60 protein-coding genes and 1 riboswitch (1 of these 61 running past the window's edge) are annotated in these 56502 nt (G+C 67.2%); of the genes, 26 read left to right on the top strand and 34 right to left on the bottom strand.

All coding sequences use genetic code 11. From position 1 onward, the window contains the following. Nucleotides 1-425 carry the 5' portion of a L,D-transpeptidase family protein gene (locus FFS72_RS10220; RefSeq protein ID WP_212744344.1) on the bottom strand. The gene continues 229 nt to the left of window position 1, outside the view, so only the first 425 of its 654 coding nucleotides appear in the window; the start codon lies at nt 423-425; its stop codon lies off the left edge, out of view. 83 nt (nt 426-508) lie between these two features. Here FFS72_RS10220 and FFS72_RS10215 point away from each other — a divergent pair, with 83 nt between their 5' ends. The 3 genes from FFS72_RS10215 (at nt 509) to FFS72_RS10205 (ending at nt 2782) form a co-directional block, all read left to right on the top strand. Then, a complete protein-coding gene (locus FFS72_RS10215; protein ID WP_137873836.1) occupies nt 509-958 on the top strand; it encodes a limonene-1,2-epoxide hydrolase family protein in 450 nt (149 codons plus the stop codon). Nucleotides 959-997: 39 nt separating this feature from the next. After that, nucleotides 998-1372, top strand: a complete 375-nt coding sequence (locus FFS72_RS10210; protein ID WP_137873835.1) for a DUF4259 domain-containing protein — start codon at nt 998-1000, stop codon at nt 1370-1372. A 72-nt stretch (nt 1373-1444) separates the two neighbouring features. Next, the gene (locus FFS72_RS10205) at nt 1445-2782 is read left to right on the top strand and encodes an LLM class flavin-dependent oxidoreductase (protein WP_137873834.1); all 1338 of its coding nucleotides are present in this window, start codon (nt 1445-1447) and stop codon (nt 2780-2782) included. Nucleotides 2783-2847: 65 nt separating this feature from the next. On the opposite strand, the gene phoH2 is transcribed toward FFS72_RS10205, so the two are convergent. Next, on the bottom strand, nt 2848-4158 hold the full coding sequence (phoH2, locus tag FFS72_RS10200) for an RNA 5'-3' helicase PhoH2 (protein WP_137873833.1): 1311 nt from the start codon (nt 4156-4158) through the stop codon (nt 2848-2850). A gap of 296 nt (nt 4159-4454) precedes the next feature. Beyond that, the gene (glyA, locus tag FFS72_RS10195) at nt 4455-5768 is read right to left on the bottom strand and encodes a serine hydroxymethyltransferase (protein ID WP_137873832.1); all 1314 of its coding nucleotides are present in this window, start codon (nt 5766-5768) and stop codon (nt 4455-4457) included. Nucleotides 5769-5959: 191 nt separating this feature from the next. Between glyA and FFS72_RS10190 the strand changes: the two genes are divergently transcribed. Then, complete coding sequence (locus FFS72_RS10190) at nt 5960-6418, top strand: nuclear transport factor 2 family protein (protein WP_137873831.1); 459 nt, start codon at nt 5960-5962, stop codon at nt 6416-6418. Here FFS72_RS10190 and FFS72_RS10185 read toward each other — a convergent pair. Continuing rightward, a complete protein-coding gene (locus tag FFS72_RS10185; RefSeq protein WP_137873830.1) occupies nt 6372-6767 on the bottom strand; it encodes a hypothetical protein in 396 nt (131 codons plus the stop codon). The genes FFS72_RS10190 and FFS72_RS10185 overlap by 47 nt on opposite strands. Before the next feature lie 37 nt (nt 6768-6804). Beyond that, a riboswitch (SAM riboswitch) is annotated at nt 6805-6914 on the bottom strand. A 34-nt stretch (nt 6915-6948) separates the two neighbouring features. Then, complete coding sequence (locus FFS72_RS10180; RefSeq protein ID WP_137873829.1) at nt 6949-8145, bottom strand: DUF885 domain-containing protein; 1197 nt, start codon at nt 8143-8145, stop codon at nt 6949-6951. A gap of 106 nt (nt 8146-8251) precedes the next feature. On the opposite strand from FFS72_RS10180, the gene coaA reads away from it, so the two are divergent. Continuing rightward, entirely contained in the window at nt 8252-9184 is a 933-nt protein-coding gene (gene coaA / locus FFS72_RS10175; RefSeq protein WP_050062972.1) for a type I pantothenate kinase, read from the top strand. 71 nt (nt 9185-9255) lie between these two features. Here coaA and FFS72_RS10170 read toward each other — a convergent pair whose 3' ends face one another. Next, nucleotides 9256-10023 (bottom strand): isoprenyl transferase, encoded by a 768-nt coding sequence (locus FFS72_RS10170; RefSeq protein ID WP_137873828.1) that lies wholly within the window; start codon nt 10021-10023, stop codon nt 9256-9258. Between the two features lie 183 nt (nt 10024-10206). On the opposite strand from FFS72_RS10170, the gene trhA reads away from it, so the two are divergent. Continuing rightward, on the top strand, nt 10207-10872 hold the full coding sequence (gene trhA / locus FFS72_RS10165; RefSeq protein ID WP_050062970.1) for a PAQR family membrane homeostasis protein TrhA: 666 nt from the start codon (nt 10207-10209) through the stop codon (nt 10870-10872). Here trhA and FFS72_RS10160 read toward each other — a convergent pair. Next, complete coding sequence (locus tag FFS72_RS10160) at nt 10839-11621, bottom strand: ESX secretion-associated protein EspG (protein WP_171018624.1); 783 nt, start codon at nt 11619-11621, stop codon at nt 10839-10841. The two genes, trhA and FFS72_RS10160, sit on opposite strands and share 34 nt — an antisense overlap. A gap of 164 nt (nt 11622-11785) precedes the next feature. Here FFS72_RS10160 and FFS72_RS10155 point away from each other — a divergent pair, with 164 nt between their 5' ends. Further along, nucleotides 11786-11977, top strand: a complete 192-nt coding sequence (locus FFS72_RS10155; protein WP_137873826.1) for a hypothetical protein — start codon at nt 11786-11788, stop codon at nt 11975-11977. A gap of 53 nt (nt 11978-12030) precedes the next feature. Here the strand turns inward: FFS72_RS10155 and FFS72_RS10150 are convergent, their stop codons facing one another. Genes FFS72_RS10150 through mca form a run of 3 tightly spaced genes read right to left on the bottom strand, consistent with a single transcriptional unit; the run spans nt 12031 to nt 15253 of the window. Beyond that, nucleotides 12031-14046 carry a thioredoxin domain-containing protein gene (locus FFS72_RS10150; protein ID WP_137873825.1) on the bottom strand — a complete coding sequence of 672 codons (2016 nt, stop codon included), beginning with the start codon at nt 14044-14046 and terminating at the stop codon, nt 12031-12033. 2 nt (nt 14047-14048) lie between these two features. Continuing rightward, complete coding sequence (locus FFS72_RS10145; RefSeq protein WP_050062966.1) at nt 14049-14354, bottom strand: hypothetical protein; 306 nt, start codon at nt 14352-14354, stop codon at nt 14049-14051. Continuing rightward, on the bottom strand, nt 14351-15253 hold the full coding sequence (mca, locus tag FFS72_RS10140) for a mycothiol conjugate amidase Mca (protein ID WP_137873824.1): 903 nt from the start codon (nt 15251-15253) through the stop codon (nt 14351-14353). Before mca ends, FFS72_RS10145 begins: the two co-directional genes overlap by 4 nt. A 207-nt stretch (nt 15254-15460) precedes the next feature. On the opposite strand from mca, the gene FFS72_RS10135 reads away from it, so the two are divergent. Both FFS72_RS10135 and greA read left to right on the top strand, forming a co-directional pair. Beyond that, complete coding sequence (locus tag FFS72_RS10135) at nt 15461-15886, top strand: DUF4307 domain-containing protein (protein WP_137873823.1); 426 nt, start codon at nt 15461-15463, stop codon at nt 15884-15886. Between the two features lie 313 nt (nt 15887-16199). Then, the gene (gene greA / locus FFS72_RS10130; protein WP_050062963.1) at nt 16200-16694 is read left to right on the top strand and encodes a transcription elongation factor GreA; all 495 of its coding nucleotides are present in this window, start codon (nt 16200-16202) and stop codon (nt 16692-16694) included. A 222-nt stretch (nt 16695-16916) separates the two neighbouring features. Here the strand turns inward: greA and FFS72_RS10125 are convergent, their stop codons facing one another. From FFS72_RS10125 to FFS72_RS10100, 6 genes are all read right to left on the bottom strand, one after another. Then, nucleotides 16917-18803: an SEC-C domain-containing protein gene (locus FFS72_RS10125; RefSeq protein ID WP_137873822.1), complete on the bottom strand. Its 1887-nt coding sequence runs from the start codon at nt 18801-18803 to the stop codon at nt 16917-16919. Between the two features lie 30 nt (nt 18804-18833). Further along, a complete protein-coding gene (locus tag FFS72_RS27110) occupies nt 18834-18929 on the bottom strand; it encodes an Lsr2 family DNA-binding protein (RefSeq protein WP_137873821.1) in 96 nt (31 codons plus the stop codon). Between the two features lie 13 nt (nt 18930-18942). Further along, nucleotides 18943-20247 (bottom strand): C40 family peptidase, encoded by a 1305-nt coding sequence (locus FFS72_RS10115; RefSeq protein WP_137873820.1) that lies wholly within the window; start codon nt 20245-20247, stop codon nt 18943-18945. A gap of 245 nt (nt 20248-20492) precedes the next feature. Next, nucleotides 20493-21647, bottom strand: a complete 1155-nt coding sequence (locus tag FFS72_RS10110) for a cystathionine gamma-synthase (protein ID WP_137873819.1) — start codon at nt 21645-21647, stop codon at nt 20493-20495. 38 nt (nt 21648-21685) lie between these two features. Further along, nucleotides 21686-22321, bottom strand: coding sequence for a hypothetical protein (locus FFS72_RS10105; RefSeq protein ID WP_137873818.1), 636 nt, complete (start codon nt 22319-22321; stop codon nt 21686-21688). 37 nt (nt 22322-22358) lie between these two features. Beyond that, nucleotides 22359-23744, bottom strand: coding sequence for a cystathionine beta-synthase (locus tag FFS72_RS10100; protein WP_137873817.1), 1386 nt, complete (start codon nt 23742-23744; stop codon nt 22359-22361). A 119-nt stretch (nt 23745-23863) separates the two neighbouring features. On the opposite strand from FFS72_RS10100, the gene FFS72_RS10095 reads away from it, so the two are divergent. Both FFS72_RS10095 and FFS72_RS10090 read left to right on the top strand, forming a co-directional pair. Next, nucleotides 23864-24874: an SGNH/GDSL hydrolase family protein gene (locus tag FFS72_RS10095; protein WP_137873816.1), complete on the top strand. Its 1011-nt coding sequence runs from the start codon at nt 23864-23866 to the stop codon at nt 24872-24874. A gap of 101 nt (nt 24875-24975) precedes the next feature. Beyond that, on the top strand, nt 24976-26193 hold the full coding sequence (locus FFS72_RS10090; RefSeq protein WP_137873815.1) for an acetyl-CoA C-acetyltransferase: 1218 nt from the start codon (nt 24976-24978) through the stop codon (nt 26191-26193). A gap of 65 nt (nt 26194-26258) precedes the next feature. On the opposite strand, the gene lhgD is transcribed toward FFS72_RS10090, so the two are convergent. Then, complete coding sequence (gene lhgD, locus FFS72_RS10085; RefSeq protein WP_137873814.1) at nt 26259-27446, bottom strand: L-2-hydroxyglutarate dehydrogenase; 1188 nt, start codon at nt 27444-27446, stop codon at nt 26259-26261. A 93-nt stretch (nt 27447-27539) separates the two neighbouring features. After that, entirely contained in the window at nt 27540-28385 is an 846-nt protein-coding gene (locus tag FFS72_RS10080; protein WP_137873813.1) for a Bax inhibitor-1/YccA family protein, read from the bottom strand. 571 nt (nt 28386-28956) lie between these two features. On the opposite strand from FFS72_RS10080, the gene FFS72_RS10075 reads away from it, so the two are divergent. From FFS72_RS10075 to FFS72_RS10065, 3 genes are all read left to right on the top strand, one after another. After that, on the top strand, nt 28957-29979 hold the full coding sequence (locus tag FFS72_RS10075) for a bacteriocin fulvocin C-related protein (protein WP_137873812.1): 1023 nt from the start codon (nt 28957-28959) through the stop codon (nt 29977-29979). A gap of 144 nt (nt 29980-30123) precedes the next feature. Beyond that, the gene (locus tag FFS72_RS10070) at nt 30124-31053 is read left to right on the top strand and encodes an ABC transporter ATP-binding protein (RefSeq protein ID WP_137873811.1); all 930 of its coding nucleotides are present in this window, start codon (nt 30124-30126) and stop codon (nt 31051-31053) included. A 35-nt stretch (nt 31054-31088) separates the two neighbouring features. Further along, entirely contained in the window at nt 31089-31883 is a 795-nt protein-coding gene (locus FFS72_RS10065; RefSeq protein WP_137873810.1) for an ABC transporter permease subunit, read from the top strand. 416 nt (nt 31884-32299) lie between these two features. Here the strand turns inward: FFS72_RS10065 and FFS72_RS10060 are convergent, their stop codons facing one another. The 8 genes from FFS72_RS10060 to FFS72_RS10025 form a co-directional block, all read right to left on the bottom strand. After that, on the bottom strand, nt 32300-32647 hold the full coding sequence (locus FFS72_RS10060; protein WP_137873809.1) for a hypothetical protein: 348 nt from the start codon (nt 32645-32647) through the stop codon (nt 32300-32302). A 219-nt stretch (nt 32648-32866) separates the two neighbouring features. Next, the gene (locus tag FFS72_RS10055; RefSeq protein ID WP_212744343.1) at nt 32867-33496 is read right to left on the bottom strand and encodes an ABC transporter ATP-binding protein; all 630 of its coding nucleotides are present in this window, start codon (nt 33494-33496) and stop codon (nt 32867-32869) included. Nucleotides 33497-33551: 55 nt separating this feature from the next. Next, nucleotides 33552-36179, bottom strand: coding sequence for a hypothetical protein (locus tag FFS72_RS10050; RefSeq protein WP_137873808.1), 2628 nt, complete (start codon nt 36177-36179; stop codon nt 33552-33554). Nucleotides 36180-36345: 166 nt separating this feature from the next. After that, nucleotides 36346-36732, bottom strand: a complete 387-nt coding sequence (locus FFS72_RS10045; RefSeq protein WP_137873807.1) for a hypothetical protein — start codon at nt 36730-36732, stop codon at nt 36346-36348. A gap of 291 nt (nt 36733-37023) precedes the next feature. After that, nucleotides 37024-37503 carry an N-formylglutamate amidohydrolase gene (locus FFS72_RS10040; RefSeq protein ID WP_137873806.1) on the bottom strand — a complete coding sequence of 160 codons (480 nt, stop codon included), beginning with the start codon at nt 37501-37503 and terminating at the stop codon, nt 37024-37026. Between the two features lie 15 nt (nt 37504-37518). Continuing rightward, on the bottom strand, nt 37519-38121 hold the full coding sequence (locus tag FFS72_RS10035) for a hypothetical protein (protein WP_137873805.1): 603 nt from the start codon (nt 38119-38121) through the stop codon (nt 37519-37521). 14 nt (nt 38122-38135) lie between these two features. Further along, nucleotides 38136-38561: a hypothetical protein gene (locus FFS72_RS10030; protein WP_137873804.1), complete on the bottom strand. Its 426-nt coding sequence runs from the start codon at nt 38559-38561 to the stop codon at nt 38136-38138. Between the two features lie 144 nt (nt 38562-38705). Next, nucleotides 38706-39218 carry a hypothetical protein gene (locus FFS72_RS10025; RefSeq protein ID WP_137873803.1) on the bottom strand — a complete coding sequence of 171 codons (513 nt, stop codon included), beginning with the start codon at nt 39216-39218 and terminating at the stop codon, nt 38706-38708. A gap of 146 nt (nt 39219-39364) precedes the next feature. Here FFS72_RS10025 and FFS72_RS10020 point away from each other — a divergent pair, with 146 nt between their 5' ends. Both FFS72_RS10020 and FFS72_RS26780 read left to right on the top strand, forming a co-directional pair. Beyond that, the gene (locus FFS72_RS10020; RefSeq protein ID WP_137873802.1) at nt 39365-40609 is read left to right on the top strand and encodes a saccharopine dehydrogenase family protein; all 1245 of its coding nucleotides are present in this window, start codon (nt 39365-39367) and stop codon (nt 40607-40609) included. 469 nt (nt 40610-41078) lie between these two features. After that, complete coding sequence (locus FFS72_RS26780) at nt 41079-41720, top strand: LGFP repeat-containing protein (RefSeq protein ID WP_249353225.1); 642 nt, start codon at nt 41079-41081, stop codon at nt 41718-41720. Between the two features lie 5 nt (nt 41721-41725). On the opposite strand, the gene FFS72_RS10010 is transcribed toward FFS72_RS26780, so the two are convergent. The 6 genes from FFS72_RS10010 to FFS72_RS09985 form a co-directional block, all read right to left on the bottom strand. Next, nucleotides 41726-42879 (bottom strand): IS3 family transposase gene (locus tag FFS72_RS10010; protein WP_137873801.1). Its coding sequence is split into 2 segments (ribosomal slippage): nt 41726-42591 and nt 42591-42879, totalling 1155 coding nucleotides; the frame shifts between segments, so codons are not numbered across the junction. Between the two features lie 461 nt (nt 42880-43340). After that, entirely contained in the window at nt 43341-43670 is a 330-nt protein-coding gene (locus FFS72_RS10005) for an RES domain-containing protein (RefSeq protein WP_137873800.1), read from the bottom strand. A 39-nt stretch (nt 43671-43709) separates the two neighbouring features. Further along, nucleotides 43710-44840: a class I SAM-dependent methyltransferase gene (locus FFS72_RS10000; RefSeq protein ID WP_137873799.1), complete on the bottom strand. Its 1131-nt coding sequence runs from the start codon at nt 44838-44840 to the stop codon at nt 43710-43712. Nucleotides 44841-44869: 29 nt separating this feature from the next. Beyond that, complete coding sequence (locus FFS72_RS09995; RefSeq protein WP_137873798.1) at nt 44870-45553, bottom strand: nitroreductase; 684 nt, start codon at nt 45551-45553, stop codon at nt 44870-44872. A 51-nt stretch (nt 45554-45604) separates the two neighbouring features. Next, nucleotides 45605-46384, bottom strand: coding sequence for a M23 family metallopeptidase (locus FFS72_RS09990; protein WP_137873797.1), 780 nt, complete (start codon nt 46382-46384; stop codon nt 45605-45607). A gap of 150 nt (nt 46385-46534) precedes the next feature. After that, the gene (locus FFS72_RS09985) at nt 46535-47194 is read right to left on the bottom strand and encodes a M23 family metallopeptidase (RefSeq protein ID WP_137873796.1); all 660 of its coding nucleotides are present in this window, start codon (nt 47192-47194) and stop codon (nt 46535-46537) included. Between the two features lie 386 nt (nt 47195-47580). Between FFS72_RS09985 and FFS72_RS09980 the strand changes: the two genes are divergently transcribed. Then, complete coding sequence (locus FFS72_RS09980) at nt 47581-47961, top strand: Zn-ribbon domain-containing OB-fold protein (protein ID WP_137873795.1); 381 nt, start codon at nt 47581-47583, stop codon at nt 47959-47961. Here FFS72_RS09980 and FFS72_RS09975 read toward each other — a convergent pair whose 3' ends face one another. Further along, complete coding sequence (locus FFS72_RS09975) at nt 47962-48558, bottom strand: TetR/AcrR family transcriptional regulator (RefSeq protein WP_137873794.1); 597 nt, start codon at nt 48556-48558, stop codon at nt 47962-47964. A 78-nt stretch (nt 48559-48636) separates the two neighbouring features. On the opposite strand from FFS72_RS09975, the gene FFS72_RS09970 reads away from it, so the two are divergent. Together FFS72_RS09970 and FFS72_RS09965 are read left to right on the top strand one after the other, a co-directional pair. Continuing rightward, nucleotides 48637-49023, top strand: a complete 387-nt coding sequence (locus tag FFS72_RS09970; protein WP_137873793.1) for a DUF1304 domain-containing protein — start codon at nt 48637-48639, stop codon at nt 49021-49023. 27 nt (nt 49024-49050) lie between these two features. After that, entirely contained in the window at nt 49051-50055 is a 1005-nt protein-coding gene (locus FFS72_RS09965; protein WP_137873792.1) for an NADP-dependent oxidoreductase, read from the top strand. 66 nt (nt 50056-50121) lie between these two features. On the opposite strand, the gene FFS72_RS09960 is transcribed toward FFS72_RS09965, so the two are convergent. Continuing rightward, the gene (locus FFS72_RS09960) at nt 50122-50505 is read right to left on the bottom strand and encodes an SHOCT domain-containing protein (RefSeq protein ID WP_137873791.1); all 384 of its coding nucleotides are present in this window, start codon (nt 50503-50505) and stop codon (nt 50122-50124) included. Between the two features lie 165 nt (nt 50506-50670). Here FFS72_RS09960 and FFS72_RS09955 point away from each other — a divergent pair, with 165 nt between their 5' ends. From FFS72_RS09955 to FFS72_RS09925, 7 genes are all read left to right on the top strand, one after another. After that, nucleotides 50671-51072: a hypothetical protein gene (locus FFS72_RS09955; RefSeq protein WP_137873790.1), complete on the top strand. Its 402-nt coding sequence runs from the start codon at nt 50671-50673 to the stop codon at nt 51070-51072. A 149-nt stretch (nt 51073-51221) separates the two neighbouring features. After that, nucleotides 51222-51527, top strand: a complete 306-nt coding sequence (locus FFS72_RS09950; protein ID WP_171018622.1) for a type VII secretion target — start codon at nt 51222-51224, stop codon at nt 51525-51527. Beyond that, a complete protein-coding gene (locus tag FFS72_RS09945) occupies nt 51528-53222 on the top strand; it encodes an alpha/beta hydrolase (protein ID WP_137873788.1) in 1695 nt (564 codons plus the stop codon). Further along, nucleotides 53219-53776: an LppA family lipoprotein gene (locus FFS72_RS09940; RefSeq protein ID WP_137873787.1), complete on the top strand. Its 558-nt coding sequence runs from the start codon at nt 53219-53221 to the stop codon at nt 53774-53776. The genes FFS72_RS09945 and FFS72_RS09940 overlap by 4 nt, the downstream gene beginning before the upstream one ends. Before the next feature lie 37 nt (nt 53777-53813). Next, entirely contained in the window at nt 53814-54017 is a 204-nt protein-coding gene (locus FFS72_RS09935; protein ID WP_137873786.1) for a hypothetical protein, read from the top strand. A gap of 33 nt (nt 54018-54050) precedes the next feature. After that, a protein-coding gene (locus FFS72_RS09930; protein ID WP_212744340.1) for an IS5 family transposase occupies nt 54051-54942 on the top strand; the annotation gives its coding sequence in 2 pieces (ribosomal slippage) (nt 54051-54440 and nt 54442-54942; 891 coding nt in all). 443 nt (nt 54943-55385) lie between these two features. Beyond that, nucleotides 55386-56468 carry a tyrosine-type recombinase/integrase gene (locus tag FFS72_RS09925; RefSeq protein ID WP_137873785.1) on the top strand — a complete coding sequence of 361 codons (1083 nt, stop codon included), beginning with the start codon at nt 55386-55388 and terminating at the stop codon, nt 56466-56468. The last annotated feature ends 34 nt before the right edge of the window (nt 56469-56502 follow it).

Raw genomic sequence — 56502 nt, 5'->3', positions numbered from 1 at the left:
CCCGGCTCGCAGACCTGGTGGGTGTTGAACGTCGGGCTGTTCGGGTCGCCGTCCCACCAGTCGTCCGGTCCGACGGTCCGATAGGGCAGTCCACCACCGGGCGAGGGTGCGGTGCCGAACGCCTCGTCCAGGCTGAACACCCCGGTCGGGGTGGCCGGAACGCCGTCGCGCGCCTTCTCGGTGAAACCCGACTCACCCACCAGAGCGGGAAGCGACGGGGACACGCGGTGCCAGCCGACCGGCGAACGCTGCCAGGCCTCGAGCGTCGCACCCGAACCACTGGTGCCGTTGACGGCGACGACCTGGGTTGCGGCTCCGACCTCGCCTGCGAACCACGGCCCCTGAGCTGCGGCGAACGGCGCGCACAGCAGGGCCAGTACCGTCGCCACAACGGTCGAAAATATGACTGACATCACATTCCGCACACCACATCGTGACCGGTCGCGGCCCCGGGGTCAAACGCTGGCAGGATCGGCCCAACTCTGACCGCCCTACCCACGGAGGATCCATGACCTCGACCGACCTCGACGCGACCGCTTCCATCGCGGTGGTCGAACGCTTCCTGACCGCGCTCGCGCACTCCGACGTCGACGCCGCAGTGGCCCTCACCACCGACGACCTGGTGTGGCACAACGTGGGCGTGCCCCCTCTGCGTGGCGCCCGCGCCGTGCAGGCGCTCCAGGGCCTGGCCCGCCCGTGGATGCGCTTCGACGTGATCCTGCACAACGTGGCGTCCGACGGGAACGTGGTGCTGACCGAACGCACCGACCTGCTCGCCCTTGGCCCGGTCACCCTCGAGTTCTGGGTGTGCGGCACGTTCGAACTGCGCGACGGCAAGGTCGCGGTCTGGCGCGACTACTTCAGTATGCGGGACATGCTGCGCGGCTTGGCCGTTGGCATCGGACGCCTGGCGCTGGGTCGTCGCGGCGGCCGCTCGTCCGGCTATCTGGGTGCGTAGTGGACGGCGGCGATCGACGCGAACGAACGGGAGTGTGACATGGGTGTCTGGGGCTCAGGGAATTTCGACAGCGACACGGTCGCGGACGGGTTGGGCGAACTGACCGGCAGGATTCTCGACGACATCACCACCGAGTTCGAGGACGACTCGAACCTGGAGCCGGACGAGTGGGGCGGAAACATGGTGCCTGCCTGGCTCGAGATCCTCACCGAGATCGCCGAGACGCGGCGAGTCGGTGTGACCTTTCCCTCGGCAACCGTGCTGACGGACTGGCGGGACCGATACCTGCGCGTGTGGGACGGATACATCGACGGACTCGAGCCGGGCCCCGACCACAAGGTCGCGCGCCGGTCCGTGCTCGTCCACACCTTCGACAGAGCCCTTGCCGTCGCTGCCGAACGACAACAAGCGTAGGTGGAACGCCTTTCGGATCATCAGGGGTGAAACCCTGGTTCGAGCACCTGATCCGAGATACGAAATGGGGTCATGAGCGCAGAACCGCGACGTGTGAGTCTCAACGCCTTCATCTACCCGACCGGACACCACGAGGCGGCCTGGCGGCACCCCGACAGCCGGCCGCAGAGCATCTACGACGTCCGCTACTTCCAGGACATCGGACGCACCGCCGAGGCCGCGAAACTCGACGGCGTGTTCTTCGCCGACGGACCCGCCCTGCGCACCGACGTGCGCTACAACGTCACCTACGGACTCGAACCGATCACCCTGCTCACGGCCATCGCGTCGGTCACCACCCACCTCGGACTGATCGCGACCGCCTCGACCACCTACTACGAGCCCTACAACCTCGCGCGCCTGTTCTCCTCGCTCGATCACATCTCGGGAGGGCGGGCGGGCTGGAACATCGTCACCACCGGAACAGACAAGGCGGCAGCCAACTTCGGGCTCGATGCCCACCCCGACCACGCCGAGCGATACGCACGAGCACACGAGTTCGTGGAGGCAGTCGTGAAGCTGTGGGACAGCTGGGAGGACGACGCACTCGTCGTCGACAAGCAGACCGGCGTGTACGCGGACCCGTCGAAGATCCACACGATCGATTACGCGGGCGACCACGTCAAGGTACAGGGACCGTTCGGCGCGGCCCGGTCACCGCAGGGGCATCCGGTACTCGTCCAGGCCGGATCGTCCAACGACGGTCGCGCGTTCGCGGGCCGGCACGCGGAGGCGATCTTCACTGCGCACCAGCGCCTTTCGGACGCCCAGGTGTTCTACAAGGACATCAAGAACCGGGCGGCGGAGTTCGGCCGCAACCCGGATCACGTCAAGGTGCTCCCCGGAATCAGCCCGTTCATCGGGGACACCGAGGAGGCGGCGAAGGCGCTCGAACGCGAGTTCAACGAACTCACCGTTCCCGAGTACGGCCTGGAGCAGCTCGAATCGCTCACGGGGAAGAGCGTGCGCCACATCGGACTCGACGAGCGGATTCCGCTCGAGGTCTTCGCCGGCGCCGGCGACGTCGCCGACAACTCGGCAAGCCGACTCCAGGTCCTGGCGGGGATCGTGGAGCGGGAACAGCCCACCGTGCGGCAATTGCTGCACCGGCTGGCCGGTGCCCGTGGGCATCGCGTCGTCGCGGGCACCGCGGAGCAGGTCGCGGACACCATCGAGGAGTGGTTCACCCAGGGTGCCGCGGACGGGTTCAACGTCATGCCCCCGCAGTATCCGCAGGGCCTGGAGGTCTTCGCGACGCAGGTCGTGCCGATCCTGCAGGAGCGGGGACTCTTCCGCACCGAGTACGAGGGTGTGACGCTGCGCGACCACTACGGCCTGCCTCGTCCCGTCAGCCAGTACGCGACGGTCTGAACCGCGAAGACACGTTCGGCAGGATCAGCCCCGCGCAGCGAGGCCGATCCTGCCGAACTGGCGTGCTATGCGGTGGGGCCGAACTCCTCGAGCATCTCCGTCACGAGAGCCGCGATCGGCGAACGCTCGCTCCGGGTCAACGTGATGTGCGCGAAAAGCGGATGTCCCTTGAGCTTCTCGATCACCGCCGCGACACCGTCGTGCCGACCGACGCGCAGGTTGTCGCGCTGGGCGACGTCGTGGGTCAGCACGACACGCGACCCGCTGCCGAGTCGCGAGAGAACGGTCAGCAGCACGTTCCGTTCCAGGGACTGCGCCTCGTCCACGATCACGAACGAGTCGTGCAGCGAGCGACCGCGAATGTGCGTGAGCGGCAGCACTTCCAGCATCCCGCGGTTGATGACCTCGTCCATCACCTCGGGGCTGGCAAGACCGTCGAGGGTGTCGAACACGGCCTGCGCCCACGGTCCCATCTTCTCGCTCTCGCTGCCCGGCAGGTAGCCGAGCTCCTGCCCGCCGACCGCGTAGAGTGGCCGGAACACGACCACCTTGCGATGGGTGCGGCGCTCGAGCACCGCCTCGAGGCCCGCGGTGAGCGCGAGCGCCGACTTGCCGGTACCCGCCTTGCCGCCGAGCGAGACGATCCCGACGCTCTCGTCGAGGAGCAGGTCGAGGGCGACCCGCTGTTCGGCGGAGCGGCCGTGCAACCCGAACGCCTCCCGCTCCCCCCGCACCAACTGCACCCGCTTGTCGGGGGTGACCCGCCCCAGTGCGCTGGATCGGCCCCCCAGAAGTCGGATTCCCGTGTGACACGGAAGTTCCCGCGCCTCGTCGAGGTCGATCACGCCGTCGGCGAAGAGTCGGTCGATCTGCTCCGACGCGACATCGAGTTCCGTCATCCCGGTCCACCCGGACGTCACGACGTCCTGCGCGTGGTACTCGTCGGCGGGCAGTCCGACCGCGCCCGCCTTGACGCGAAGCGGGATGTCCTTGCTCACGAGGACCACGTCGTAGTCCTCGGCGGCCAGGTTGAGTGCGCACGCGAGAATTCGGGAATCGTTCGAATCGGTGCGGAAGCCCACGGGGAGCACGGCGGGGTCGGTATGGTTCAGCTCGACCTGCAGTGTGCCGCCCTCCGTGCCGATCGGCACCGGTTGGTCGAGCCTGCCGTGTTCGAGTCTGAGGTCGTCCAGCATCCGAAGCGCCTCTCGCGCAAACCATCCCAGCTCATGGTGGTGGCGCTTGCCCTCCAGTTCACTGATCACCACCAGTGGCAGAACAACCGAATGCTCGGCGAACCGGGTGACGGCCCACGGATCCGAGAGCAGAACGGAGGTGTCGAGGACGTAGGTGCGGACGGAGCGGTTTGCGGTCACGGTGGCTCCTACACTGACGCGGCGCCCGCGCAAGCGGCGGTTCGCTGGGCCGATCGGTCCGGGTGGGGCGACGCCCACAGGGACCGGGCGCCGGTCCCCTCGCACTGCGCGAAGTCAGTCACGACTCGAACCTCCCGGACGGGCAACTTCCCCTGTCACCCGTTGGCCTGAACGCTACGTCCACTCCGCCCCACCGTGCGCGACCAACACGGTGAACGTTGGGTAAACCAACAACCCGGCCGAAGCAGCGAAATGGCCCGCCCCCATGCGGGTGCGGGCCATGTCGCGTGGTCGGGTCAGACGTTCTTGGAGAGCAGGCCCCAGTTCTCGAGCCCGTCGTAGAGCGGGAAGTCGAGAGCCAGCTTCGACACGCGTGCGCGCAGCGCGGGAACGTCGGCGTCGGTGCCGTTCGCGAGCGCCGTCGCGATGATGTCGGCGACCTCGGTGAACTCGGCCTCGCCGAATCCGCGGGTGGCGAGCGCGGGGGTGCCGATGCGCAGGCCGGACGGGTTCATCGGCGGACGGGGGTCGAACGGAACAGCGTTGCGGTTGACGGTGATTCCGATCTCGTGCAGCAGATCTTCACCCTGCTGACCGTCGAGCGCGGAGTTGCGCAGGTCGACGAGGACCAGGTGGACGTCGGTGCCGCCTGTGAGGACGGAGATTCCGTTGCCCTCGACATCGGATCCGCCGAGGCGCTCGGCGAGGATCTTCGATCCGGCGAGGGTGCGCTCCTGGCGCTCCTTGAACTCCGGGGTGCCCGCGATCTTCATGGCGACGGCCTTCGCGGCGATCGCGTGCATCAGCGGCCCGCCCTGCTGGCCGGGGAACACGGCGGAGTTCAGCTTCTTCGCCCACTCCTGCTTTGCGAGGATCATGCCGGAGCGCGGACCGCCGAGGGTCTTGTGGACGGTGGTGGACACGACGTCGGCGTGCGGAACCGGCGACGGGTGCAGGCCCGCGGCGACGAGACCGGCGAAGTGCGCCATGTCGACCCACAGCTTTGCGCCGATCTCGTCGGCGATCGACCGGAACGCGGCGAAGTCGAGGTGGCGCGGGTAGGCGGACCAGCCGGCGATGAGCACCTGGGGACGCTCGGCGAGGGCGATCTCACGGACCTTGTCCATGTCGACGACGTGGGTGTCCTCCCGGACGCCGTAGGACGCGACCTCGTACAGCTTGCCGGAGAAGTTCAGCTTCATGCCGTGCGTGAGGTGCCCGCCGTGCGCGAGGTCCATGCCCATCAGCTTCTCGCCCGGGTTCATCAGCGCCATCAGCACCGCGGCGTTGGCCTGGGCGCCGGCGTGCGGCTGCACGTTCGCGAACTCGGCCCCGAAGACGGCCTTGGCGCGTTCCTTGGCGAGGTTCTCCACGACGTCGACGTGCTCGCAGCCGCCGTAGTAGCGACGCCCGGGGTAGCCCTCGGCGTACTTGTTGGTCAGGACGCTGCCCTGAGCCTGCAGGACGGCGCGCGGAACGAAGTTCTCCGACGCGATCATCTCGAGGGTGTCGCGCTGACGGGCCAGTTCGCCGTTCATTGCCGCGGCAACCTCGGGGTCGAGTTCGGCGAGCGAGGCATTGTTGACGTCGGTGCTGGGCACAGCGGTCATCGAGGGATCTCCAAGTGGAAGGCCGGGCAGGGGCAGCTCCATTCTAGGGCCAGGTCACCGGCACCCTGCCGCGGGTTCCCTGGAACGATGCCGCCGCCGTCCCGATCGCCGGGACAATGCCGCCGTAAGCGGCAGCGGACGCGCTTGGCTGTCCACCACGACGGAGTCCGCCACACCACCGGGAGCAACCGATGACCCTCGACGACCTGATCGCAGAACGCACGATCACCCGCGCCCTGACCCTGATCGCCCGGGCCATGGACGATCGCGACTGGGCGGCCCTCGACGACCTCACCGTTCCGGACATGACAGCGAACCTCGGCACCGGGGAGCTGGGAAGCCGTGCCGAGATGGTTGCGAGCATCCGCTCGTTCCTCGACGCCTGCGGTCCGACGCAGCACCTGCTCGGCAACGTCGTCGTCGATGTCGGCGGCGACACCGCTACCAGCCGCGCATACGTCTCCGACCTGCACCTCGGCACCGGTGACCGGTCGGGCGTCACGTTCCAGACACTCGGCGACTACCACGACAGCTGGGTCCGGCAGGGCGAGGCGTGGCTGCTGACGCGCCGCGTCAAGCTGGGCCGCGGGCACGTCGGCTCGTTCACTGTCCTCGGACCGGGCCCCGACGGCTGGTCGCCCCGCGGCTGACCGCACGATCGCACCCTTCGGCATCGGCCGGGTCGGCGAGGTTGAACAGGCTGTTCCGGCCGGGTTCGATCGGTACGGCGAGTGCGTGCCGGCGTGAATTCCAGCGGGCGAAACCGCCGGTGCGCCGCAATGCCGCCGCCAACCGGCGCGTGTCGTGATGCCAGCACTCCACCACGTCGTGGTGCGACTCCAGCCGGATCAGTCCGCCGCGCCGCACCGAGGCCAGCACGTCGACGGAGTCCCCGTTCTCCCAGCTCTTGCGTGCGTGAACGAAATGCACCCGATGTCCCGGTCCGTAGCTGGTGCAGTGGCGGTCGACGACCGGGATGTCGTGGGACAGGTTGCTCATGGGATCTCCCGAGTTACTCGGGCCGCCCGGAAATCCGGGGGCGCTCGTGCCGACACCGGGCGGTGCCAGCCACTTCGTCACCCGAGCCACCCGCGAGCGTGGGGTTGGCGGCCGTCCAGTCGGGGCTTGGCGACGGCACTCGTGAAGCAGCACCCAGTGTAGGCGACGCCGACGCCCGTGGTCAGCGCAGTGCGGACGGAATCAGCGGCTCGTCGAGGAGGCGCCGGAACAGGTCCGCACGTTCGATGTCGTCGCCCGCGCGTCCGAGCCAGGAGTCGAGCAACCGGTAGCCCTCGACGTACGTCGACGTGTACGCGCGCCAGAGCGGCGAGGACAGGAACCTCAGCGACTGCCTGGCGCGCTCCGGCGACGTGAGGTTCCACGTCTGCAGGAACTCCGCAACCTCGTCGTGGGAGCGTCCGCGGTCGTGCAGCAGCAGTGCCGCGTCCTGACGCACCCCGAGCAGCCCCGCCGACGCCGTCGACAGTGCCTCGGCGCGCTGACCGTCGAAGCGGAGGCCGAGGTCGGCGTAGATCTCCTCCGCCCACTTCCCCCAGCCTTGCCCCACGATCGCGCCGAGTGCATGGTCCGCGAGACCCTCTGCCATAAGGCACTGCGGGGTGTTGACCAGGAAGATCGTGTGCTCGACCTCGCCCGCGTCGACGAGGCCCGCCTCCTTGCGGCAGTGCTCGGTGTGATGACCCGGGTACGACTCGTGCGCGATCAGGTGCGGCAGGTGCGCCATGTGCTGCTTGAGGTCCGAGTTGATGGCGACCTTCGACCGGTAGTCGCCGAGGTAGTAGTTGAAACCCGACCACGGCTTGTCGCCGACCACTTCGTACTCGACGCGCTCGGTCTCGGGCAGCGGGTAGCGGGCGCGCACCAGGTCGCGGAGCGCCGACGAGAACGCCTCGACGCACTCAGCCAGTCGCTCGGGCGGAATCTCGTCGGCCGCGCGGTGCGCCTGCAACCGTTCCGCCAGCGGCCTGCTGCCGTCCCCGGCGAGCACCTCGTCCATCGCGCGATGCGCCGCACGGTAGTCGTCGACGGACCCCGGCTCGATCCGGACGTCGAAGTAGGCGTGCACCTCGTCGACGAAGCCGATCTCCTCGCCCGCGAACTTGCGTGCCGAGCATTCGAGGGCGCGCAGGTGCACATCCAGGAACTCGGCGCGATCCGCCGCGATCTCGACGTTGGACAGTTCGGACCGCAACTCCGCGGCACGACGGGCCAGCTGACGCGGCTCGGGCGGCGGCGCGTTCTCCACCTGCCGACGCAATTCGGGGTCGCCGGTGAAGGCGTCGACGAACCCGTCCTCGATTCGGTCGAAACCGAGCCCGAGCAGCAGATACTCGCGAACGAAGGTGGTGGCGTCCATACCTGTGCACCCTAGTGGCCGGACCCGACGCAGCATCGGACTGTGTGGGCGAGCACAATCCACCTATGCAGATCGAGGCGATGCAGATCGAGGCCGGGGCGCGCGAATGGCGAGGGTGAGCGAAAGCAGCCCGTACGTCGAGTTCGACCGGAAGCAGTGGAGGACACTGCGCAAGGCGACGCCGCTCGTGCTCACGGAGGAAGAACTCCAGGGCATGCGGGGCCTCGGCGAGCAGATCGACCTCGACGAGGTCGCAGAGGTGTACCTGCCGCTGTCGCGACTGATCCACCTCCAGGTCGCCGCACGGCAGCGCCTGTTCGCCGCGACCGCGACCTTCCTCGGGGAGAAGCACCCGGATCGTCAGGTGCCGTTCGTGATCGGTGTCGCAGGTTCCGTCGCCGTCGGCAAGTCCACGACGGCGCGCGTCCTCCAGGCGCTGCTCGCGCGGTGGGAACACCACCCTCGTGTCGACCTGGTGACGACCGACGGCTTCCTGTACTCGACGGCGGAGTTGACGCGCCGCGGCATCATGCACCGCAAGGGCTTTCCGGAAAGCTACGACCGCCGCAAGCTGCTCCGCTTCGTCACCGAGGTGAAGTCCGGCGCCGAAGAGGTTGCGGCACCGGTCTATTCACACCGGTCCTACGATGTCATCCCCGGCCAGTACCACCTGATCCGACAGCCCGACATCCTGATCCTCGAAGGCCTCAACGTCCTGCAGACGGGGCCGCGGCTCATGGTCTCCGACCTGTTCGACTTCTCGATCTACGTCGACGCGAAGGTCGAGGACATCGAGCGCTGGTACATCAAACGCTTCCTGGCACTGCGCAAGACGTCGTTCGCGGACCCGCAGGCCCACTTCCACCACTACTCGAACCTCTCGGACGAGCACGCCACGATCGCCGCCGAGGACATCTGGAATTCGATCAACCGCCCCAACCTGGTGGAGAACATCCTGCCGACTCGTCCGCGCGCAACCCTGGTGCTGCGCAAGGACGCCGACCACTCCATCAACCGGCTGCGGCTGCGCAAGCTCTGAGGCGGCTCCGCCGCAGGTGCGCGAGTGCGGTGGTCCCGGCCGCCTGACTCACGCACCGAGCGGGTCGGCGCCTACGTGCCGAAACGGCGGTGCCGTGCCGCGTAGTCCCGCAGGGCACGGAGGAAATCGACCCGCCGGAACTCCGGCCAGTACGCCTCGGTGAACCAGATCTCCGAGTACGCGCTCTGCCACAGCAGGAACCCGGACAACCGCTGCTCGCCGGACGTGCGGATCACCAGATCCGGATCGGGTTGCCCGGACGTGTAGAGATGCCCGTCGATCGCCTCGACGGTGATCGCGTCGACCAGCTCGGGACCGTCGACGCCTTCGGCCTGCTTCTGCCGCACCAACGAGCGGACCGCGTCGGCGATCTCCTGGCGCCCGCCGTACCCGACCGCGACGTTGACGTGCGTGCCGGTGCGGCCCGCCGTGCGGTCGGCGGCTTCGCGCAGTCGGCGGGCGGAGTCCTCGGGCAGGAGATCGAGGGTGCCGACGATCTTCACGGACCAATTCTGATCAGGTCCGGAGATCTCCTCGACAACGTCGGTGATGATCTCGATGAGGGTGTCGAGTTCCTCGGGGTCGCGGCGCAGGTTCTCGGTGGAGAGCAGATAGATCGTCGCCATCTCGATGCCGGTCTCGTCACACCAGGTCAGCAGTTCGGCGATCTTGAGCGCACCCATCCGGTGACCGTGCGCGACGTCGGTGAACCCGTTCTCCCGCGCCCAGCGGCGGTTGCCGTCGCACATGACGGCGACGTGCCGGGGTCGCTGCATACCGTCGAGCTGCCCGGTGAGGCGCCGCTCGTAGAGGCTGTACAGCAGGTCGGAGGGCTTCACCTGGACATCACCACGGGAGGTCACATTACGCCCGGCCCTTGCCTCCGCGTCGCGCACCGGTGTTCTCGTGAGGAGCGCGACATTCGACGGCACCGTCGGCCGACTCCGTGCGGGGTACAGTGGCCGGGATTCATAACCTACGGTTCCGTAGGTTATGGGCTTCAAGCGCTGGGAGATGACCCCATGACCGTCCTGGACCAACCACTCGCCCCGGTGAAACCCCGCCTGCGTGGCTGGATCCACGCGTGGGCGTTCGCGGTGGCCGTCGTGGCGGGCGTTGTACTCGTCGCGGCCGCGTTCACCGTGTCCACCCGCGCCGGTGTCGCGACCGCCGTCTACGCCACCACCGTGTGCGGCGTGTTCGGGGTCAGCGCCGCCTATCACCGCATCCACTGGCCGACGACCCGGTCGCGCACGTGGATGAAGCGCGCCGATCACTCGATGATCTTCCTGTTCATCGCGGGGAGCTACACCCCCTTCGCGACGTTGGCACTCCCGGCGGGCACCGGCGGAACACTCCTGGCGGTGGTGTGGTCCGGGGCCCTCGCCGGAGTCGCGTTGAAGATGTTGTGGCCCACCGCTCCCCGATGGGTCGGGGTTCCCCTGTACCTCCTACTCGGATGGGCGATCGTGCCCGTCGCGGGCGACCTGGTCGAGCAGGTCGGCTGGCTCCCCCTGATCCTGTTGGCGGTCGGCGGGGTGCTCTACAGCCTCGGCGCGGTCCTCTACGCCACGAAATGGCCGAATCCGTGGCCCGACACCTTCGGGCACCACGAGTTCTTCCACGCAGGCACGGTCGTGGCCGCACTCTGTCACTACATCGCGGTGTGGCTGGTGCTGTTCGCCTGACGGCGCCGATCGACGCGGTCGACGAGCGCCGTGAGATGGTCACGAAGTTCGTCCGCCGATGCGGGAACCACCTCGACGACGTCGCGGGTGCGGACGATCAGGTAGCGGCCGTCCTCGACGTCGATCCACTGGAACACGCCACCGTCGTCGGTCGGGCGCCAGTCGACCGCGGGCCCGGGATGGACGCCGACCTCTCCGATGCCGTCGCGGCGTCGCGACAGGAATCCCCGCACGTCGTCGGAGGTGCCGCGCTCGGAGACGGGCCGCATCACCGTGTTCCCGGTGTCCGGTTGGGCGACCAGCCGACGGCCCGCGCCGCGCGCGGCCGCCGGCACTGCCGAAGCGGCCGTGGCAGCGACCCGGGTTCGCGGCACCACCGCGATCCGCACGTCGCCGCCGCTTTCTGTGTCGGGCCCGGACATCTGGGTGACGACAGCGGCGGCGGCACCCCGAATGCCTGCGTGCACGCGGGTCATCGACGTCGGTCCTGCGCCCGCGAAACCGCACACCTCGACTCGGAGATCCGGTTCCAGCAGGATGGACAGCGCCGCCTGCAACTCCCCGTCGAGTTGCCGAACAACTATGTGCGTTGCTTCCTGCCGCTGTCGCTGATCCTCGTCGACGGTCTCCGCCGCACTGCGGTAGGCCATCGGATACGGCAGTCGATCACGTCCACAGAGGCGCCACAGGACATCGAATTCCAGTGCCGTGAAACGCCAACACGCGACACCCGCAACAGTCCCCCGCACCACATGCCCCCGCCCCCCGACAACAGTCCGCTCACCCTTCTCAGACGCAACCGAGTCCCGATCGGTTCCCGCCTGTGTACAACGGATCGAATCCTGCAACCGACACCCTCACAGCAGCGACGATGCACCCGTCACACCTGCAGAAATCACCTACAGTGAGCTGTATGGACGATCCAGTGGCAGACGCCCTCGGCCAGCTTGCCGCCGAACGCGAGGGTGTGGTCCTGCAGATCCTGGAACTCGAAGGCAATCTCGACCGGGCAAAGCGTCGGGTCGCGGAGATCGACGACGAAACTGCGTCACTGGAGCGCGTCCGCGACGAGTTGAATCGTCGCCATCCCGAACCTCCTGGGTAAGGAGCGACGCCACACCGAAGACGGCCGAAAGCCGATCCCGCGGCGCCGGCGCACTACCGGGCGAGCGCCTCGACCAGCGCGTCGACATCGGTGACAGGCCGGTCGCACACGACCCCGCGGCACACGTACGCCGCGGACTCACCGTCGACCAGCGGCCGATCCGCAAGCAGCGGAACCGAATCGGGCGTTCCGCCGACGACGACCACACCGCCGGGCGCATGCCTGCGCGCCGCGTCGAGCAGATCCGACGCGCCGTCCGTCGCGACAGCCACCTGGATCGGGCCACGAACAGCGGCCTCGGCGACCGCGAGCCAGTGCCCCGCGGAGCGTGGAACACGCTGGAGCAGAACAGTTCCCCGGTCGATCGTCGCGGAGGCCGCGGCGCCGTAGCGCCCTGCCGTGTCGGGTGCGGACAGCACCGATGCAAGTAGCAGTGCCTCCGCCATCGACGACGCGCCGGACGGGGTCGCCCCGTCGACGGGGTCGCGGGGTCGGGCGATCAGCGCCTCCGCGTCGTCCGCGGTGTCGAACCAGGATCCCGGCTCGGCGTCGTCCGAGAAGTGGTCGAGCGCCACGTCGAGAATCTGCTGTGCATTCGCCAGCCACTCGGCGCCACCGGTCACCTGGTGCAGGGTGAGCAGTCCTGTCGCGAGCGCGGCGTGGTCGTCGAGAACGGCCGCCGCATCGCCGACGACCGACCCGAGCGATGCACGCCGGAGCCGCCCGTCCACCAGGTGCTCGTCCAGCAGCGAGCGAGCGCACTGCTGTGCCGCGTCGAGCCACTGCGTGCGCCCCAGTCCCGCACCGGCTTCGGCGAGCGCAGTGATCGCCAACCCGTTCCACGCGGTGACGACCTTGTCGTCTCGGGCGGGCTGCGGTCGCCTCGAGCGTGCGTCGAGCAGGGTTCGGCGCACCGATTCCCAGCGCGCGGCGTCGTCGGGATCGGCGGGCAGTTGCAGCACCGACGTCCCTGCTTCGAACGTTCCGACGGAACTGACCGCCAGCAGGCCGGCAGCCCACACCCCGTCCTCGAAGCCGAGCACCTCGATCAGCTGATCCGGGGTCCATGCGTACGTCAATCCCTCGACGCCGTCGGTGTCAGCATCGAGCGCGGACGCGAAACAGCCTGTCTCGGTGCGCAGATCACGCAGCATGAACTCGGCTGTCTGCTCGGTGACACGCAAGGCCAGGTCCGAGCCTGTGCGACGGGCCAGGTGTGCGTAGAAGCGCAGCAGCTGGGCGTTGTCGTAGAGCATCTTCTCGAAATGGGGCACGACCCAGTCGGCATCGACCGAGTAGCGGGCGAAGCCTCCACCCAGCTGGTCGAACAGCCCGCCGCGCGCCATCGCCTCCGCGGTCCGGGTCACGGACTCGAGGACCATCGCCGAGCCGGTCCGCTCGTGACTGCGGAGCATCCCCTCCAGTAGCGCGGACGGCGGGAACTTCGGCGCCCCACCGAACCCGCCTCGCTCGACGTCCTCGTCGGCACGGATCGAGGCCACCGCCGCGTCAAGGAGCGCGCCGTCGAGCGCCACGGCTCCCGCAGGAAGGGCACCGCCCGCGCGCCGCAGCTCCGCCGTGATCGACTTCGACGCCTCGAGCACGTCATCGCGGCGCGTCCGCCAGGTGTCGTCGATCGCCTCGAGCAGCTGCGTGAAGGACGGCATTCCGCCCCGCGGCGCAGGCGGAAAGTACGTGCCGCAGTAGAACGGTTCTCCGTCCGGGGTGAGGAAGCAGGTCATCGGCCACCCGCCCTGCCCCGTCATCGCAACCGTCGCGTTCATGTAGATCGCGTCCAGGTCGGGGCGTTCCTCACGGTCCACCTTGATGCACACGAAGTGCTCGTTCATCACGGCGGCGGTCGCCTCGTCCTCGAACGACTCGTGCGCCATCACGTGGCACCAGTGGCAGGCCGCGTAGCCGATGGACAACAGCACTGGCACGTCGCGTTCGCGCGCCCACTCCAATGCCTCGGTGCCCCACTGCTGCCAGTGCACGGGGTTGTCCGCGTGCTGACGCAGGTACGGACTGGTCGCGTCACCGAGGGTGTTGCGGGACAGCGCGCCCACGACTAACTCGACGTCTGTGTCGGCGGAGTGGACGGCTTCGCCGCAGACGTGTCGGACTCGTCCTGCGTCAGCGCCCCACCTCGGTCGGTGCCCTCGTCTGCTGCCTGATCGGCCTCGGGATGCTCGGGCTCGAAGGTGTCCGGCAGCTTCCGCAACTGCTTGTTCATCGACCGGATCAGGAACACGGTCCCGATCAGCAGAACGACGATGATCAGCAACCCGACCGGGGATGCCTTGCCGAACTCGGGTCCCGTCGGTGTGCCCTGGGTCTGCGCCAGCCACCCGACTGCCGCGCCTGCCAGATTCACTTCTCCTCCTCCTGATGTCCCGCGCCGACACCGACGTGATCGATCCCGGCGAACAGGTCCGTCTCGGGGATCGCGGTGGTCACACGGGTCTTGGCCAACTCGAACTCCTCGGTCGGCCAGATCTTCTGCTGAATGTCACGAGGGACCGCGAAGAACGACCCGTTGGGGTCGATCTGCGTCGCGTGCGCGCGCAGGGCGTCGTCCCGCTGCGCGAAATGGTCGCCACAGGTGATCTGTGTGGTGACGCGGGCCATGAGGTCGCCCTGCTCCGTCTTCCACTTCTTAAGCCAGTCCGCCATCGGGAATTCCTCGCCGCGACGGTCGTACTCCTCCTGGAACAGCTGCAGACGCTTCCGGATGAACCCGTGCGAGTAGTACAGCTTGAGCACCTCCCACGGCTCCCCCGCGTCGGGGAACCGATCGGGGTCGGCGGCAGCCTCGAACGCTTCCACCGACACCTCGTGGCAGCGAATGTGGTCGGGATGCGGGTAGCCGCCGTTCTCGTCGTAGGTCGTCATCACGTGCGGACGGAACTCACGGACCACCCGAACCAGCGCCTCGGCGGACTCCTCGAGCGGAACCAGCGCGAAGCATCCCTCCGGCAGCGGCGGCTTGGGGTCGCCCTCCGGCAGTCCGGAGTCGACGAACCCGAGCCACGTCTGCTGGACGCCGAGGATGCGGGCGGCCTCCGCCATCTCCTCCTTGCGGACCTCGCTGATGCGGTCACGGATGCCCGGCACGTCCATCGCCGGGTTGAGGATGTCGCCGCGCTCACCGCCGGTGAGGGTGACCACCAGCACCTCGTTGCCCTCCGCCGAGTAGCGGGCCATCGTCGCCGCGCCCTTGCTGGACTCGTCGTCGGGATGGGCGTGCACGGCCATGAGACGCAATCCGCTCACAGTCTTCCTTCACCTCAGCTTCGCTGGAACCTACGTGTGACTGTCGTCCACCCTGCCGCACCGACCGGGCGGGGGGCGTCCGTGTCCTTCCCCTATAGTTCCACCCGACACCTCCAGCGTCACCGTGACCCTGCTCGGATCACCGCCAGGAGGGCGCCCAGCCGGGCACCACGAGCTCGCCCGGACCGTTGCACGAGAGTCGAGCGAATGACCGAGACGATCCCCTCCGACCGCTACCCGATGCCGCAGGGCAGTGTCCGCGGGTCCCGGATCACCGCAATCGTCCTCACGATCGGCGTCATCCTCCTCGGCCTGGCCGTCGCATGGCTCGCGTACAACAAGTTCGAGGCGAAGGACATCAAGTCCGAGGTGCTGCAGTACTCCATCGTCGACGACTCGACGATCGCGCTGAGCTTCACCGTCACCCGCGAAGAGCCGTCGGAAGCTGCCGTGTGCATCGTGCGATCCAGGTCACGGGACGGCTCCGAAACCGGTCGACGTGAGGTCGTCGTGCAACCGTCCGAACACGGAACCGTCCAGATCGACACCCAGATCACGACCACGCAACCGCCGGCCATCGCCGACATCTACGGCTGCGGCTCCACGATCCCGGCGTACCTCACCGTCGACTGACATTTCGGCGCGCCACGCCACGGCCGCGACCTGGACCTTCACGGGAAAATCCCAGCTCGTGCTAGACTCGCCCGATACACGGTTCCGCGTTGGGGCCGTGTATTGCTGCATTTGCATCTGGACGCGTGTGAGTACGCGCACCCGGACGCAAGCGGCCCGCTGCACACACGCGGCCGGGCGCGCGCTCACCGAACGGTGAGCCGACCGGGGGATTCGCCATCCGGGGGACAACGCGCGTGGCCGCAGCCGACCACCGGAATCGGTGGTCCGTCCAGGGGACCGTGAGGGTTCCGACTACGAGGAGTGATCGAGCATGACCGAGACCCAGGTGACCTGGCTGACCCAGGAGTCACACGACCGGCTCAAGAGCGAACTCGACCAGCTCATTGCCAACCGTCCGGTCATCGCGGCCGAAATCAACGAGCGCCGCGAAGAGGGTGACCTCAAGGAGAACGGCGGTTACCACGCCGCCCGCGAGGAGCAGGGCCAGCAGGAGTCGCGCATCCGCCAGCTGCAGGAGCTGCTGAACAGCGCCAAGGTCGGCGAGGCCCCCACGCAGTCCGGCGTCGCCCTGCCCGGCTCGGTCGTCAAGGTGTACTACGACGGTGACGAATCCGACACCGAGACGTTCCTCATCGCCACCCGCGAAGAGGGCGCCCGCGGCAACAAGCTCGAGGTCTACTCGCCCAGCTCCCCGCTCGGCGGCGCACTCCTCGACGCCAAGGTCGGCGAGACCCGCGAGTACTTCCTGCCCAACGGCAAGACCATGAAGGTCACCCTGATCAGCGCAGAGCCGTACCACGCCTGATCCCCGCATACGCGACGAAACCCCGGTCCGGCACTCGGACCGGGGTTTCGCGTATCCGGGCGGACCACACGATTGCCGGTCGGTGGGGCAGCCGCCCCCTGCCTGGCTGCCCCATCGACCTCGGTGAGCCGCGCACACCCGACCCCCCGAGCGTGTGCACTTCGACCCACATCAAGTCAGACGCGACGAACGCCGCGAAGGTTCCCACCAATTTCGGGGAAATTACTCGCCACCGACGACCCTCCCGCTGAGCACGTCGATCACGTCCTCGGGCTCGACCTCGTCAGCTGCGAGGACGGCGAGCACGGCCTCACGCCGGTCTGCGGCGACCGGTTCGTACCCGCCGAGGATCTGCGTCCGCTCCCCGGCGGGGACGACGCGGGCACAGACGAGCGACCCGACCTCGAGCGCCTCGTCGACGGCGACGTCGGCCGTCTCGTTCGTCACGAGGTCGCGCAGGGTGGCCGTGCCGTCCGCTGATGCGAGAACCTCGTGAAGCGAGCGCCGGACCTCGAGCCAGCGTCCCGCGAGTTCGAGTTCGTCCGCAGGCAGCAGCGCCCCGCGACGCAGGACGAACAGCCCGAACAGTCCCCCCTCGAACAGCCCGACGTCGAGCACCAGCGGCTCCGCGAACGCCCGCGCCACGGACTCCTCGTCGTCCGCGTCCTCCGCTCGCAGGTCGGCGAGCGCCAGCACCAGATCGAACAGCGTCGTCGACTGCGCGAACAGCGCGGCCTTCTCGTACAGCCAGTGCGCGCGGTCGTCGAGGGTGGTGTCGGACTTTCCGAGGTGACACACCTTGTACTTGCGGCCCGACCCGCACCAGCACTTGTCGTTGCGTCCGAGCCCGGGGTGCTCCTGCGGCGCGAACCGCTGCAGCACCGCGTAGAGGTGTTCCTCCTCGCCTCCCTCGATGCGGCCGAGCAGTGACAGTGCGCGGGTGGCGTCACCGCGGTCGGACGCGAACCCGGCGAGTTCGAGCAGCGCGGGCGTCCACTCCTCGTCCAGGGCGACGGCCTCTTCCAGGTGCCGTTCGGCTTCGCGCACATCGCCCAGCAGGTCCGCCGCCATACCGGCGAGCCAGTGTCCGGATGCCCGCGACCGGCGCGGCCCCTTCTCCGCGACCGCCAGCGCCGACAGGTACACAGCGGGCAGGTGGTCGTCGTCGAAACCGCTGACCACGTCCAGCGCGGCCGCGGAAGCCGACGGATCCTCCAGACCTCCAAAGGATTCCGGGTCGGACATGACCCTCTCGCGCGTCGCGACGAGATCCATGTCGCCCTCGCGGACGGCACCGACGAGGTCGACGAACGAGATCACCGCATCGACCTCGTCGGGATGCAGCTCCGCCTGCCGCGCCACCAGCGCGATGTGCCGAGCGAGATGGTGCGCGGCCACATCGAACCCGCTGGCTGCGATGTAGTCGCCCTCGCACACGTAGCCCGCGGACGAGATCAGTTCGCCGAGCGGAACCGTCGGCGTCGTGCACAGCTCGGGGTCGTCGGCGAGGAGCTGCCAACTGACGGTCTCGGAGTTGTCCGCGTTGTCCTCGCCGACAGTCCGCCCGAGAGCCTCGGTCAGATCGGCCGACACGAGGTCACCGTCGACACGTTCGACCTCCACGTCGCCGCCGCGTACCCGGACACCGACCATGTCACCGACCGAATATCCTTGCAGCGCAGCAGCTCCGAACAGCAGTCCGGCGCCGTCCGGGAAGTCCTCGTACTCGAGCCCCAACTCTTCGAGGGCATCGGCGTCGTACTGGTCGAACAGCACCCGATCGTCGTCGGCGGCCATCGCGAGCAACACCACCGGCAGCAGATCCGGTTCCGCATACAGCAGCCCGGACCGAAGCTCCGCCTCGGACAGTCGGTGCGTGAACACCCGACCCTCGAGCAGGGCGTCCAGCGCGACGGTGCGGCCGTCGACGAGCCGTCCGAGCACGGGTTCGTCGAGCAGGTCCACGAACGGAAGCATCTCGTCGACCGAACCGTTGCCCGCATCGACGAGCAGTTCCGCCCAGTCCTCGGAGGTCAGAGGTCCGTGCGCGCGCAACACGTCCAACGCGGCGTCGACGAGCGGGTTCCGGGATTCAGGCTGCGAAGTCACCTCGTGATCGTAGGCGCCCCGCAGCGTCGATCACCGCCTCGACGCCAGGAAGTCACGCACCAACGCAGCGGGGACGCGTCCCCGATCGGACACCTCGATCCCCCGCTCGCCCGCCTGGCTGCGCACCTGCGCTGGAGACCTAGACGATCCGGCGGGCCTTCATGCCGTCGAAGACCGGCCCGACACGAACGACGTCGCCGGTCTGCGGTGCGTGCACCATCTGACCGTTGCCGATGTAGATGGCGACGTGGCCGGGACCGCCGGACTGCCAGTTACCGAACAGCAGATCTCCGGGGCGAGCATCCGCCATGGCGATCTCGGTACCGATGTTCCATTGCGTCTCGGATGTCCGCGGGAGCACGAGAGTGTCACCGGTCGCGGCGTACATCGCGTACGAGGTGAGACCGGAGCAGTCGAACCCGCCGCCGGACGGCCCGTTGATGTTGCCGCCACCCCACACGTACGGCAGTCCCAGGAAGCCGAGTGCGGCCTCGACGACCTTGCTGCCGATGCTGCCGTCCGTCCCGGACAGCGGCGCGAGGATCGCCGCGAACACCGGCTCGGAGTCGCGGATCTTCTTCACGTACGGCTTCGTCTGGTGCTCGTAGTCGTAGGCGCCGTTCGGCATCCCGCCCGCGCGCCGGACCGCATCGACTCCGGCGTTGTAGCCGGCGATCGTCAGGTCGAGGGTGTCTCCGGTGACGACGCCCTGCTTCTTCCACTCGTCGATCTGCCCGTACATGCTGCACAGCAGGTTGCCGGAGGCCATCACCGGGTCGGCGACGCCGAGGACGTCGACCTTGCCGTCGCCGTCCGCGTCCTTGCCCCACTTCTCCCAGGTCCCGGGCATGAACTGCCCCGGCCCCTTCGCACCGGTACGCGACACGGGTGCGGTCGGACCGTAGCGGAAGCCGTTCTCGGCGTTGTACAGGGCCGCGAGGACGGGAGCCTTGATGCCGTCGCAGATCGCGCCCGCCTTGTTGAACCAGGGCACGAACACGGCGATCGACCCGATCGGCGCGATGTTGCCGCCCGGGAACGCCGCGTCGAGCGAGGTGACGGCCCGGGACAGATCGCCACCGAATGGGACATCGGCGACGTCATCGGCCCGGTCGTACACCTGAGGGGGCGTGACGGGCACCGGCTCCGGTTCCGGGGCCGGTGCCGGCGCGGGCGGAGGAGGCGCGGGGAGGTACGGGTCGACGGCGTCGACGGCGGCCTTCGAGGCGTCCGCAACGGCCTGCTGGGCCTGGCCCTGCATCTGTTCGGGCAGCAGGCCGATCACGTCGTTCACCTGCTGGCTCACCGCGGGTGACGTTGCTTCGAACGATTGGATTGCTTGTGTTGCTTGCTCTTTGACCGGTGCGGGCAGATCGGACCCCTGTACCAATCCACCCAGTGCCGTGGCAACGGCAACGATGACCGCTGTTGGGTCAACCGCCATGCGCATCCTCCTACGTCGACCGCGATGCGTCTGACGCCCGCCGCCCCCTGTGTGACTCGCATCACCGTATGACGGTTAACGCCAAAGTGCTCGCCTTTCAGCGAACTCTTAGACAGCCTTCAGGTTGCGCGCAACTCGCGGTACCGCTAAGGCACCGTAGGCACGGTCGGGAAGAAGTCGAGACGCGACGCGCCGCCCGCGCACCGTTTCAGCCAATGAACCGACACGCGGACGACGTAGGGGAACTAGCCCAGCGCCTGCTCGATGTCGGCAAGCAGATCCGCCGCATCCTCGATACCGACGGACAGCCGCACCAGGTTCTCGGGAACCTCGAGTTCCGATCCCGCGGTCGACGCATGGGTCATCGCGCCCGGATGCTCGATCAGCGACTCCACGCCACCCAGCGACTCCGCGAGCGTGAAGATCTTCGTGCGCGAGCAGAAGTCGAGCGCGGCCTGCTTGCCCCCATTGAGGCGCACCGACACCATGCCGCCGAACCGGCGCATCTGCCTCGACGCGACCGCGTGACCGGGATGCGAAGCGAGACCCGGGTAGATCACCTTCTCGACCGCGGCATGACCGGTCAACAGGTCGACGATCTTCTCGGCATTGTCGCTGTGCCGCTCCATCCGCAGCGCAAGCGTCTTGATGCCGCGCATCGTCAGGTACGCGTCGAACGGCCCGGGCACCGCGCCTGCGCCGTTCTGCAGGAACGCGAACTTGGTGTCGAGTTCCTCGTCGCTGGTCACCAGCGCGCCACCGACCACGTCGGAGTGCCCACCCAGGTACTTCGTCGTCGAATGCAGTGCGATGTCGGCGCCGAGCGCCAGCGGCTGCTGCAGATACGGCGACGCGAACGTGTTGTCCACGACGATCTTCGCGCCCGCATCGTGCGCGACCGCGGACAGCGCCTCGATGTCACCGATGTTCAGCAGCGGGTTCGTCGGCGTCTCCACCCACACCAGCTTGGTGGTCGGGCGGATCGCTGCGCGAACGGCGTCGACGTCGCCCATCGGCGCGGGCGTGTGCTCGACACCCCACTCCGAGAACACCTTGTCGATGAGCCGGAAGGTGCCGCCGTACGCGTCGTTCGGGATGACGAGGTGGTCGCCGGGGCGCAGTACGGACCGCAGCAGGCAGTCGGTTGCCGCCATACCGGACGAGAAGGCACGCCCGAAAGTGCCGCCCTCGATCGCGGCGAGATTGGCCTCGAGGGGACGCCGGGTGGGGTTGCCGGTGCGGGCGTACTCGAAGCCGTTGCGCATGCCTCCGACGCCGTCCTGCGCGAACGTGGAACTGGCGTAGATCGGCACGTTGACCGCGCCGGTCTGCGGATCCGGTTCGTAGCCCGCATGGATGGCCCTGGTGGAAAAGCCGCTGAAGATGCCCTGGTCAGTCATACCGGTCAGCGTAGCGACCGGCTCGCGACCTCATCGGGTCAGTGCGCGACAGCCGAACCGACGGCCTCCAGCACCTCGACGAGCTTCTCCTGAGACAGGCCTGCGGCGTCACCCGCGCTGGCGCTCACCATCAGTCCCGGCATCACCAGTGCCAGATGCCCGATGCCGAGCGGGTCGGAAATGTACCCACCGAGACCCGTTGCCACCGCCGACTCGATCATCTCGCCCGGCTTCGTGTCGGCGAGGTTCTCGCGCTGCCGGGCGATCGCCTCGGCGGACAGCGGCAGCTCGCCGATCAACACCGCGACGTGATCGTCGGAGAACTCTCCACCCTTCAGGAAGAAGCAGGTCGCCTGATCACCGGTCGCCGCGGTCTGCGTCGACCGATCGAGGGTGTAGCCCCGGACGACACCGGTGACAGCCGAGTCGATGGCATCACACGTCGGAACCGTCGCGGATCCGCTTCGGTCAGCCGCCTGACTCGGCCGCGCCGCGGAGCTCGTCGCGCTCGGCTTCGGGTACCCGCTCGACTTCGGGGAGGCGCTCGGGCGGGGGGACGCAGTCTCCCCGTCCTGCGCCACCGCCGTGCCCGTCACCGTCGACGCGCACGCCGACGCCGTGACTACCGCCGCTGCCAGACATGCGGCAGCCCCCGCTGCTCTCCCCCACTGCATGGCGGCCAGGGTACGACAACGGAATCCGCCGCGCGCATCAGCCTCCGGCGCTGAGGAACCCGAGCAGATCCTGACGAGTGATGACCCCGACGGGCTTGCCGTCGTCGACGACCATCAGCGCGTCGGTGTCGCCGAGCGCCTTCGTCGCGGCGCTGACCGGTTCGCCGGAACCGATGAGCGGGAATGCCGCACTCATGTGCTTGGACACCGGGTCGGCGAGCTGCGCGCGGCCCTCGAACACCGCGGAGAGGAGCTCGCGTTCGGTGACGCTGCCCGCGACCTCACCCGCCATGACCGGCGGCTCGGCGCCGACGACGGGCATCTGGGAGACGCCGTACTCGCGCAGGATCTCGATGGCGTCGCGCAGCGTCTCCGTCGGGTGCGTGTGCACCAGGTCGGGGAGCTCGCCCGACTTGCCCCGCAGCACGTCCCCGACGGTCGGCTCGGCGGCCTTGCTGCCGTCGAGGGGGGTGCGCAGGAAGCCGTACGACGCCATCCACTTGTCGTTGAAGATCTTCGACAGGTAGCCGCGACCACCGTCGGGGAGCAACACCACGACCACCGCGTCCGGGTCGCGCTCCGCGACCCGGAGAGCCGCGACCACGGCCATGCCGCAGGAGCCGCCGACCAGCAGCCCCTCCTCGCGGGCGAGGCGTCGCGTCATGTCGAACGAGTCGGCGTCGGAGACGGCGATGATCTCGTCCGGGATGGCCGGGTCGTAGGCGCTGGGCCAGAAGTCCTCGCCCACACCCTCGACGAGGTAGGGGCGGCCGGTGCCGCCGGAGTACACCGATCCCTCGGGGTCGGCGCCGATGACCTTCACCTTTCCGCCCGAGACCTCCTTGAGGTAGCGGCCGGTGCCGGTGATCGTGCCGCCGGTACCGACGCCTGCGACGAAATGCGTGACCTTGCCTTCGGTGTCACGCCAGATCTCGGGGCCGGTCGTCTCGTAGTGGCTGTCCGGGCCGCCGGGGTTGGAGTACTGGTCAGGCTTCCAGGCGCCCGGGATCTCGTTCACCAAGCGGTCGGAGACGTTGTAGTAGCTGTCCGGGTGTTCCGGCGCGACGGCGGTCGGGCAGACGACGACCTCGGCGCCGTAGGCCTTCAGGACGTTGCGCTTGTCCTCGCTGACCTTGTCCGGGCATACGAACACACACTTGTACCCGCGCTGCTGGGCGACGAGCGCGAGACCGATACCGGTGTTGCCGGACGTCGGTTCGACGATCGTGCCGCCGGGCTTCAGCTGACCGGACGCCTCGGCCGCATCGACCATCTTGACGGCGATGCGGTCCTTCGAGCTGCCACCCGGGTTCAGGTACTCGATCTTCGCCGCAACCAGGCCGGAGCCTGGTGCAACCACCGAGTTCAGCTTCACCAGGGGCGTGTTTCCGATGAGGTCGACGACGTGATCCGCGATGCGCATACCCCCATCGTCCCAGAGCCCACGTCGTCGGCAACACCTGGTTCCGATGGCCCGGCGACGGGTACGGATTCCGACTAGATTCGTCGGTGTCAGCTGCCACCTCGACCGGAGGGCGAGCGATGGGTACCACCAGGTGGCGAACGGCCGCGAAGGCCGGTGCGGCTGCGGCCGTCGCGGGGTCGTCCGCAGGTACGGCGTACTGGGTTGCCTACACCTATCTGATGGGGCAGGCGGGTGCCGCACGCGGAGTGATCGGCCGCAACGTCGCCAAACCGCCGGAGGCGGACGGCGTCCACGTCGCGGGCACCGACGCGCCCGTTCCGTGGCGTCGCGGAGTCCCGTTCGACCTGCACCTGATGATCTTCGGCGACTCCACGGCCGCGGGCGTCGGCTGCGCCTCCGCGGACGAGGTGCCCGGCGTTCGGCTCGCACGCGGACTGGCAGAGGAGACCGGGAAGCGAATCAGGCTCAGCACCAAGGCAATCGGCGGCGCCACGTCGAAAGGGCTGGAGGGCCAGGTCGACGCGATGTTCGTGGCGGGTCCGCCGCCCGATGCGGCGGTGATCCTGATCGGCGCCAACGACGTCACCGCGAAGAACGGGATCTACCCGTCGGCACGGCGGCTCGGTGCCGCAGTCGCCCGGCTCCGCACCGCGGGCGCCGTCGTGGTCGTCGGGACGTGCCCCGACCTGGGTGTGGTGACGGCGATCCCCCAACCCCTGCGGACCGTGGTCCGCGAATGGGGGCATCTGCTCGCCCGTGCCCAGACCTCGGCCGTGCTGTCGTCGGGCGGGCACCCGGTCCCCCTTGCCGATCTGCTCGCCCCCGAATTCCTCGCCGCCCCGGACACGATGTTCTCCCCCGACCAGTTCCACCCGTCGGCGGCCGGGTACGAGCTGGCGGCCCGGCAACTGCTGCCTGTACTCGCGGCTGCTCTCGGCGAGTGGGACGGTGGCCCACTCCCGACACTTCCCACCGTGTCGGCGGTGGCCGAGTCCAGTCGCCTCACGTCGCGGATCAGCAGCGCCACAGCGCTGTTCCGTCGCAATCGGGACGGCGAACCGGCCGCCCACGACACCCCCGCGGGACGTACCGCGGAGAAGATGGCACCGCTGCGCCCAGGTGGATGAGCGACCGCATGCCGAGACCTGCGGCATCCCCACGTAACGTCACACCGGACCCCCGCTGTCACCTCTCACACACAGACAGCTCACAGAACGAAGGAGTACTCATGCCCGAGGCAGTCATCGTCTCCGCCGTGCGCTCGCCGATCGGCCGCGCAGGCAAGGGATCGCTCAAGGACATTCGCCCCGACGACCTGGCCGCCCAGATGGTCGCCGCAGCGCTCGCGAAGATCCCCGAGCTGGATCCCACCGAGATCGACGACCTGATGATGGGCTGTGGCCAGCCCGGCGGCCAGTCCGGCTACAACGTCGCCAAGGTCGTCGCGACCACCCTCGGCTACGACTTCCTGCCCGGCGTCACCGTCAACCGCTACTGCTCCTCCTCGCTGCAGACCACCCGGATGGCCATGCACGCCATCCGCGCGGGCGAGGGCGACGTGTTCATCTCCGCTGGCGTCGAGTCCGTCTCGTCCTTCGCCACCGGCACCGCCGACGGCTGGCCGAACACCAAGAACGCCCTGTACGCCGACGCGCAGGCCCGCACCGAGCTGGCCGCACAGGGTGGCGTCGCGTGGCAGGACCCCCGTGAGGACGGCCTGACCCCCGACATCTACATCTCGATGGGCCAGACCGCGGAGAACGTCGCCTCGCTGACCGGCATCAGCCGCGAGGACCAGGACCGCTGGGGCGTCCGGAGCCAGAACCGCGCGGAGGAGGCCATCAACCGCGGCTTCTTCGCCAACGAGATCACCCCGGTGACCCTCGCCGACGGCACCGTCGTGTCCACCGACGACGGCCCGCGCGCCGGCACCAGCTACGACAAGATCAGCCAGCTCAAGCCGGTCTTCCGTCCCGACGGCACCGTCACCGCCGGCAACGCCTGCCCGCTCAACGACGGCGCGGCCGCGCTCGTCATCATGAGCGACACCAAGGCGAAGGCCCTCGGCCTGACCCCGCTGGCGCGCGTCGTCGCCACCGCCGCGAGCGGCCTGTCTCCCGAGATCATGGGCCTGGGCCCGATCGAGGCCGTCAAGAAGGCCCTCGGCTACGCGAAGATGACCACCTCGGACATCGACCTGTACGAGATCAACGAGGCGTTCGCGGTGCAGGTGCTCGGCTCCGCCCGCGCGCTCGACCTCGACGAAGACAAGATCAACGTCTCCGGCGGCGCGATCGCCCTGGGTCACCCGTTCGGCATGACCGGCGCCCGCATCACCAACACGCTGATCAACAACCTGCGCGAGCAGGACAAGACCTTCGGCGTCGAGACGATGTGCGTCGGCGGCGGCCAGGGCATGGCGATGGTGCTGGAGCGTTTGAGCTGACCCAGCGCCTCAGCTGATCGTCTCCGCCGAACGGGCGGTTACCGGGCAGGCCACTCGGCCGATGCTCAGGTAACCGCCCGTTCGGCGATCATGCGCCCGATCGGCAGCGCCGATGTCGCGGCAGGCGAGGGCGCGTTGACGACGTGCACCATCCGATCCGTCGAGCGGATCAGGAAGTCGTGCACGAAGGTGCCGTCGCGGAGCACCGCCTGCGCGCGAATACCGGCGTGCCGGTCCTGCAGGTCGTCGAGTTCGAGTGACGGACAGTACTTCCGGCATTCGTCGAGGTAGCCGCGTTTGAAGATGGCGTTCCGCATCTCCCGCACCCCGGTGCGGACGTTGGCGGCGGCCACCCTGCGCAGCCCCGGGAACCGCAGCATCTCCGCGACGTCCCTGCGATCGAAGCCGAACGGCTCGTACTTCTCCCGCGCGAACCCGAGGACCGCGTTCGGCCCGACGGTGATGTCACCACCGACGGTCGGGCTCAGGTGGACGCCGAGGAACGGCAGGTCGGGGTCGGGGATCGGGTAGATCAGGTGCCGCACGATCGAGGACTTCTCCGGTCGCAGCCGGTAGTACTCGCCGCGGAACGGCATGATCTGGAAGTCGACGGGCAGGCCGGCGAGCCGCGCGATCCGGTCGGCCTGCAGTCCCGCACAGGCGATCAGGGTGCGCGCCCGGACCGTGGTGTCGGGCGTCGCGACGGTGACACAGTCGTCGCGCTCGTCGACGTCGACGACCTCCGAGCCGGTCCGCACCTCCGCGCCCACGTCCGTGATGTCCTGCGCGAGGGCCCGGCACACGAGCCGGTAGTCGACGATCCCGGTGTCCTTGACGAGCAGTGCGCCGACGCCGGACACGAGCGGTTCGCGGTCGCGGAGTTCGGCGGCACCCAGGCGTTCGTGGCGAATGCCGTTGATCCGGGCGCGATCGGTGAGCTTCTCCATCCGCGCGAGTTCGACGTCGTCGGTCGCGACGAGAAGCTTTCCGGTGACCCGATACTCGATCCCGTGCTCGTCGGCGAACCGCTTCGTCGCGGCGGCGCCCTGCTTGCAGAGGTCCGCTTTGAGGCTGCCAGGCTCGTAGTAGATGCCGGCGTGGATGACGCCGCTGTTGTGCCCGGTCTGATGCGCGGCGACGTCGGCTTCCTTCTCCAGCACGATCACCGTCGCACCCGGCTGCCGGTCGAGGATCGCCCGCGCCGTCGCCAGTCCGACGATGCCTGCACCGATCACGCAATAGTCGTAGACCACGGCACGATGATGCCGCACCGAATGCCGAACGGGCGGTTACCGGAGCATCGCCCGAGAGCGCTGCACGGTAACCGCCCGTTCGGCGGAGTACTGCTAGTCGTTGTTGAAGTAGCTCAGCAGTCGCAGGATCTCGACGTAGAGCCAGACCAGGGTGACGGTGAGGCCGAGGGCGACGCCCCACGCGGCCTTCTCCGGCGCCTGGGCGCGGATCAACTGGTCGGCGGCGTCGAAGTCCAGCAGGAAGCTGAACGCCGCGATACCGATGCAGACGAGGCTGAAGATGATCGCGAGTCCGCCACCGTCGCGGAGGCCGAGGCCGCCGTCGATGAAGAAGCTTGCGATCAGGTTGCCCAGCGAGAGCACGACGACACCGATGAGGGCGCCGATGATCATCCGGGTCAGGCGCGGGGTGACGCGGATCGCTCCGGTCTTGTAGACGACGAGCATGCCGAAGAACACGCCGAACGTGCCGAGGACGGCCTGCACGATCAGGGTCTCGGCGCTGACGCCCTGGATGTCGAACGTCATCAGGAACGACAGCGCACCGAGGAACACACCCTCCGCTGCCGCGTAGGCGAGCACGATCGCCGGGTTGTCCATCTTGTTGCCGAAGCTGGCGATCATCACGAGGACGAAGCCGATGAGTCCGCCTGCGATGACGAACGGTGCGGCGAGGTCGACGTTGTTGTTGACCAGGATGTAGGAGACGATCGCCGTGACCGACAGGATGCCGAGCGTGATACCGGTCTTGGTGACGACGTCGTCGATCGTCATGGCCCGCGGTGCGGGTCCAGTGGTGTAGGGCTCGGCCTGCGTGTACTGCGGCTGACCGAATTGCTGGGTCATCTGCCCGGCGCCTGCCGCGGCAGAACCGAACGAGGCGTATCCGCCCTCCTGCTTGGGGAGGTTGCGGAACACCGGGTTGCTGGTGGTGCGCACCGTGCGTGTCCCTTCTTTCGTGGCCTGTGGCCGGTCGAGCCGACGGCCCGACTGGTGGGTTTCCCCGCCTTCTTGTACTTCCAACGAACGCCGTCCATACCGAGTTCCCCCGGTCGGACAATTCGGACTCTACCGGGTGGACCCCCACGCCAGCACTGTCACCAGCAGGTCATCGCAAGCGGCACGCGCGTATTGTGCCCGAGTTGCCGAAGCGCGCCCGGCAAGGCACGCGCCGCCTACACCGCTAGCGCCTGACTGGCCGTTCCTTGTGCAGCATCGGCGGGAGAGGCCGAGATACAGGACCGATCGGGCAGGGCGCCTGCCACCAACGGATCCGTGGCGCCAACGCCGGTCGTCTCTCCTGAGCTTCAGCCGCGCCGGGTTCCGGGGCATACGCGGCGCCCAAGAGACTGCTCAACTTCGGGACCGGGCATAACGAACCCGCGACACATCGAAGAATAACAACCGCGCGGTATGTCCTTCGGTTACGTTCCTTTCGCTCAGCCAGGCAGTGGGGGTCTGCAAACAGGACGTCAGGATCTGGCTGGTCCGTAGAAAGGGGAGGAAGAAATTGACCGAGATCTCGAAGCCGCCGGTTCGCAGTGAGGGCGACGGCGGTGGCCGTATGAACAGTGCTGGCGCCCGCTGGGTGCTCGCATTCGATTCGTCGTGCGGCGTGTGTCAAAGCACCTCGAGCAAGGTGGCGCACGCGTGTGACCATCAGCTCGACGTGTTGCCGTTGAACAACGTGGACGTCGAGCAGTGGCGCACCACGGTCTATGGCGAGAACCCACCGTGGGCACCAACTCTTTTCCGGTTGCGCGGCGGCACCATTCGCGCGTGGACAGGTCGGTCGATGGCCCTCCAGCTGGTACGAGCTATCGGACTGCGATCCTCGCTGCGAGTCCTGCGGGCAATCGGGAACACCAACGAACCAGCTGCTGCACCGACTGCGCCCGCACAGGGCCATGTCAGCCGAAAGCGCTTTCTCAGCCAACTTGCTGTGGGCGGCGCAGTGGCGAGCGGCCTGGTCCTATTCGGTCGACTCCCCGCCCTTGCTGCACCAGCGCCGACGCCGGAAGATCTCTGGGTAAGCAAGAATCTCGAACGATTGCCGCAGAGCTACGACCAGTTCCTCAACTTTGATGCGGCCCACCGCAGGGCAATCTACCGCGCACTTCCCGCGGAGAAGCGGAGCGAACTCTGGGTTACGCAGTTCCAGCGGTACGTGAAAGCTCATCCCGCCTTGACCGCTGACCAGAAGACGGTGCTCGGCTCGGCCCAGAAGCTCGCCGGGCAGCAGTCGACCTTTGCCGATGCCCCCGTGTCCGACGACCTTCACCGTCAGCTGGAAGAACTCCGCCTGACGGCAATCGATGCCTTCGGGATGGACGAGGGACGTTCACTGTTCGCATCGTTGGGTCCCACCGATGCCAGCGCCGCGCGAGCGGCGGGGTGCGGTTGTTCGTGCACGAGCAACTGGTGCGCGGGCGCGTGTATCTGTTGTGGAAACTGCAACCAGTGCAGTTGTAGCTGCAGCAGTGTCGGGTGTGGAACCCTCCTGAGGTTCGCGTGCAACGGAACGTGCGCCTAACCACCTCGCCAGGTTCAGATTGAGGTCGTAGTCATTCGGCTTGCTTGGGCCGTCGGCCGCGGCCCCACGGTTGGACAGCCGTGGGGCCGGGCCCCAAGCAAATGCGACGAGTCGACTACACGCACGATGAAAGGGAACACCCCGGTGATCGAGACGCACCAGCTGACGAAGCGATACGGCCGAACCCTCGCTGTCGACGACCTGTCGTTCACTGCACGAGAGGGTCGCATCACCGCCCTCCTCGGTCGTCGGGGGGCAGGTAAATCGACCACCCTGCGGATGCTGATGGGACTCGACCATCCCACAAGCGGTCACGCGCTGATTGACGGGCGCCCAGTTCGAGACCTGAAACGACCGTCGACGAAGGTGGGGGCGGTACTCGATACAGGATGGGTATATCCATATCGTTCGGCTCGTATGCATCTGCGCTGGTTAGCGCTGTCTGGAGGGCTCTCCCTCCGACGTGTGGATGCTGTACTGGAACAGGTCGATCTGGCGTATGCCGCAGACAAGAGAATCGATAGCTTCTCCCGCGGGATGTTGCTCCGGCTCGGGATTGCGGCCGCCCTTCTCGGAGACCCGCCAGTTGTGGTCGTCGACGAGCCATTCGACGAGCGCGAGGCCGTCGATGTCGCGTGGATCCGTGGCGTGCTGACACAGTTCGTCCGCGACGGTCGGACGGTGCTGGTAGCCGACCGTGTAGTGGCTGAGATCGCGATGTTCGCCGAGGACTTGGTGATCCTCCACCACGGTCGCCTTGTCTCCCAATGCACGACCGACGAGTTCGTCGCGCAAACAGGTTCCGACATATTGAAGGTGCGATCCCCGCAGCTGTCCAAGCTCAACGAAGCGCTGCACGCCAAGGGAATTCCAACTTCCAGCACCGACAGCATTCACATCGAGCATGGCGCAGAGCACGCGCCGAGCCTGTTGGTCGCGACCGCCCAGCGCCACGAGGTGGCAACCATCGCCGCGACAGAGGAGCTCGTACTCTCGGAGGTCACGACCTCCCGAAGTTCGCTCGACGAGACATTCGCGACTCTGATCAGCAGTGCCGGCGGTACCCCTACGTGACTGATAGACGAGACGGAACCTCAGGATCGGATCTGGTGCACATGTTGGCGGCGGAACTCGTCAAACTCATCTCCATGCGAACCACTCGATGGTGTGGTGGGCTGACCGTGGTCGTAGCCGTCGGCCACGCCCTGCTGTGGGCAGATATCAACCGCCTTGCAACCGATCCGGACACGCCCACGCAGGCCGCGCGCAACCTTCCCCCGTCGGTCATGGCGACACAGCTCGGATGCGTGCCGGGCCTTGTACTCGTCATGATCATGGCGGCCCTCGCGGCAACCACTGAATATCGCACCGGAACAATCCAGCTCACGTTTCAGACAGAACCCAATCGGGGCAAGGTGCTTCTTGCCAAGACAGTCGCCGCCAGCCTTCTGGCCTGGGTGATCGGCGAAGTCGCAGCCTGGCTGGCTTACGGAACCGCCAAGCTCGTCAACCACGCGGGCGTCGGGTCTATCACCAGCGGCGCAGAGGTGCGCACCATCGCGGGAACCGGACTGATCTATGCGGTCGGCGCTGCAATCGCCGTCGCTGTCGGAATGGTCGTCAGAAGCACCGTCGCCGCGGTAGCACTCATCCTGATTTACACGGTGATCGTCGAGAACTTCATAGCCGCGGTTCCGTCTATCGGATCCAAGATCGAACCGTGGATGCCCTTCACGATGGCAACGCAATTCGTACTCGACGGCAGAACCGAGACCCTCGACGGGCTTCCCTGGCTCGAGACCAGCGCGGCTCTTCCGTCCTGGTGGGCGCTCGCATACATCATCATCCTCGCCGCAACGCTCACCACAACGACAGCAATCGTGGTCACGAAACGCGATGCATAGAACTGAGTAGCGACTGTCGGGTCGCGTCGTTGCCTGCGCCGAGCTCGCCACCAGCTGTCCGGGCGGGGTCAACCTAGACCTGGCAGTGTGGTTCGACGCGTTCGAGCCACCCCGTACCCACGACCCCGAACGAGGCTTCCGCCGCTAGGACTTAGCCTCGGACTGAACGCGAACTCGACCTCCTGTTCGGCGCGACGGGATTCGCGGGCAGGTGGCCGCGCACTACCTCGCCGCGGCACCAGCCAGTGCACGAATCGCGTATGACCAACGCAGTGGCGACGGCGGCGGTGGTCGCGGCCTTCACCAGCAGTACGTCGAGACGGTTGCGTGACCCGGGCCCGGCGCACCACCGTGTATTCCCCGGCCAGAACGTCCAGGACGTTCGTCAGCGATGGCCGGGGTGCGTTGCTGTTGGATCAGGTCGCGAGTTGTTCGAATCGCTGCTGCATCGTGCGGATCGAGTCCAGTTCCAACCCCCATCCGTTCGGGGTCTGTCCGAGTCGGACTGTGATCGGGGTGCCGCGCGGCGGGAAGCCCGGATTCTGGCTGAGGAACATGACATTGGCCGACCATCGGGTTCCGGCGTCGTCTTCGATCATCATGCCGGCCACGGATAGCTCGATCGGGGAGAGTGACCTCGTGGAGATGGTTTCGGAGAGAAGCGTGGTGGCTTCGCCTGCGGCGATCGGGTCACCGGCGACGGCAGCCTGCTTGTCGGCGGCCGATGCGGCCGGGTCGAGTAGCACCGCGAGTGTCGTCTTCACGATCTCGTTGGTCGGCGCTTCTGCTTGTCTCGGTGCGCTCTGAGTCGACGTCGTCGTTGGCTGGCTGCCTTGCTCGTTGGAGCATGCGGCCAGGCCAGTGGACAGGGCCACCAAGAGGGTTCCTACTGCGATAGCGGGCTTGATTCGAAGCGTCTTCATTGTGTTTCGACCTAGTTCTTCCGGGGGAACGCTGTCGGGTGTCGGAACTGGTTGCACGCGCTACGCGGCGACGTCGATCGAGTCAATTCGGCCATCGACGATTTCGATGACGGTGTCAGCGTAGTCACGGGCGAGGGGGTCGTGCGTGGCGACGACAACGGTCACGCCCGATTGCGCCTGTGCTCGTAGTAGTTCAAACAACGAGACGGAGTTCTTGCGGTCCAGCGCGCCGGTGGGCTCGTCGGCGAGCAGCACCTGCCGGTTTCCGAGCAACGCACGGGCGACGCCGACTCGTTGACGTTGTCCTCCGGACAGCTGTCGCGGGAATCGCTTCTCGAGCCCATTGAGTCCTACGTCGGCGAGGATGGTGCGCCCGAGTGGTTCGACGGCCCGTCTGCTCTTTCCGCCTGATACGGAGGGGAGGATGACGTTCTCGATGGCCGTGAACTCTTCGATGAGGTTGTGGTCTTGGAAGACCACTCCGATGTCTTCACGACGCATCAGCGCCCTGGCATCCGACCTCATGGTGCCGATGTCGTGGCCCGCGCCGAGAACTGATCCGGAGTCCGCGGTGTCGAGGCCTGCCATCAGGTTGATCAGTGTGGTCTTACCGGATCCGCTGGCGCCGTAGAGGGCGACGAACTCACCGCATCCGATGTCGAGGGAGATGCCGTTTACCGCCCTGGTCACCTCGGCACCCGAGACGTACTTGCGGATGACGGACTTCAATGAAACTACGGGGGTCCTAGACCTTGACAACTTCTGCTCCTTCGGGAGTTTCTACAGGCTCGGTGCCCGATTGCTTGCGTGTCCGGCCGAGCTTCAACCCACGCGCGACCATGAAGTAGGCGACAACTGCGCCGACCAGGAAGCTCATCGCAACGATGTAGTACATCGACCACGGGATCGGGATGCTGCTCACGGCTTCAGTGACGGCGTCCTGATTGAACGTGGTGATGACCCACACGCTCAGGAAGCCTGCGATCTCGCCGAACACGAGCGATGTCAGCAGGATCGGCAACAGATACAGGCCAGCGGTGTTGCGGAGCCATTTCTCGGGGATACCGGCCGCATGGAGAGCGCGAACTACCGGCCGCAATCTCGTGATGACGGCGCGGCTGACCGACAGTGAAAGGACGACGACCAGGATTCCCATCAGCCAGACTGACAGCTGGAGTGATCTCGGCACGGGAAGGACGTCCTGCGTCTTGTTGATGACGATGGACAGGTCGATGAATCGCCCGTTCTGCTCGCGGTAGTCAGCGGCCTTGGTGGTCTGTTCGTCGGTGAGGGCGCTGTAGAGGCTGCGGGGCGCACTGAGCGGCCAGTCGTGTTCGAGGGCAGTCTGTAGAAGCACCAGTCCGTGGATGTTGCTGCCGAAGGCGAACTCTCGCGGAATTTCGACGTGCATCGCGGGCAGGACCTCGAATGCGGGCGGTGCGGTCATCGTGGCGGTGCCGATGAGGGCATCGCGGTCGGTGGCGAAGTCACTCAGGACACCGCCGTCACGGAGAAGCGCTTGTTGGGCATCGGAGAGCGTGGCGCCCAGCCACGTCTCCACGTCGACTTCGTTGTCGAAGGCTCGCAGGCTGCCGATTCTGGGTGGAGCGCCGATGGTGACGAACACAGAGTTGTCGGGTGCGTCAGGATTCGAGTACCCGATGCTGTAGACGTCGATGGGGTCACTTAGTGAGGTTCTTGCTTCGAAGTCGGACCTGTCCTCGGGCCGAATGGGTGCCGCACTGTCCATCCCACCGTTGATTTCCACGTATCCGGGCGGGATCTCGGCGATCTGTGTGGTATTCGATAGCTGCTTCACCAGTGGTGCGGTAGTCGAGAGCATGAGTGGAGTTGCCACAGCAACGGTCAACAGGAGGACAATGAAGCTCGTTCGCATCCGTTCCTGCGCAAGGATTCGGCTGACGAGCACGCCGCTCATCCCGAGTCGTCTCACGAGTAGTGGGGTGAGCAGTAGCAGCAGGCTTCCTGTGCATGCGGTGAGGAAGATGATCGCCAGCCCGGATCGCTCGTATTGTTCCGGGCCGTGAGTCTCGGCCTGGTAGCCGCTGATCAAGACCCATGCTGCTGCGACGCAGACCGTCAGCACGGTGGCCGCGCCGAGGTAGGGCAGGATCGTGCGGACGACTGGGTGGCGGGCTCGTCCTGTTCGGGAGCTGGCTGCGATCTTCGGGTAGAGCACGACCGCACCGACGACGATGCCGGCAACCGCAAGGAGTAGCAGTCTCGGGATCTCACCGAAGGGCCAGACCACTGGGGACAGCACACGGTGGACCCAGCCCGAAAGCACTGGTCGTATGAGGTATCCGAAGGCTGCGCCGACAGCCACACCGCCGACGACGAAGAGCGTGATGCCGGCGGCGCAGGCGAGGAAGAATCCGCCGAATATTGCGCGGCGGCGAACACCGGCCTTGTCGAAGACCGCCTCGCTCTGGCGCAACCACGCCATGAGCAGCACCAGCGCGAAGACCGAGAACACCACCGGGAGGACGACCGCGGGGATGGTGTATTCAAGATTTCGGTCGTGGGCTGAGTAGCGGTCCTTGGCGAGCACGTCGCTTCGGTTGTAGTACAGCGGGTTTGGTGGGGAGTTGAACTTCCCGAGGTATCCGTCGAGCACTTCCTGTTGCGATTCGATCTGATCCAACACCGGACGGGGATCATCGCCGTTCCAGAAGAGCGTGGAGGTAAAGGCAGCGTCCCGGCGTGGGGAGAAGTACCGATCCGGCAGGGTTCTCATCGTGCCGGGGCCCGCCAGCATCTCCCGGGTGTTCTGCCGATAGTTGTTGACGTATGTGCCGACGACTACCCAGCCTTCGTTGGCATCAGCGAGGAAGGGAGAAACTTCCGAGCCGATGTTCAGCTCGGTGGACAGTTCCTCGGATACTGCCAGCTCGCGCGGGGCCTGGGGGAAGCGTCCACCGGTCAGCTCGATTGCGTCCGGGTACGGATTGGGGTCCCATTCCGATTCTCGGATCGAGACGGGTCTGCCGTGCTCGTCGAGGACGGGTTGTCCGTCGCTTCGTATCGGGACGGTGAGCGCGATCTCGACCCTGCCCATGCGCTCGAACAGGCCAGTGTCGACCGGGTAGTCCGGGGTGAGGAACACCGGGGGAAGGTTGGCCGCGAAATCCGCGGTTCCGCCGCGCTCTTCAGTTTGTTGCTGGGGCGACGGTTGGAGCGCGTTCAGGCTCATGAAGATCGTTGCCACGATCGCGGCCGCCAGCCCCAGCAGCGAGAAGGACGCGAGCAGTGGGCGGTAGCGCAGAAGGCCGCGCGCGATGAAGACGGATGCAGAAATGGTGCTTCCCCCGTACAAAAGTTCTTCTACACCAGAAGATTCCGGTATCGCCATGAGTGAGGACGCTGATAGGCCAGAGTGACATTCACCGCGCTACACGCGCTGTCCACACTTACGGCACGACGCAGCTCTGGCGCTTAGGAATGGACATGCCCGCTTCGACCCGCGGTCGCACAATGCACCACCGCAGATCGAAGCGGGCCTACCATCGGAACGATCGTCAGCAGCCCTGGGCGCTGTTGTTGGTCCCCCAGGACGTGAGCTTGTCGTTCTCGTTTGCCCACACTGCCGACGCCCAGTAGTTGGGGACCATCGGAAGGCACATCCCGCCTCCGTTGGCGTGTTCCCACCAAGAGTTGCGGTAGTTGCTGCGGTTGATCCACGACGACATACGGTCGTTGGCACCGCTTGACACGTTCTCCCGCCAGAAGAACGGCGTACGCGTTCCGAGCCAACTGGTGTAGTTGATGTTGTCGAAGATACCGACCTCGCCCGGGCCAACCCGGAATTGCTCGTCGGCCGAAGCGATGCCCGCACCCGGTGCGATCATCACTGCGAGCGACGCTGCTGCCCCCGCCAGAGCCATCCTGGCTTTGAACCTGTTCATTGGTTCCCCCTCAGTAAGACGCTCGAGTCACCAGCAGCGACCCAAGCTGCGGACAAGCATGACCCAAGGGACAGTATGCGCACAGGACGCACCGGATGGTCGGTTTTGTTTCTGGTGATGAAACTGTGATCTCAGTCGGATACGGTCGCCAGCAGCACCCGGGTACCCATCGGCGATCCAGACGATGTAGCCATTGCCGCGCACGCGATCGAGCAAGCAGCCCAACTGCACACTCCCCCTGCGGATCACGGAGCGGACTCCCGTGGAGGACGGTCGACGGCGGGCATGCGGTCAGTTCAGGGGTCCGATCCAGTGGTGAGGTGTGCGGACCAGTTGCGGTGGCATCCGTATCGGTGTCGCGGTCTCGTCGAAGTAGCCGCGGTAGGCGATCAGGCCCCGCTCGGGATGTCCGGTGTCCGGGTCGATGTCGCCGAGCAGATAGATCCGCAGTGCGGCGTCGTCGAACTCGGCGAACACCGCGCGGACCCATGCCTCCGGCTCGTGCGATTCCACGTGCCGGCGCGCACCTGACGCGCTGTCGGTGCTCGCCACGGTCACTGTCACGACGGTCCCGGAGACGGCGGGATCCCATCGACCTTGCCCGACGTCGAACCGTCGGGCAACGATCGTGACGGTGAGGGTGACGTTCTCGGTCGCGAGAGCGTCCGCGACGACGGTGCACGTGAACGCGTCACCTGAGCTGGTCACGAGCGAGGGAAACCGGTGGGTGTCGCGGATCCGGGCCGCCAGGAAAGCGCGGTCGTTCTCCATGTCGCCGAGGCCGGGTTACGCGGCTGCGCCGGAGTGCGTCGCGGCGAGCGCGGTGAGCCAGTCCGCAAGGTCCTGCATGGCCGCCTCACGGTCGATGGTGGCCTGACGCACCTCGTCCACAGGGACCGCGGGCACCTGGGTGTAGCGGGCGGCGGCAGACTTCACGTGTTCGGCCATCGCCCACTGGATTTCGGCAGCCTCTCGCGCCCGCACGCCATCGGGTCCGTCTGCGGCCTGAATCGCGCTCACCGCCAAGCGTGCCTGAAGCCACGGATCTGCCAGGGGCAGAGGCATGGCCGCGATCTCACGTCTGGTCAGGATGTCGCGGTGATCGCGTGCGCGGCTGGCGGCGCTGATCGTCGCGTAGACCGCGGTCAGCATGCCGACCGGGCCGAGCGTCATCGTCAACGCCACAGCTGTCGGAGGCTCCGGTGTCGACCACGGCTGCACGACGAGCATCACGATGCCGGCGACCATGACCAGCCCGGTAGCGACAGTGATGGCGGCCGCGATCTTCACCAGCAGTACCTCGAGACGGCTGCGTGACCCGGGCCGGCGCACCACCGTGTGCTCCCCGACCAGCACGTCCATGACGTTTGTCAGCGGTCTCATGTTCATCGGTGTCGGTCTCCTCATCCGTCGATCTGGTCGAAGGCGGACCGGAACGCCGCGAGGGTGGCCGCATCCATCCGGTAGGCGCGAACCTTCTGGAACGCGCGGTTGTTCGGGTCGTAGACGCTGGTGAACACGGCGGGCAGGCCCTCACGGATCTCGCCGCGCCCGGCAAGACGGGCGATCGCCTTGGTGATCGGCCCGGTCGACCCGCGCAACGTCTCCCCGCCCTCGCGCAGCGCGTCCGAGGTCAGCACGCCGTCCCACTCGACGAGCAAGCGCAGGAACCGCACCTGTGTCTGCTTCAGCTCGGCCAGCAGGGCCGCCGCTTCGTCCTGGTTCCACACGATCTGGACAACGTGATGTTCGCGGCCGGCGGCCGCGAGGGCGTTGGTGACCGCGGCGAGTTCGGCGGGGGTCACGTCGGAGATCACGATCTTCACCATGCCGAAAGTTTTACATAGGGTCTACATGAAGCGCAAGGTGGCCCGCGCACCGCGGCGCCACCTCTCCCGGCTCACGACTCACGACCGCATGAAGACGACACCTGACCTGCGACAATGACATGTCCCCGCCACGGCGGGGTTCGGTCAGTCCGTCGGACTGCACCGCGCAAGGACATCCGCGCACGCCACGAGGTCACCGAACGACTGGCCGCGGAAGGTCTCGGTCTCTCCGATCCCGCACACGCCGCGGCCACGGCCCGGCAGCTCGTCGCTGAACACCTGCACGCCCGGGATACGCCGAATGAAGTCGAGGACCTGAATCTCCAACTCCTTCAGTGCCGGCCGCGCCCCACCGGCGCCCGGGAGCGCGGAGAACGAGCCGGACTGCCAGTCACGCTCGACGGCCCATCCGTACCGGTTCCCGAACTCGGAGTCGAGCTTGCTGCGGCGGTTCTCCCAGACCGTCGAATATCCGACCTTGATCCACCCCGAATCGAACTCGACGAGGTAGATCTGTCCGCGGTCACCGCCGGGCCGCCACGGCTCCTTGCTGACCGTGATGTCGCCGAACGCGACTCCCCACCTTTCCTTCGTCCTGGCGTACTTCTCCTGCGCGGTATCGCCTTCGACTGCGACGACGATCTCTGGATCGTGCACGCTGCTCACCCTTCGTTGAGTGCAGTTCGGGCACTGATCCTGACCTACCCATCCGACATTTCCTGCTCGGCGCGGTCCTGTAGCGAGCCCCATACCGCGATGTGCACCAGGCACGACGAGCGTGCGGCCGCCGTTAGGGTGTGCCGATGACTGATCGCGAGTTCGACCTGGTCCTGTTCGGCGCGACGGGATTCGCCGGCGGCCTGACCGCGCACTACCTCGCGGCCGCCGCACCGGCAGGGGCACGGATCGCGTTGGCCGGCCGGTCACTGAGCAAACTCGCGGAGGTACACGCCGGGCTGCCGGCCGCCGCGCGTGAGTGGCCGCTGGTGCAGGCCGATTCGTCGGATCCGGCATCGCTGGATGCGCTCGCGGCCCGGACCCGCGTGGTCGTCACGACGGTCGGCCCGTACGTGCGGTACGGGCTGCCGCTGGCGCGGGCCTGCGCCCAGGCCGGGACGCACTACGCCGACCTCACCGGCGAGCCACTGTTCATCCGCGACTGCATCGTCCAGCTCGACGACGTTGCGGCCGCCAGCGGCGCGAAGATCGTCAACTCCTGCGGGTTCGACTCGATCCCGTCCGATCTGAGCGTCTACCAACTCCACCGCCAGGCGGTCACCGACAATGCCGGCGAACTCACCGACACCACGCTGGTGGCCGCCCTCAAAGGCGGCATGAGCGGCGGGACCGTCGACACCGCACGCGCCATGCTCGAAGCCGTCGCCGCAGATCCCGCCACAACCAAGGTGCTCTCGCACCCGTACTCGCTGAGCCCAGACCGGGCGCGCGAGCCGAACGTCGGCCGCCAGACCGACCAGGCCCTCGAACGCGCCTCCGGGATCGACCCGGCCCTGCACGGATGGGTCGCGACATTCCTGATGGCACAGCACAACACCAAGATCGTCAGGCGCAGCAACGCACTGCTCGACTGGGCGTACGGCCAGAAGTTCCGCTACCGCGAGGTCATGAGCACCGGCAGCTCCCGGCTCTCGCCCGTGTACGCGGCCGCCGTCTCCGGTGGCATCGTCGCGATCATGGTCACCGGCACCGTCCTGTCGAAGATCAAGGCCGGCCGATGGCTCCTCGACCGCGCCCTCCCCAAGCCGGGAACCGGACCGAGCGAGAACACCCGCCGCACCGGCTGGTTCACCATGACCACCTTCGCCGACACCACCACCGGCACCCGGTACCGGTGCACCTTCACCGCCCAAGGCGATCCCGGCTACCAGGCCACCGCGGTCATGCTCGGCGAAGCCGGCCTCGCCCTCGCGTTCGACACACTCCCCGGACGGGCCGGGATCCTCACCCCGGCCGCCGCGATGGGCGACGCGCTCACCGAGCGACTGGCCGCCGCCGACGGATTCACTCTCGAGGTCGAGGGCGCCTGAGTCGAGAGTTCGGCCGCCGCCGTCCGCCTCTCCTCCAACGATCTCGACACCACGTCTGAGCATCTGACCCACGCCCCAGACGTCCGCGAAACTCAGCCCTGAACTGCGATGCCGACCGGGGTCGTGGCGCTCAGGATCAGGCATGCCTGGCATACGGGACCCTTCTCGATGACCCCGAACGCGGCTTCCGCCGCTAGCAGATCTGTTGAACTCCTGAAGACTCCGGTGTTGCCTCTTCAACTTTCGCTGTTCTAACTACTGGAGTTAGTACAAAGTGTGACCCGTCCATGATCGGACTCCTGCGGTCCAATTAACGATGTTTGACCGTTTTTCCGAGAAGCTCAGCTCGTTCACATCCAGTGAGCAGTCACTTCACGGGAACATAGGGGGTTAGGTGAGTAACCACTCACGACATCGATCGAAGTATTCGATCAGCAACCGAAAGAGGGCAGGGGTCGTCCTCTCGGTTATGGCAATAGCAGCAACGCTCACCGTGAGCAGCGCGGGCACCGCACTCGCGCAGGAGAACCCGGACGGCGTCCGTATCGAACAAAGCGCCACATCAACTGCGCCGCCGACACCCACAGCGGCACCGGCGACCTCTCCGGCACCCCGGCCTGCCGACCGCATCGCGTCGCCGACCGAGGCCCCTCCCTCTGCGTACGAGGAAGTCGCGCAACGTCCGGTCCGCGAACCAGCGAAGGCGGCCAAGCTCAGCGGACAGGCGCTGGTGCGGGCTCAGCAACATGCCCTGACCGTTCCGGCCGACCAACTTCCCGAACTGCCGGAGGGTGCCGCCGCCCGACGCCAGATCCAGGATCTGCCAGCAGGTATCACCGCAGAGGACGCGGAACTAGCCGAGCGTATGGCGATGGTCGTCAACTCCAACTGCCAGTTCTATGCCCCGTCTCCGCACGCGGTGTGTGGGGCGATCCGCGACAAGTACAACGCGATGGGTGGGCCCAGCAGCTGGCTGAGCTGGCCGAACTCCCCCGAGTACCAGAACCCAGGGAATACCGGAGCCCGATCCGAATTTCTGAACGGCAGCATCTACTGGTCAGCGTCTACCGGAGCGGGGACTGCCCCCACTTCGGTTGACTCGTGGGGTTGAGTGGTTCAGGCCGCGTATGCAGCCATGTTGATTGTCTCAAACTCGATCGGCGTGAGCTTCCCGAGGCGGCGTTGCCGGCGCTTGCGGTGGTAGGTCCGCTCGATCCAGATGACGATCGCCAGACGCAGTTGTTCCCGCGTGGACCAGCGTTGCCGATCCAGGACGTTCTTCTGGAGAAGAGCGAAGAACGACTCCATTGCAGCATTGTCACCGCATGCACCGACTCGCCCCATGGATCCCTGTAACCCGTTGCAGGACAGCTCATGTACGAACTTCCGTGACGGGAATTGACTCCCCCTGTCGGAGTGGACAATCGTTCCGGCCGGGTCGCGTTGATCGACAGCGTTACGCAACGCCGACACCGCCAACGACGCTCTCATTCGGGAGTCGATCGAGTATCCGACGATCCTGTTCGAGTACACGTCCTTGATCGCGCAGAGGTAGAGCTTGCCCTCGTCGGTGCGGTGCTCGGTGATGTCGGTCAGCCAGACCTCGTTGGGCCGCTCAGCGGCGAACTGGCGTTCGACGAGGTCGTCGTGGACCGGCGGACCGGCCTTTCTGTTCAGGCCTCGCTTCTTCGAGAACACCGACCAGATGCGCTCCTGTGAGCACAGCCTGGCGACGCGGTTCTCGCCGGCGGCGATTCCCCGGCCGGTCAGTTCGTCGGCAATGAAGCGGTAGCCGAAGGCGGGGTCGTCGGCATGGATCTGGTGGGCAGCGTTGATCAGGTGCGCGTCGTCCCAATCTCGTTGCTTGACTGGATCTTTCTTCCACTTGTAGAACGCTTGGGTGGAGAATCCGAGAACCCGGCAGGTCACTGTGACGGGCACTCCGTCAGCAGCGAGGTCGAGGACCAGCGGGAACATCATTTTGGGTTGACGTCCCGGGACAGGTAGGCGACGGCACGGCGCATGACCTCGGCTTCTTGCTCGAGGAGCTTGATTCGTTTACGGGCTTCCCGCAGCTCTGCGGATTCGTCGGAACCTGAGGTCTTCGCGCCGGCGTTGATGCCGTCCTCGCGGTCGGCGATCTTCAGCCAGCGGTGCAGACAGCCCTCGGAGATTCCGAAGTCCTTGGCGATCTGACGCAGCGGGGCCTCGCCCTTGCGGGCGACGGCGATGACGTCGCGGCGGAACTCCTCGGGGAACGGCTTCGGCATGTGGACATCCTTCCATCGTGAGGAGCGATCCTCACAGATCAGATGTCAACCAAACTGGGGGCAGTCCCGACCGTGCCGGAGAAGGGCTGACCCATTCGATCCTCGATCCAGCCAGCCGGTAAACCCTGCCCGTGCAAGACCTCGTCACTCCGCCACTCGCGTGTCATGACTCCATCTTGCTCGAAACAGTTACACGCGGCTGGGTGCACAGCATGGGAACAGCCGGCACTTCGTGGTCGACAGGCTTGAAGTGCGGAGCGAGGTCGAGCCGATCTCCCATACTCACCAAGCGGGAAGAACGGATCTGGCCTCACCTTGGCGTCTGACACCTCCCGGATCCGGCGGGGATCCTCACCCCGGCCGCCGCGATGGGCGACGCGCTCACCGCACGACTGACCGCCGCCGACGGGTTCACCCTCGAGGTCGAGCCCGTCTAAGCCGGCCGGCTCGCCGTTGGGCATTCACCGGGGCGGGTTGCAGGCCTTGCAGTCGGCGTCGGCGATGAAGGTGGTGGAGATACCGCTGTCGACGAGTACGTTCAGCAGGAGATGTCGTCCTCGTCCGACGTTGAGGGGGATGTCGAGGGGCTGCCCCTCCTTGTCCAGGGCCATCTCCACGGCATCGGGGCAGTCCCACAACGCGATCGAGTAGTTGCCGCGGTAGGCGGTCCGGTAGCGGATGCCTTCCACCTTCGTCGCGGCGGGCTGGTCCTCGTAGATGGCCTGCGCCCACTGCTGGGTCAGCTCGCGATTCTCGTCCGTTGCGAGCGACGGGACCGCGCCGATGGCCATCGCCGCATTGGGCTGGTCCAGGTCGTAGGTGACAAAGCCTCAGCCGCGGGCGATCGAGCGAGTGACGGTGAACTTCGGGTTCCGGCCGACCTGTTCGGTGTCGCCGACCGTTGCCCGCAGGTCGGCGCGGTAGCCGAGATGCGAGTTGTACACCGTCCAGAGTTCACCGCCCGGGCGCAGCACCCGACCGGCGGCCCGGAACATCGACTCGGCGGCGCCGGTGTGGACCGCCGCGCCGACGTGGAACGGCGGATTGCACACGATCAGGTCGACACTGTCCGATGCGAGGCCGGACATCGCGTCGTCTCGCAGGACCGCGACCCGGTCGGCCACCCCGTTCGCGGCTGCGGTCGCCGACGCGGACGCGACGGCCGCGGCCGACTGGTCGGTGGCGATCACCTCGACGTCCGGCCGGAGCCGCGCGAGGGAGACCGCGAGGATCCCGGTACCGCACCCCAGATCGACGGCCGTGCGGGCACCGGGATCGGTGCGGGGCAGGAAGTCGAGGAGGAAGCGGGTGCCGATGTCGAGGGTGGCGCCTGCGAAGGCGGCGCCGTGGGCGACGATATCGAGATCCAGTTCCGCGAGGTGTTCGCGGTGGGGGAAACTCGGCGGCACGGGGGTGGGTTTCGCGGCGACGAGCACGCGCGACTTCTGTCTGCCCCGCGTGGCGTGGACATCGGCGAAGCACGTCGCGAGGACGTCGTTGAACGCGTGGGTCAGGTACTTGTCGCGTCCACCGGCATACACGACGACCGACGGGTCCGCGTACCGCGCAACGGTTTCCGCGATCTCCGTCAGCGCCGCGAGGCTGCGCGGCAGTTGCACGAGCACCACCGTCGCTCCGGACAGCAGGCTCTCCCCGAGCGGACACTGCCGGTAAGTCCCTGCCAGCGCCGCCCTTTCGGCGTTGCCCGACAGCGCACGCTCGCCGGTGAGCGGATCCTGATGCACCCGAACGTCACTCGCTCCGAAACCCGCGACCGCGCCGAGGGTCAGGGCACCGTAGTGGTCCCCGATCACCGCGACCTGCCCGGGCCCGGCGACAGTCAGCGCGGCGGCCGCCTCGTCGAGGACCAGGCGGTCGGCGCCGTCGACGGCGTACAGATTGGGCGCCTCGACGTCAGGGTGGCGTCGCAGGGTGGCGAAGAGTTCCTCGGGGACCGGCACGCGTCCAGTCTGTCAGGTGGACCGCTGCGTCAGCGGGACACCCACGTGACGACGGAGTCGAGGTCGGCGCGGGTGGTGCGAAACGCGTTCGCAGGGTGCGTGAGGTCCGGGTATCCGAATGAGATGGCACAGAGCACGTCACGGTCGTCGGGGATCTCGAAGAAGTCCCGGACGTACGGCGCGCACCCGGCGAGCGCGGCCTGCGGAACCGTCGCGACACCGAGGCTCTGCGCGGCGAGCAGGAAGGTGTTGACGTACAGACCGCAGTCGACGGCCGCATAGGTGCCGAGGGCCGCGTCGGTGGTGACGACGGCGACGTGCGGAGCGCCGAAGAGATCGAAGTTCTTCATCGTCTGCTCGGCGGAGGCCTGCCGGTCACCTGCGATGCCGAGGCTCGAGTAGAGCTGCATCGCGGTTTCCTTGCGCCGGTCCCGGTACACCCCGTGGTAGCCGGTCGGGAACGCGATGTCGGGGGCCTGTGGGACCGTCCGGATCGCGTCCGCGAGACCGACACGGAACCGCTCGGTGGCCTCGCCATCGGTGACCGCAACCTGCCACGGCTGGGTGTTGCACCACGACGGGGTGCGCTGCGCCATGGTGAGGATCTCGACGATCACGTCCTCGGGGACCTGGTCCGGGAGGAATGCCCGGCAACTGAACCGGGAGGAGAGCAGTGCGGCGAGCGTCGACGGCGCGACGGTGGTGTCGGTCACGAGATCAGATCCTAAGAAATGGCGGGTACCGCGCCGGAGCCGGATGTGCCCCTAGACGTTGCGCCCGTTGTTGCCCCACGTCACGGACACGCCGTTGTCGCGCAGCCATGCGGAGGGGTCGGTCTTGTTGCCCTGCGGGTCCCACACCTCGAAGTGCAGGTGCGGGCCGGTGGACTGGCCACGGTTTCCGACGGTGGCGATCTGCTCGCCAGCGGACACCTTCTGTCCGACGCTGACCCGGTAGTCGTTGATGTGCCCGTAGACGGTGATGCTGCGATCCTCGTGCATGACGCGGACCCACAGGCCGAAACCGGAGGCCTCACCGGCGGAGATGACGGTGCCGTCCTCGGCGGCCAGCACAGGCGTGCCGATCGGCGCGGCGATGTCGATACCACCGTGGTGCGCGCCCCACCGGGACCCGTAGTCGGAGGTCAACGTTCCGTTCACCGGCTGCACGGTGCGTGCAGGCAGCGGGTTGGTGGAGCCGGTCGGCTGGTTCTCGAGCCACTGCTTGGCGGTGGCGAAGCCGGGAATCGCGTCGGCCGCGAAGTCGGGGACCTCCACCGTGGCCGGGACCTCGACGCCGACGGACTTCAGTCCGGCGGTGACGTCGGCGGGCAGTGCCGCGACGTCGATCGTGGCGGCAGACGCCGTGGCGGTGGCGAACTGGGCCCCGCCGACGAAGATCGCACCGGTCGCAGCGGCCAGGGTGGCTGCCTTGACCCCCGTTCCGTGACCTTGTGCCGGAGCCCGGTGTCGGCCACGTGCCGCGTCGAGATCGACGACGGCGAACGCGAGGGTTCGCGCTCCTGAACTGCGATGATCTGCCACGGTCGGTATCCCATCCGTTGTTTTCGGTCGGCGGCGCACAGGTGGCTGCGCGCCGTTTGTCCGCGCCGAACATAACAAGATGGTCTCGGCCCCGTCCACCGAACGGCCGGTCGATCTCGTTTCGATCACCTGCGGTCGGGGCGGGTCGGCTCAGGAACCCCAGGTAGGAACGACTCCCCGCTCGCCGAGCCACGCATTCGGATCCATTCGGCTACCCGCGGCATCCCACACTTCGAAATGCAGGTGCGGTCCGGTGGACTGCCCGCGGTTGCCGACGGTCGCGATCTGCTGGCCCGCGGTGACGCGCTGACCCACGTGAACCGAGTAGGTCTCGATGTGGCCGTACACAGCGATCGTGCCGTCGTCGTGGCGGACACGGACCCACTGCCCGAAACCGGACGCAGGGCCCGCCGAGATGACCTCGCCGTCGGCAGCGGACTGGATCGGGGTTCCGATGGGGGCGGCGATGTCGATGCCGCCGTGGTGGGTACCCCAACGGGCACCGTAGCGAGAGCTCAGGGTTCCGGACACCGGCTGGACCGTCCGCGGCCCGACACTGCCCGTGTTGAACTGCGCGAGGAATCCGTTGGCCAAGCCCGCGAGGCCTGCGTCGGGTACGTCGACGACGGGCGCCGCGGTGCCCGCGGGAAGGACACCCGCCGGGATACGGACGGGTTCGGCGGCGGCGGTGCCCGCACCGAGCTGAATGCCCGCGACGGCGATCGCGCCGGTCACGGCGGCGGTTGCGGCGAGCTTGGCGCGGCGGGTGAGCGAGTGAGAACGAGTAACCGTCCTGTGGGTGTCGGCCACAGTTGTTTCCTTCAATCTTCTTCGTTGACTCGGTCGCACCACCTCGGCGGCACGACCGCGGACCCATACCCGAATGAAGGTAACGAAGTGATCTCGACACGTCGATCGTGACCAAATATTTATCAAAAATTGATCTTGATGTGCCGATCACCAGAAACGCCATGCCCAGCACGTTCGCGTGGATTCGTACGGCGCACAGTGAGCTCGCTCACGTTTGCGCAGCTCAGAGGCTTTTCGGCCCGAACCTGACCACCCGAACCCGCCCGCATACGTACCCGAGTTGTCGAAACAGGCACCACACCACGTAGAAGTACGGGTCTGGCGAGCCGATGGCGTCCACGACACTGAACCCGAACCGCTCCGATCCACGACTTGGTGAGGCACAGATGACCGGAATCCTCGAAGAACTCTCGACAGAAGTCACCGACGAGTCGGCACCACTGCTCCTCAAGCGCTGCGCGGTGTGCGGACACCTGCGCGCCCCCGTGGTGTCCCACTGCTCGGCCTGCCGCAGTGACCTCTTCGACCAGGTGCCGGCATCCGGTTTCGGCGTGATCGTGTCGTCGAAGGCCGTGGTCCGAACCTCGAACGACGACGGCTGGCGAGAGATGCCCGACAACGTCGCGATCGTCGCGACCGACGAGGGCCCGTGGCTGTACTCCCACATCGACGGCGACCTCCCCGCGCACACCGATCGCCGGGTCCGGGTCGCCCATGTCGCCCGGTCGGGCAGCGGTCAACTGCCCGTGTTCACCATCCGCGACTGATCAGGAGGCGGCGCGGCCCCACTGGTCGAGTTGCTCGACCGCCGCGTCGACCAGCGCGACCGCCTCGACCGTGTTGACCCGGGAGAGGAGCATCGCGCCGATCGAGACCGCCGTCAGCATGCGTGCGCGACGCTCCACAACGGCGCGCGCACTCGACGGGTCGAGGGCGCGCAGCGCGTGCTCGAGTGCCGCGGCCAGTTCCGCCCGGTAAGCGTCGACAACTGAGCGCTGGATCTCGTCGTGTGCCGCGAATCCCGCCGCGCTGTTGAGCAGCAGGCATCCGTTGGCGCAGAGTTCGTCGGGAATGTTCGACAGTTCGGCGGCAAGACCGCGGTAGTACTGCGCCGCCGCGTCGGAGGCCGTCGGCTCGTCGACGAGGACACGCATCCTGGGGCGGACGATGCGCTGGAGGTAGTCCTGGACCGCAGCGTCGAACAGACCGCGCTTGCTTCCGAATGCGTTGTACAGGCTCGATCGGTTCAACCCTGTTGCCTGCTCGAGGTCGGGCACCGACGTTGCCTCGAACCCCTTGTCCCAGAATATGTTCCGCGCGGCCGACACGACGGATTCGGTGTCGAACTCCTGCACCCGCGGCATGTCAGACCTCACTCCCAGTTGTGAAACGATCAGTTCAGTATATATTGAAATGGTCAGTTCAGAATAAGAGGAGTGGCCATGGTGACCGCAGGTCTGATCTTCGCCGCACTGGCGGCGGCGCTGCACGTGTACATCTTCGTGCTCGAATCTCTGCGCTGGACCGCGCCGCGCACCCGCGCGACGTTCGGGACGACGCGGGAGGAAGCGGTCGCCACGAAGGAGCTCGCGTTCAACCAGGGCTTCTACAACCTCTTCCTGGCGATCGTCACCACGATCGGCGTCGTTGCCGTCGCGATCGACGAAGTCCCGGTCGGAGCCGCACTCACCTTCGCAGGCTCCGGGTCGATGCTCGCCGCCGCCCTCGTCCTGCTCATCTCGTCACCCGACAAAGCCCGCGCGGCGATAACCCAGGGCGTTCTGCCGCTCCTCGCCGTCGCACTTCTCGCACTCGGGCTGGCACTGTAAACACCGCACCACGAAGGAAGAACAGCTGTGCCCACCAGCACCCAGATCCAGTTGATCAGCCGCCCCGTCGGCTGGCCCACGCACGACGACTTCCGCACAGTTGTCGTCGAGCTCCCCGACCTCGCCCCCAACCAGGTGCGTGTCGCCAACGAGTTCCTGTCCGTCGACCCCTACATGCGCGGCCGCATGAACGAGGGCGAGTCCTACATTCCGGCGTTCGAGCTCGGCGCGACGATGACCGGCGGCGCAGTGGGACGCGTCGTCGAGTCCACGTCCCCCGCGCACCCCGTCGGCGCAGTCGTCGTGCACGACCTCGGGTGGCGTGACGTCGCGCAGGGTGACGCGGGCGCCTTCCGGCTCGTGGAAGAAATTCCGGGAGTTCCGAATTCGGCGTACCTGGGAATCCTCGGGCTGACCGGGCTCACCGCGTACGTCGGCCTGAAGCATGTCGCCCACCTGCAGCCCGGCGAAACCGTGTTCGTCTCCGGTGCGGCCGGTGCCGTCGGGTCCGCCGTCGGACAGATCGCCCGCCTCGAAGGCGCGTCCCGCGTCATCGGCTCCGCGGGGTCCCCGGACAAGGTCGCACTGCTCACCGACAGGTACGGGTACGACGCCGCGGTGGACTACAAGCAGGCGCCCATACGTGAGCAACTCCTGGACATCGCGGGCGACGGCGTCGACGTCTACTTCGACAACGTCGGTGGCGATCACCTCGAGGCCGCGATCGACGTGATGCGGACGGGCGGGCGGGCCGCCCTCTGCGGCGCCATCGCCGGCTACAACACGACGGACACCGTCCCCGGACCTGACAATCTGGTCAAGATCATCTCTCGCGGGCTGACCCTGCAGGGCTTCACGCTCGGGAACTACGCACACCACTTCCCGGAGTTCGCCGCGAAGATGGGTCCCTGGCTCGCATCGGGTGAGGTCGTCCACGACGAGACCGTCGTCGACGGCATCGACAACGCCGTCGACGCGTTCCTCCAGATGATGCGCGGCGGCAACGTCGGCAAGATGCTGGTCCGCATCTGACAAACGTCACTCGAGACAGTTCGGGCGCTCGGCCGGTTCACCCGGCCGAGCGCCCGAGAGTCTTTGTCAGGCGAGTGCCTTGGCCTTCAGCTGGTCGAACTCGGCCTGATCGATGGTGCCCGAGTCGAGCAGCGCCTTCGCCGACGCGATCGACTCGGCCGGGTTGCCCGAGCCCGCAACCTGCTTGATGTACGCGTCTGCGGCCTTCTGCGCGTCGGCGTGCGCTGCGAACGCCCGCTCGCTCATTCCGCGGCCACGGAAGATCAGGTACGCGAACGCCGTCAGGTACGGGAGCACGATGAGGAAGAAGATCCAGACCGCCTTCAGGACGCCACTGAGCTTGTGGTCCCGGAACAGGTCACCGATGATCTGGAACAGGATGATCAGGTACGCCACGAACGCGAACACCAACAGCGTGTACCAGAGGAAATCCCAGAACGAATCAAGCATGAGGGCAACCACTTTCCCGAGGAGGAATCGCCCCGAGGTCCGGGACCGGCACAGCTTCGCACATTGTGTTTGCCAATGTATTGCTATGAAGGCCGCCACGAGTGCGTGTCGTCACAACCGCGCGGGACGACTCCCCGACCGACACGGCGGTGAATAATCGGGCGCATGGTCGACAAGACAGGCCCCCGAACCGACTCCGGCCAGCCCCTCCCCGAACGGCAGCGCTTCCGCCGGCTCGCGCAGGCCGCACTCAACGCCGATCTCACGGTGAGCCAGGTCGACACCATCCTCACCGATCTTGACGGCGCACTCACCGGCATCGACGCCACCATGGGCGACATGAACGCGACCATCACGACCCTCGACGGGGCGTTGAACCGGTTCGTGGAGTCCCTCGACAACGTCGACGCCATCGCCGAACGCATGGTCGCCGTCGTCGCGCGCCTCGAAACGGTCGTCGACCGGGTGGAACGGCTCGTCGGCGTCGCCGAGATCGCGTTGAAGCCGATCGGGATGATCGAGAGCGCCGGACGCGGGGTCGCCGACTTCATCGGGCTGCGCAGGTAGTCCCCCGCACAGCAACGGTTTTCCGACTCGGTGGAACCGAGCACCTCCCGTCTGCGTCAAACCTCGATGAGCTCCGTTCCAAGCCGGGGCCGACGCATTCGCACAAAGCACCCACCGAGGTGTGACGCGGACCGGCAGAGGGGATGTGCGTGGGAGAACCGCTCGATGTCGACACCGACGCGTTGCGTTCGCTCGCTGCGTCGTTGACCAGCGAGGCCGATCGGATCTCGGGCGTCGACCCTTCCACTGCGATCAACGCCGTCACCGTTGCGATGCAAGGATCCTCGATCGCCGCATCGGCAGCCCGTGCCGGGCACCAGCTGCTCCTGTCCTACCGCGCCACCGCCGAGCGCGTGCGCGACATGGCGTCGACAGCGGAAAGCAATGCGCGCGAATACGATGCCGCCGACGAGGCTTTCCGCCGCAATCTCGACTCTCTTCCCGGGGACGTCTAGATGGTCGCGCTGTCACGACTCCGCACCTGGCAACCGGACCTCCTCGACGCCGCTGCCACCGCGATCATCGAATCGAACCGCACTTTCGGCGAGGCAGCGGACGCGGCCAGGGACCACGTCGCCAACACCGTGTGGCGCGGCACCGCGGGCAAGGCCGCGGGGGCGCGCTCCGAAACGGAACACGACCAGGCCCGCCGCATCCGCACAGCGGTGACCGCGCAGGCCGACGCGCTGACGAACGCCGCGGCCTCGATCGGTGCCGCCGGAAGCACGGCCATCGGCATAGCCGACGAGGCACTCACCTCCGGATTCGCTGTCGCCGACGACGGGCGGGTGACCGCGCCACCCTTGGTCACCGGCAATCCGGTCGCAGACCTACTCCTCCAAGCACAACTGGACGAACAGGCGTCCGGTTTCCAGGCGCGACTGATACCCGCCCTCGCCACGGTCGACGAACTCGACGCCCGAGCAGGCGCCGCCCTCGACGCCGCGACCGCCGAACTCGGCGACGCCCGCGACAGCAGGATGGCAGGCGTCGCCGCGGGCGACCTGCCCGAACCACCGGCCTCCGGTGCGTCCGCGAGGGAGAACAAGCAGTACTGGGACTCGCTCACCGAGGAGCAACGGCGTGGGATCGTCGACGAACATCCGGACTGGGTCGGCAACCGTGACGGCATTCCCTCGGCGGTGCGCCACGAGGCGAACGTCAGCCGATTCGACGACGAACGCGCCCGCCTCGAAGCCGAACGCGATCGCCACCGGGCCAACCTCGACGACAACGTCTTCGGAGGCACCTTCACCAACGAGGACGCCGCACTCTGGTACACCGAACAGAAACTCCGCGACCTCGACGAACTCGAGAACATCGTCGCCGACAACCCCGACGGTCGGCTGATGCTCCTCGACCTGCAGTCGGGCGAACGCGGCATGGCCGCCTTCGCCGTCGGCGATCCCGATACCGCCGACCACATCTCCGTCACCACCCCCGGACTGAACACCACCATCGACGGGTCCCTCGGCAGCATGGTCGACGAGACCACATCACTTCGATCCGAAGCGAAGCAGCAACTCATCCGCGCCGGGCGCGGCGACGAAACCGCTGCAAGCATCGCGTGGTTGGGATACGAACCACCGCAGGCGACCAGCGGCCCGTCGAACCCGGTCTCGGACGGCCTGCGCGGCTACGGCGACGTCGTCCAGACCGACCGGGCGAACGCGGGCGCCCCCAAGCTCGCATCCTTCTACGACGGCCTCGACGTCGCATCGACGCAACCCGACCCGCACATCACCGCCCTCGGGCACTCCTACGGATCCCTCACCACCGGCCTCGCCCTCCAAGACCCCGGACCCGGGCAGCCCGTCGACGACGCCGTGTTCTACGGATCACCCGGCATCAACGCCGACGACGAATCCGACCTCGGCCTCCCCGACGGCCACGGCTACGTGATGGAAGCCGACGGCGACATCCTGATCCCCGAGGCAGGCAAGGGACACCTGTTCGGACCGGACCCCAGCACCTCCGACTTCGAACAACTCGCCACCGACGCGGGCACCAGCCCGGACGGCGTCGCCCGCGACGGCGTCGGCTCCCACAGCGAATATCCCCAACTCGGCGACAACAAGGAGCTCCGAATGTCCGGATACAACATGGCCTCGATCGTGGCCGGACTCCCCGACCAGGTGGTGCACCGATGACCCGACGCACCCTGCCACTGCTCGCCGCTCTCGCCGCCACCCTGACACTTCTGACCACCGCATGCGGAGACCTCATGGGTAACCCCTACAACCACACCGACGACGAGATCGCCGCAGCCGCAGCGCAACTCCCCAGCCTGCCCACCCTCGAGGAAACCGAGGCCGAACTCACCGCCGTCGTCGTTCAGATCGCCGACGCCGCGACGGCGATCGCACCGGAACTGCGCTGGGAATGGCAGGACGAACGATCCCAGGGTGGATGTGGCGGCGCTTTTTCCAAGACCGACGGCCTCAAGATCTATCTGCAGAAACTCGTCACTCCCGTTCCGATCTCCGACGCGGCCTGGCCTCGTATCCTTCAGTCCGCCCGTGACATCGCCGCTCCCCTCGGGATCACCGATCTCACCGTCCGCGTCGACAAGCCCGGCGACCACGACGTGGTCCTCACCAGTGACAGCGGCGATCGCATCATGCTCGGCTCCAAGGTGAACGCTCTCATCAGCGCCCACACCGGCTGCCGTCTGCCCGCCTCCCGCACGGACCCGACGCCGTAGCGATTCGCCTGCCGCCCGACGACTCCGAAAGCCGCTCATGACGATTAACGCGCCGCTCGCCGATCTCGCCGCGAAAGCACGCCGCGTCCACGACGCGGTGACACTCGTCCGCGGACGCGCCCGGTCCGTCGACGGGCACGTCACCATCGAAGTCGACGCCGCCGGCCACATCACCGCGCTGACCATCACCGACTCCGCCCTCGTCGCGAAGGGGGCGAGCGCACTAGAGCGTGTCTCCTAAATAGGAGCGCCGCGATCAACGACACTGGGCGTCGTGTCACGTACCGAGTACCTGTCCGACGCCCAGTGGGCGTTGATCGAACCGATGCTGCCCTCGTCCGACGGACACAAGGGGCGTCCGTTCCGGAACAACCGCAAGGTCGTCGAAGGAATCGTGTACCGGTATCGAGCAGGTGTGCCGTGGCGTGACCTGCCTACCGAATTCGGTCCGTGGCAGACGATCTGGAAACGCCACCGCCGGTACGCCGGCGACGGCACCTGGGACGAAATCCTCGCGACACTGCTGGCACATGCCGACTCTGCCGGTGACATCAACTGGACCGTGTCCGTGGACTCGACGATCTGCCGCGCCCACCAGCACGGCACGAACCTGAGTCGGAACACAGGGGGATCTGTCGAATTACAAGAACCTGCTCACCGAACCCGATGACCACGCACTCGGCCGCTCCCGCGGCGGCCTGGGGACGAAGATTCACCAGCTGTCCGACGGGAACGGTCGACCACTGGTTGTGCTCGTAGGGCCAGGTCAGGCGGCCGACTCGCCCATGTTCACGTACCTGATAGACGCCTTGTCGGTCCCTCGGCTCGGCCCGGGTCGGCCACGAACACGTCCCGATGCGGTGCTCGGCGACAAGGCTTACTCGTCGAAATCCAACCGGGCACTGCTGCGATCACGCGGGATCGAGGCGGTGATCGCGGAACCGGACGACCAGAAACGCAATCGTCTCCGGAGAGGCAGTCGTGGTGGTCGTCCGGTCCGCTTCGATGCCGAGAAATACAAGGGCCGCAATGTCGTCGAGCGGTCTTTCGCTGCAGTCAAGCAGTGGCGAGGGTTGGCCACTCGTTACGACAAACTCGCTCTCACCTATCGGGCCGGGGTGCTCTTATCAGCGGTCTGCGCCTGGCTCAAGCGTCTCGCCGATTAGGAGACACGCTCTAGGCCCCGTTTCGCCAGGTTCGTCACCCTCCCCGTCATGACCCGCATGGTGGTCACTGCCAAGGCGTTGAACTTCGGCCTGAATCCCGGCCGCGCGATGAGTGCGAGAAGGGTTACCGTCTCGCCGGACCGACAACACCAGACCGATGTAGCCCGGCCACTCGCACTGTCCTCCGTGATCGATTACCCGCTGAGCATCACTGCGGACCTGTGTCGGGTTCATCTCCCCTACTGTGTGCTCCTGACCGCTCACCCGGGGCGACCGGTTGGCGGTCACCTGAATACCGAGAATGTAGCTGCCGTCCGTGACTTCTGATGCGACTCGTGGCGCCACTGCTGCCAGCGATCGAAAGCTACGAAGCCGCCGATCAAGGGCGGTCGACACCGGGTGGGAGCGCAGCAAACGTGAATGCGCCGGGCAGAATTGGTGCCATGGACGATGATCTGCTCGCCTCGCGGTTCGAGGAGTTCCTGGTGCATCGCAGCACCGCGAAGCCGTCTGCGCACACGGTGAAGGCGCTCCGGCAGGACTTCACCGCGATCGCGAAGGGTCTCGCTGACTTGAACGGTACGACCGTCGACCAGCTCGGGTGCGACGTCGTGACGAAGGACCAGATGCGGGCGGTGTTCGCGGACTTCGCGGGCACCCACTCCGCGGCGTCGATCCGGCGGTGCTGGTCGACATGGAACGGCCTGTGCGAGTACCTGTTCACCGCGGACAGCATCGTGGCCAACCCGATGTCTGCGGTGCTGCGGCCGAAGCAGCCCAAGACGATCCCCAAGTCGTTCGACAACGATGCGGTGAAAAGGCTCCTGGCCAGCCTGTCCGGTCCCGATGACGACCACGTTCGGGCTTGGCAGGAACGGGACTTCGCGATCGTGCTGACCGCGCTCCTCACCGGGTGTCGGCTCTCCGAGCTGGTGGTGATGAACATCGGCGACCTGCGTGACATCGACGCGAGTGGCCGGACGAAGGCGATCATGGTGCACGGCAAGGGGAACAAGGAACGCGTGCTCACCGCAGAGGCGGGACTGGTCGACGTGCTCACCAGCTACCTCGCGTCCCGGTTGGAGCGGTTCCCCGGCAGCGGCAAGGTCCGCTCCTCCCCCGCGGACTCGCCGTGGCGCCGGTTCCGCGGCACCGATCCCCTGTTCGTCGGCGCCGACGGTGACCGCATCACCGGGACGACGATCCAGTACCGCGTCGCGCGGGCCTATCGGCGGGCTGGGATCAATGGGCAGCGCGCGAAGGGTGCGCTCGTGCACCAGTTGCGGCACACGTTCGCGACGTTGCTCGCGGACGCGGATGTCAACGTGTACACGTTGATGCGGCTGCTCGGGCATGAGGCGATGACTACGACGCAGCGGTACACGGCGGGCGCTGGCGCGGACACCCGCGCGGCCTCCGCGACCAACCCCGCCTACACGTACATGCACCGGGCCCCAGAGGTCCTCGATGATGAGGCGGAGCGTGTCCCACCAGATCCATCCGTGCGGTCGGCTGCCGGCGGGTGAGTGGTTCTCGGCGCTGGATCAGGCGGGATTGATC

Source organism: Rhodococcus sp. Q (assembly GCF_005503035.1).
Taxonomy (GTDB): domain Bacteria; phylum Actinomycetota; class Actinomycetes; order Mycobacteriales; family Mycobacteriaceae; genus Rhodococcus_G.
This window is presented reverse-complemented; position numbering and strand designations above follow the sequence as displayed.

Bases quoted from the DNA above. Each gene is read 5' to 3' on its own strand.
- FFS72_RS10215 (WP_137873836.1), top strand. From the start codon at position 509: ATGACCTCGACCGACCTCGACGCGACCGCTTCCATCGCGGTGGTCGAA.
- FFS72_RS10210 (WP_137873835.1), top strand. From the start codon at position 998: ATGGGTGTCTGGGGCTCAGGGAATTTCGACAGCGACACGGTCGCGGAC.
- FFS72_RS10205 (WP_137873834.1), top strand. From the start codon at position 1,445: ATGAGCGCAGAACCGCGACGTGTGAGTCTCAACGCCTTCATCTACCCG.
- glyA (WP_137873832.1), bottom strand. From the start codon at position 5,768: ATGACCGCTGTGCCCAGCACCGACGTCAACAATGCCTCGCTCGCCGAA.
- FFS72_RS10190 (WP_137873831.1), top strand. From the start codon at position 5,960: ATGACCCTCGACGACCTGATCGCAGAACGCACGATCACCCGCGCCCTG.
- FFS72_RS10185 (WP_137873830.1), bottom strand. From the start codon at position 6,767: ATGAGCAACCTGTCCCACGACATCCCGGTCGTCGACCGCCACTGCACC.
- FFS72_RS10180 (WP_137873829.1), bottom strand. From the start codon at position 8,145: ATGGACGCCACCACCTTCGTTCGCGAGTATCTGCTGCTCGGGCTCGGT.
- coaA (WP_050062972.1), top strand. From the start codon at position 8,252: ATGGCGAGGGTGAGCGAAAGCAGCCCGTACGTCGAGTTCGACCGGAAG.
- trhA (WP_050062970.1), top strand. From the start codon at position 10,207: ATGACCGTCCTGGACCAACCACTCGCCCCGGTGAAACCCCGCCTGCGT.
- FFS72_RS10155 (WP_137873826.1), top strand. From the start codon at position 11,786: ATGGACGATCCAGTGGCAGACGCCCTCGGCCAGCTTGCCGCCGAACGC.
- FFS72_RS10135 (WP_137873823.1), top strand. From the start codon at position 15,461: ATGACCGAGACGATCCCCTCCGACCGCTACCCGATGCCGCAGGGCAGT.
- greA (WP_050062963.1), top strand. From the start codon at position 16,200: ATGACCGAGACCCAGGTGACCTGGCTGACCCAGGAGTCACACGACCGG.
- FFS72_RS10115 (WP_137873820.1), bottom strand. From the start codon at position 20,247: ATGGCGGTTGACCCAACAGCGGTCATCGTTGCCGTTGCCACGGCACTG.
- FFS72_RS10110 (WP_137873819.1), bottom strand. From the start codon at position 21,647: ATGACTGACCAGGGCATCTTCAGCGGCTTTTCCACCAGGGCCATCCAT.
- FFS72_RS10105 (WP_137873818.1), bottom strand. From the start codon at position 22,321: ATGCAGTGGGGGAGAGCAGCGGGGGCTGCCGCATGTCTGGCAGCGGCG.
- FFS72_RS10100 (WP_137873817.1), bottom strand. From the start codon at position 23,744: ATGCGCATCGCGGATCACGTCGTCGACCTCATCGGAAACACGCCCCTG.
- FFS72_RS10095 (WP_137873816.1), top strand. From the start codon at position 23,864: ATGGGTACCACCAGGTGGCGAACGGCCGCGAAGGCCGGTGCGGCTGCG.
- FFS72_RS10090 (WP_137873815.1), top strand. From the start codon at position 24,976: ATGCCCGAGGCAGTCATCGTCTCCGCCGTGCGCTCGCCGATCGGCCGC.
- FFS72_RS10050 (WP_137873808.1), bottom strand. From the start codon at position 36,179: ATGGCGATACCGGAATCTTCTGGTGTAGAAGAACTTTTGTACGGGGGA.
- FFS72_RS10045 (WP_137873807.1), bottom strand. From the start codon at position 36,732: ATGAACAGGTTCAAAGCCAGGATGGCTCTGGCGGGGGCAGCAGCGTCG.
- FFS72_RS10040 (WP_137873806.1), bottom strand. From the start codon at position 37,503: ATGGAGAACGACCGCGCTTTCCTGGCGGCCCGGATCCGCGACACCCAC.
- FFS72_RS10035 (WP_137873805.1), bottom strand. From the start codon at position 38,121: ATGAACATGAGACCGCTGACAAACGTCATGGACGTGCTGGTCGGGGAG.
- FFS72_RS10030 (WP_137873804.1), bottom strand. From the start codon at position 38,561: ATGGTGAAGATCGTGATCTCCGACGTGACCCCCGCCGAACTCGCCGCG.
- FFS72_RS10020 (WP_137873802.1), top strand. From the start codon at position 39,365: ATGACTGATCGCGAGTTCGACCTGGTCCTGTTCGGCGCGACGGGATTC.
- FFS72_RS26780 (WP_249353225.1), top strand. From the start codon at position 41,079: ATGGCAATAGCAGCAACGCTCACCGTGAGCAGCGCGGGCACCGCACTC.
- FFS72_RS10005 (WP_137873800.1), bottom strand. From the start codon at position 43,670: ATGGCCATCGGCGCGGTCCCGTCGCTCGCAACGGACGAGAATCGCGAG.
- FFS72_RS09980 (WP_137873795.1), top strand. From the start codon at position 47,581: ATGACCGGAATCCTCGAAGAACTCTCGACAGAAGTCACCGACGAGTCG.
- FFS72_RS09975 (WP_137873794.1), bottom strand. From the start codon at position 48,558: ATGCCGCGGGTGCAGGAGTTCGACACCGAATCCGTCGTGTCGGCCGCG.
- FFS72_RS09970 (WP_137873793.1), top strand. From the start codon at position 48,637: ATGGTGACCGCAGGTCTGATCTTCGCCGCACTGGCGGCGGCGCTGCAC.
- FFS72_RS09960 (WP_137873791.1), bottom strand. From the start codon at position 50,505: ATGCTTGATTCGTTCTGGGATTTCCTCTGGTACACGCTGTTGGTGTTC.
- FFS72_RS09955 (WP_137873790.1), top strand. From the start codon at position 50,671: ATGGTCGACAAGACAGGCCCCCGAACCGACTCCGGCCAGCCCCTCCCC.
- FFS72_RS09945 (WP_137873788.1), top strand. From the start codon at position 51,528: ATGGTCGCGCTGTCACGACTCCGCACCTGGCAACCGGACCTCCTCGAC.
- FFS72_RS09940 (WP_137873787.1), top strand. From the start codon at position 53,219: ATGACCCGACGCACCCTGCCACTGCTCGCCGCTCTCGCCGCCACCCTG.
- FFS72_RS09935 (WP_137873786.1), top strand. From the start codon at position 53,814: ATGACGATTAACGCGCCGCTCGCCGATCTCGCCGCGAAAGCACGCCGC.
- FFS72_RS09925 (WP_137873785.1), top strand. From the start codon at position 55,386: ATGGACGATGATCTGCTCGCCTCGCGGTTCGAGGAGTTCCTGGTGCAT.